Below are 57671 nucleotides of genomic sequence, written 5' to 3'. Positions count from 1 at the left end.
GCCCCGTGACGCAGGCCCCGGCGAGCGGATGATGCCGATCGATCACGTTTCCCGTCTCCGGGTCGACGCCGCCCCAGAAGCTGAGCCCTTCCGACGCCGTGAGGAGCGGGCCGGCGGCGCCGGCACCGGCGAGCGTGCGCGCGGGGATCGACAGGGACATGGGGCGACGACCTCGCGGGACGGTGGGACGGGAGCGGCCTCGCCGAGCGGCGGCCGTCCCCATCGAACGACGAACCGGGACCGCTTGTCGACCCCCGCGTCGCAGACGCGCCGGACGCACCGCCGGACGCACCTCGGAGTCTGCTCGCTCGTCGGCGCACCGACCGTCCCCCGAAACGACCGCGGGGCCGTCGACGACGGCCCCGCGAACGAGAAGTCCCTGTGGCTGCCGATCAGGCGGCGAACTGGGCGTCGAAGCTGCCGATCGCCATCCGCTGCTGCCGATCGGGGGCGAAGGCCGGGCGGTCGCCGGAGAACAGGATGCCGGTGGTGAAGCCGTCGTCGTCGGCGAGCCGGTGCATCGCCTCGTCCATCCGCGACGGCGGCGCGGCGTCGAGGCTCGGGTGGACGGCGTGCTTCCACTCGCGCTGCTCCTTGCGATAGGTCACGCAGGGGCTCAGCACGTGGACGAAGGAGAAGCCGGGGTGGCGGACCGCCGCGACGATCAGCTTGGCGACCTCCTTGGGCTGGCCGGAGAAGCCGCGGGCGATGAAATTGGCCCCGGCGACCAGCGCCAGACGCGCCGGCTCGACCGGCGAGATGCCGGTGCCGTGCGGCGTCAGCTTGGAGCCCGACCAGTCGGCCGAGGTGGTCGGCGAGGCCTGGCCCTTGGTCATGCCGTAGACCTGATTGTCCATGACGATGTAGGTCATGTCGACGTTGCGCCGGCAGGCATGAGTGAAGTGGTTGCCGCCGATCGACAATCCGTCGCCGTCGCCGCCCGCGGCGATCACCGTCAGGTCGGGACGGGCGAGCTTGACGCCGGTGGCGGTCGGCAGCGCCCGGCCGTGGACGCCGTGGAAGCCGTAGACGTTGGTGTAGGCCGGAATCCGCGACGAGCAGCCGATGCCGGAGACGAAGGCGACGTTCTCGTGGGCGACGCCGAGCTCGGCGAGCGCGGTGGTCACGGCGAGAAGCAACGCATGATGACCGCAGCCCGGACACCAGATCGGATCGACGTCCGACCGGAAGTCGGCGGCGCGCAGCGGCGCGGGGGCGTCCTGACGGAGGGCCAGATTGCCGCGAATGCTCATTGCATGCTCCAATCACTGAGACGCGCTTCGATCTCGACCGGGCGCACCGGCAGAGGTCCGGGCCGGGCGAAAGACTTCGTCGCGGTCGGGAGGTCGTAGTTTGCGCGCAGATACTTGAGGAATTGCTTCGAATGGCTCTGTTCGACGACGAGCAGCCGCTCGACGCCGGAAAGAGCCGCCGCCATCTCGACCGGACGCGCCGGGGCCAGCAGCCGCAGCGAGATCAGGCGAACCTCTTCGCCGCGCGCTCGCAGGCGAGCGGCGGCTTCGCGGGCCGGACCGGTGACCGAGCCCCAGGTGACGATCGCCACCGCGCCGTCGCCCTCGACGTCGGCCCAGTCGGCGCCGTAGTCGCAGCGGTCGAGCTTGCCCTGCCGCTTGTCGAGCTGGCGCTGATGATCGGCGGCCGCCGCCGAGGGCGTACCGCGCTCGCTGTGCTCGAGGCCGTCGGCGACATGGGCGAGACCGGGGGTGCCGGGGATCGCCATCGGCGACACGCCGCTCTCGGTCACCGCATAGCGGCGATAATTCGCGGTGTCCGCCGCTGCGACCAGCCGTTCGGCCCGGTACGGCCGATCGGGCGGACGGTCGGTGACCACCCGCGACTGGCCGAGAGACTGGTCGGACAGCACGATCGCCGGGGTCTGCAGCTTCTCGGCGAGATGCACCGCCCACTGGGTGGTGGCCAGACAATCGTCGATCGAGTTCGGCGCCAGCACCAGATGCGGCGCATCGCCGTGCAGCCCGTCGAGGGCGATCGCCAGATCCGACTGTTCCGACTTGGTCGGGATGCCGGTCGAGGGACCGCCGCGCATCACGTCGACCACCACCACCGGGGTCTCCGAGGCGACCGCCAGGCCGAGGGATTCGCTCATCAGGGACAGGCCGGGACCCGAGGTCGCGGTCATCGACGGCACGCCGGAGAAGGACGCGCCGATGATCATGTTGATCGAGGCCAGTTCGTCCTCGGCCTGGACCAGCACGCCGCCGGTCCTCTCCAGCGCCGGGGCCATCCATTCGAGGATTTCGGTCGAGGGCGTGATCGGATAGGCGGCGACGAAGCCGATGCCGCCGCGGATCGCCCCGAGCCCGGTCGCCTCGTTGCCGGAGATGTTCCAACGGCCGTCGGCGCTGCCCTCGCCGCGACCGAGCCGGGCAACCGGCGGATGCTCGGCGACCAGCCGTTCGCCGGCCTCGATCGCCGCCTTGGCGGCAGCGATGGTGGCCGCGCCCTTGCGCCCGAGCTTGGTCTCGATCGCCGCGACGAGGCCGTCCGGGTCGAGCCCGATCAGGCGCGCGGCGGCGCCGACGCCGACCATGTTGACGCGTCCGTCGGGGATCGCCTCGGCGGTCCGCTCGAAGGCGAGGCACAGGACTTCGGCGCCGCTGGCGACCACGAAGGCCGGGGTCTCGCCCTGCTCGTCGTCGACCAGGACCAGACTCTTCGGTCCGAGCGGCAGTTCGGCGGCGAAACGCGCGACGCTGCCCCAGTCGAAGGCGACCAGGAGATCGAAGCCGTCGCCGAGCGCGGCGACCGGCCGGTTCGACAGGCGCAGCATCGCGGCGGCCTCGCCGCCGCGGATCTGCGGCCCCATCGAGCGGCTCATCAGCCCGTAGAAGCCGGCCTTGGCGGCAGCGTCGAGGAGGATCTGACCGGCGGTCATGGCGCCGGCGCCACCCGAACCGGTGAACACCAGAGAGACCGAGCGGGAGGCCGGTGCGGCCGCGGGCCGTTCGAGGGTCGCGGTGTCGACGAGAGAATGCATGAGCGTACTCCACCCGGCGCGGCGATCCTGACGATCGTCACCGGGGACATTCGTTCCAGAGCTTGGGGGCGGTCCGACGGACCTGACGGTCGAGACGGCCGGCGGCGGCGCCGACGGGGCGCAGGCCGAACGGAGGTCCGTCGACTAGCGATCGGGTGTGGTCATCGTCTCGTCGGGAGCGTCCTTCGGGAAGCGCCCAGGGTGCGTGAGGGGAGCCGGAAATTCCGCCGTCCGGGACGCTCGTCTTCGAGCGGTCGGAGGGTCGGGAAGAGTACCGTCAGGGGGATCACGCCTCGGGCCATTTTCTGCGGCGGGGGAAGGAATCCGTATGAATCCCAAGTACCTCGCCGTGTTTTCTCGCTCAAGACGTCTAACCCCGTCGCGGTCGCCGTTCCAATGAATTCAACTGGCGTCGCCGATTACCATCGGTTATCAGTCGAGGCTTCCCGGTCGCCCCACGGGGCTTCCGGTCGGAGACCGCGATGCATTCGCCGCCCACTCTGCAGACGCTGTGCAGCCGCCTGCGCTACCGCCACCTGCACCTGCTCGACGCGCTCGGCCGCAGCCACAACATGCACGTCGCGGCGCAGCAGCTGAACATCACCCAGCCGGCGGCGACCAAGATCCTCCAGGACATCGAGGACCTGTTCGACCTCGAACTGTTCGAGCGGCTGCCGCGCGACATGAAACCGACCGAGATCGGCGAGTTCGTGCTGCGCTTCGCCCACGAGAGCCTCAACGTCGCCGGCAAGTTCATCGAGGAACTCGACCAGATGAAGCGCGGCGGCTACGGCGTCGTGCAGGTCGGCGTGACCTACGGCGCCGCCTTTCTGCTGTCGCCCTGCATCATGCGGATGAAGGAGCGCCACCCGCGCGTGTCGATCCGCGTGCTGGAGCGCACCAGCGATCTGCTGCTCGAAGAGCTGAAGGAAAAGACCCTCGATCTGGTGATCGGCCGCTACACCGGCGAGGACCAGCACAACTGGTTCGACTTCCGCGACCTCGGCGCGACGCGGATGTGCGTCGTCGCCAATCCGCACCATCCGCTGCTGAAGGAGACGGCCCTGACGCTGCATCGGTTGATGGACTGGCCGTGGATCGTCCAGCCGCTGACCACGCCGACGCGCCGCCTGTTCGAAGGCACGCTCGCCGATCACGGCCTGACCTGCCCGGTCAACATCGTCGAGACCACGTCGATCTTCACGACGCTGCAACTGCTGCAGGCCAGCGACATGCTGACGGTGTTGCCGAGCTCGGCGGTCGATGCCTTCGTCGCCCAGAAGCTCCTGGCCAAGCTGCCGCTCGACTTCGCGCGCCAGATCGAAGACTACGGCGTGCTGACCCGCCGCGGCGACCGGCCGTCGCCGATGACCCGCGAATTCATGGAGATCGTGCTCGAACTCGCCGGCGAGGAGATGCAGCGCTCCAACGCCGCCGACACCTGACGGCCGGCCGCGACTCGGCCGACCGACGATTCGCCCGTCGCCGTCGACCGGCGAATCGTCAGGCGACGGTGATGTCGTTGACGACCGCGATCACCCCCGGCGCCGACCAGGCGGTCGTCGCGGCGACGTTGCGCTCGTGCCAGGAGCGGACGGTGCCGGAGAGATGGACCTTGCCGTCCGCGGCGGTGACCGACACGGTGCGCTCGTCGAAGAACCACGAGCGATCGAGGGCATGCATGATCTGGTCGCTGACGTCGGCGACGTCGACCTTCGGCTTGATCTTGGTGTGATTGGTCAGCCCGATCACCCCCGACAGGCCGCGCACGTCGCGCTCGGCCGCTTCCTTCTGGAAGTTCCAGGGGACCTCGCCGGACAGGGTGATCCAGCCCTTCTCCACCGCGACCTTGATCGCATCGGGCGGCACCGCCTGATCCCAGGCGAGGTGTTCGACCGCCGCCTTGGCGATCTCGTCGTCGTTGCGCTTCAAGCCATAGGGCAGGCGCACTTCGAGTTCCTCGGCCACCGCCCGCACGCCCTTGACCCCGCGCGCCGCGGATTCCGCGGCGAACTTCTCCGGATAGCTGGCGACGTGCCCGGTCAGGGTCACCACCCCGTCCTCGGCGGCGACGCCGATGTGGGCCGCCGTGACGCTCGGCTCCCAGTCGAGTTCGGCGAGCACGGATTTCTGCAGTCGACTGTCGTCGGACATGGTGGTCTCCGCTGTCGAGGCCCACGGCCGGCGGCGCCCCGGGGCGCGGCCCGCACGCGGACGTGGCCGAGACGGCGCGATCGGCGCGATTCGCCGAAGCCGCTTGCCGGCCCCCGACCCTAGGTCGGATCGCCCGCCCGCCGACAGGCTCGGAATACACCCAAGCGCCGCCCGCGCCCGCCGCGCGAGCCCTCGTCTCGAGTAGATTCCGGGCCTCGTCCTCGCCGCGATCCTTCGCCAAGGTCGAAGCCGCACTCGCCCGCTCGCACCGCCCCGCGCCTCCCGCGACCGGCGGTGCGATCGGGCGTCGACACGCGCCCCGCCGGCCTCCGCGGGGCCGCCACCGGAGGGCCTCGCCATGGACGTGACCATCTTCAGCACCAAGCCGTTCGATCGCCGCTTCCTGTCGGCCGCCGCCGGGACGCGTCACCGCCTGACCTTCCTCGAAGCCCATCTCACCGCCGACACCGTGCCCCTGGCGCGCGGCGCCGGCGCGATCTGCCCCTTCGTCAACGATCAGGTCGACGAGAAGGTCCTGACCGAACTCGCCGCCCTCGGTGTCCGCCTCGTCGCGCTGCGCTCGGCCGGCTTCAACAACGTCGATCTCGCCGCCGCCAAGCGGCTCGGCATCACCATCGCCCGCGTCCCGGCCTATTCGCCCGAGGCTGTATCGGAATACACGGTGGCCCTGATCCTCGCCCTCGATCGCAACCTCCACCGCGCCTATGCCCGGGTCCGCGAAGGCAATTTCTCCCTCGACGGGCTGATGGGCTTCAATCTCGCCGGCCGCACCGTCGGCATCGTCGGCACCGGCCGCATCGGCGCCGGCGTCGCCCGGATCATGAAGAGCTTCGGCTGCCGGATCGTCGCCCACGACTTGACGCCCAACCCCGCCTGCGTCGCCGACGGGGTGACCTACATGTCGCTCGCCGAGCTGCTGCCGATCAGCGACATCGTCAGCTTGCACTGCCCGCTGCTGCCCTCGACCCGGCACATGATCGACAAGGCGACGATCGCCACGCTGAAACACGGCATGATGCTGATCAACACCAGCCGCGGCGGCCTGATCGAGACCACCGACGTGATCGAGGCGCTGAAGGCCGGGACCATCGCCCAGCTCGGCCTCGACGTCTACGAAGAGGAGGGCGACCTATTCTTCGAGGATCTGTCCGATCAGGTGATCCGCGACGACGTGTTCTCGCGGCTCCTGACCTTCCCCAACGTGCTGATCACCGGCCATCAGGCCTTCTTCACCGTCGAAGCGCTGACCGCCATCGCCGAGACGACCATGGCCAACCTCACCGCCTTCGAGACCACCGGCCACGCCCTGCACGAAGTGACCTGACCGAACCGCACCCCGGCTCGCCCGACCGGGGCTGCGGGTCTCGCGCCCGCCGCCCGCTCACTCCCGCGCCAGCGCCACCACGGGATCGAGCTGGGCGGCGCTGCGGGCCGGCAGGTAGCCGAAGGCGACGCCGATCAGGGTCGACACGCCGAAGGCCGAGACGATCGACGTGACCGAATAGACGAAGGCGAAGCCGGTCCCGAACAGCGAGAAGATGCCGCCGGCGGCGAGCGCCGTGGCGATGCCGAGGACGCCGCCGACCAGACACACCAGCACCGCCTCGGTAAGGAACTGCTGCAGAATGTCCGAGCGCCGGGCGCCAACCGCCATCCGCACGCCGATCTCCTTGATCCGCTCCGACACCGACACCAGCATGATGTTCATCACCCCGATGCCGCCGACCACCAGCGAGATCACCGCGATCGCCGAAACCAGGAGCGTCAGGGTCTGGGTCGTCGCGGTGATGGTCTGGCGGATGTCGTCGGTGTTGAGGACGAAGAAGTCCTTGAGCCCGTGGCGGGCGAGCAGGAAGGTGGTCGCCGCCTCCTCCGCCAGGGTCGTGTCGGTGTCGTCGCCGACCAGCAGCAGGATCGAGCGCAGGGAGTCGTCGCCGGTGAACCGTGCCTGGACCGTCGTGTAGGGCAGGAACACCGCGAGATTGCCGCTCGGCCCGAAGCCGCTCTGCTGCTTCTGCATCACCCCGACGATCGTCGACGGCACCTTGCCGATCAGGATCACCCGGCCGACCGGATCGGCGTCGGCTTCGGCGTCGACGAACAGGGTCTTCCGGGTGGCCTCGTCGATCACCACCTCCGGCGCCAGGCGCCGCACCGAATCCGCGTCGAAGAACCGCCCCGAGGCGATCTTGGCGCCCTTGACGGTGAAATAGTCGGCGCCGACGCCGCTGACCTGGGCGCTGGCCTCGATCGCGCCGAGCCGCAGGGTGCTGGTCGTCGACACCGTCGGCGTCACCCCCGCGGCATAGGGCTGGCGCGCCAGCGCCTCGGCGTCGCCGAGCACCAAAGTGCGCACCTTGCCCGAGCGCAGGTCGCCGAAGTCCTTGCCGGGGAAGATCTCCAGCGTGTTGGTACCGAGGCTGGCGATGTTGGCCAGCACCTTGAGCCGCGACCCTTCGCCGAGCGCCACCACCGCCACCACCGAGGCGATGCCGATGATGATCCCGAGCATGGTCAGAAAGGTGCGTAGGCGGTGGGCGTTCATCGACCGCACCGCCATCAGGAAGGCCTCGCCGAAGCGATCGAGCGCGGCGCGCAGCGGCGTCGCCGGGGCCGCGACCGCAGCCTTGGTCGCGAAGGCCGCGTCCGACGACGGCGGCGGCGCCGGCGCGCGGGTCTCGGCCGGACCGTCGGCGACGATCGCCCCGTCGGAGATCTCGACGATCCGGTGCGCCCGGCGCGCCACGCTCATGTCGTGGGTGACCAGGATCACCGTATGACCCTCGGCGTTGAGCTCCTCGAGGATGCGCAGCACCTCTTCGCCGCTCTTCTTGTCGAGCGCCCCGGTCGGCTCGTCGGCGAGGATCACGTCGGCGCCGTTCATCAGGGCGCGCGCGATCGACACGCGCTGCTGCTGGCCGCCCGACAGCTGTCCCGGGCGGAACGTCAATCGGTCGGCCATCCCGAGCCGGGAGAGCAGCGCCGCGCCGCGGGTCCGCCGCGCCTCCGGCGCCAGCCCCGAATAGATCGCCGGAATCTCGACGTTGCCCAGCGAGGTCAGTTCGGCGAGCAGGTGGTAGCGCTGGAAGATGAAGCCGAAATGCTCGCGGCGCAGCTCGGCCAACTCGTCCGGATCGAGGTCGCCGGTCGCCCGCCCGCCGATCCGGTAGTCGCCCGAGGACGGCCGATCGAGGCAGCCGAGGATGTTCATCAGCGTCGACTTGCCCGATCCGGAAGCGCCGATGATCGCCACCATCTCGCCGCGGCGGATGGTCAGGTCGATCGATTTCAGCACCAGCACCGAGGAGTCGCCGGCCGGAAAAGCCCGGCAGACCTTGGACAGAACGATCAGGTCGTCGGCCATGGCGGTCACAGACCCCCCGGCGGCCGGCGGTTGCTGGTGGTCTTGGTGAAGCCCGCCGACTTGCGATTGGAGACGACCTTCTCCCCGACCTTCAGCCCCGAACGGATCTCGACCCGGATCTTGTCGTCGATCCCGATCTCGACGGCGCGCGCGACGATCGTCGAATCCGATCCGACCACGTCGACGCTGTGGCCACCCTCGGCGTCGACCGACACCGCCGACGACGGCACGGTGATCACCCCCTTGGCCGCCCCGAGGATCACGTGGACCTGGGCCGTCATGTAGGTCTTGAGCCGGCCCTCCGGATTGGGGACGTCGAAACGGCCGTAGTAGTAGACCGCGGCCGAGCTCGCCGAGGACGACGAGCTGGTCGCCGACGACGTGCTGGCGGTGACCAGGCTCGAATCCGAGCGGATCGAATCCGGCGCCGGATCGAGGGTCTCGAGCTTCGCGTCCCACCGGGTCACGAGATCGCCGAGGATGGTGAAATAGACCGCCTGGCCCGGCTTCACCCGCACCACGTCGGCTTCGGAGATCTCGGCGCGCACCGTCATGCGGTCGACCTGACCGAGGATGACGATGGTCGGCGCCGACTGCGCCGCATTGACCGTCTGGCCCTCCTGGGTGACCACCAACAGAACCGTACCGTCCTGCGGCGCGATGATCCGGGTATAGCCGAGATCGACGTCGGCGGTCGCCACCGCCACCTCCGCCTGGACGATCTGCGCGGTCAGCGCGGCGATCTGGAAGCGCGTGGTCTTGGCGGTGGTGGCGGCCACTTCGTAGGCGTCGCGCGACGTCGCCTTTTCGGCCAGCGTGATCTCCTCGCGCGCCAACGCCGACATCGCATAGGCCAGCGTCGCCTGCTTCTCCTGCAACTGCGCCTGGACCGCGGCGAGACCGGCCCGCGCCGTCTTGGCGGCGTTCTGCTGATTGACGTCGTCGATGGTCGCGACCAGATCCCCGGCCTTGATCATCTGGCCGACGGCCACCTTCATCGCCGTCACCCGGCCCGACACCTGAGCCCCGACCGCCACCAGCTTGACCGGTCTGAGCGTGCCGGTCGCCAGCACCGCCAGTTCGACGTCGCCGACCACCGCCGGCGCGGTGAGCACGCCGGCGAGCGGATCGGTCGCATAGTGGTCGGCGATGGCCCAGCCGACGCCGGCCACCACCACCGCCCCGCCGGCCGCCAACCACAGCGTCCGGGCCGAGATCTTCGCGCGCCGCGACGGCGTCTTCGCCGGAGACGAGAGGTCGGTCATGGCGTCACCACGCGATGGGGGAGGATCGTCGCCTGCCGCCCCGTCCAGGCGATGGTCAGGCGATGGGGAGCGCCGTCGAGCGGCACGCGGGCGCCGCTCTCGGTCCAGGCGATCAGCGCCCCGTCGAGTTCGGCCTTCGACCCGCCGCCACCGGCGCCGGACGCGCGCGTCACCGAGATCTCGATCCGTCCGCCGTCGATCTGCACCGTCGCCGAGAATCCCGGCCAAGCCGCAGGAATCGCCGGATCGACCACCAACTGCGCCCCTTCGCGGCGCAGTCCGAGGATGCCCTCGACGCCGGCACGATACATCCAGGCGGCCGAGCCGGTGTACCAGGTCCAGCCGCCGCGCCCGACGTGGGGCGCGACCGAATAGACGTCGGCGGCGACCACATAGGGCTCGACCCGATAGCGCGCCGTGGCCTCCGGGGTCAGGGCGTGGTTGATCGGGTTGAGAAGCGAGAACAGATAGTTGGCGGCATCGGCCTCGCCGAGCTCGGCGAAGGCCAGGATCGCCCACATCGCGGCGTGACTGTACTGGCCGCCGTTCTCGCGCAGGCCCGGCGGATAGCCGCGGATGTAGCCGGGATCGTGTTCGGTCACGTCGAAGGGCGGCGTGAACAGGAGCGCCATGCCGTCGTCCGGGCGCACCAACTGCGAGGCCATCGACGCCATCGCCATCTTGGCCCGTTCCGGATCGGCGGCGCCCGACAACACCGCCCAGGACTGGGCGATCGAGTCGATCTTGCACGCTTCGCTGTCGGCGGCGCCGAGCCAAGTGCCGTCGTCGTAGGTGGCGCGGCGATACCAGGCGCCGTCCCAGGCCTGCGTCTCGAGCGCATGGCTCATCGCCGCCGCCCGGACCCGCCAGCGCTCGGCACGCGCCGGATCGCGGCCTTCGGCCATCGGCGCGAACAGGGCGACGGTGCGCAACAACAGCCAGCCGAGCCAGACGCTCTCGCCGGTGCCGCCTTCGCCGACCCGGTTCATGCCGTCGTTCCAGTCGCCGGTGCCCATCAAGGGCAGACCGAGCGCGCCGGTCAGTTCGAAGGCCTGATCGAGGCCGCGGGCGCAGTGCTCGTAGAGGCTGGCCCGGTCGTCGGCGATCATCGGTTGGAAATAGGCGTCGTGCTCACCGGCCGCGAGGCGCGGACCCTGGAGGAAGGGCACGCTCTCGTCGAGCACGCCGGTGTCGCCCGAGGTCGCGACATAGGTCGCCGCGGCGAAGGCCAGCCACACCCGATCGTCGGAGATCCGGGTGCGCACACCCTTGCCGGTGCCCGGCATCCACCAGTGTTGGACGTCGCCTTCGACGAACTGGCGGCCCGCGGCGCGCAGCAGATGCGCCCGCGTCTCCTGCGGCAGGGCGAAGGCCAGCGCCATGCCGTCCTGCAGCTGATCGCGGAAGCCGTAGGCCCCGCTCGCCTGATAGAAGGCCGAGCGCGCCCAGATCCGGCAGGCGATGGTCTGATAGAGCAGCCAGCCGTTGAGCAGGATGTCCATCGCCCGGTCGGGGGTCTCGACCTGCACGGTGCCGAGCAGGGTCGCCCAGCGGGCCTCGACCTCGGCGAAGACCGCGTCGAGATCGATGGTGCGATAGCGATTCACCAGGGTGCGGACCGCTTCGATGGTCGCGCATTGGCCGAGGAAGAAGACGACCTCCAGACTGTCGCCGGGGGCGATCTCGACGACGCACTGGAGCGCGGCGCAAGGATCGTAGCCGGCGCCGGTCCGGCCGGACAGCGGCGCCGACGTGACCAGCGCGTCGGGCGCCGCGGTGTGGCCGTTGCGACCGAGGAATTCGGTCCGGTCCGCCGTCCAGGCGGTCTGGCGACCGCCGAGATCGGCGAAGGCGACGCGGCCGGATGCCGCGATGTTCCACGGATTGCGGGCCGTCATCGCCCCGGTCTCGCGGTCCATTTCGGTGGTGACGAAGGGCGCCGAGGCGCCCCGCGCCGTTCCCAACACCCATTCGATATAGGCGGTGATCGACAGCCGCCGCGGGCGCGCCGAGCGATTGCGCAAGGTCAGGCGGGAGATCTTGATCGGATCTTCGAGCGGCACGTATTGCAGCAGATCGAAATGGATCCCGTCGGAATCGAATTCGAACCGGCTGTAGCCGCGGCCGTGACGGGCGACGTGATTGCCGCCGTCGCGGATCGGTTTGGCCGTCGGCGTCCACAGCACGCCCGACATCTCGTCGCGGATGTAGATCGCCTCGCAGCAGGGATCGGACACCGGATCGTTCGACCATTGGGTGATCTGGTTCTCCCGACTGTTCTCGGCCCAGGTGTAGCCGCTGCCGTCGGCCGAGACCTGGAAGCCGAAGTTGGGGTTGGCGATCACGTTGAGCCACGGCGCCGGCGTGGTGCGGCCGCCTTCGAGGACGGTGACGTATTCGCGCCCGTCGAGCGCGAAGCCGCCGAGGCCGTTGAAGAACTCGAGGCCCGCGGTCGGGCGGGCGGCGACCGGAGGCGTCCGGGGGGAACGCCCGAGCGCCCGGATCGGCCGGCGTGGGGCCGGCGGGATCGCCGCGATCCGGGCGATCTGTTCGGCGAGCGTGCCGCGCCGGGCGATCAGCACGACGCGCGCCACCGATTCGAGCAGGGCCCGGGCCTCGACGCTGAGCAGGTCGGCACGCAGGGCGTAGACCGACCCTTGGGCCAGCGCGTCACCGAGCGTCGGCCGCGACTGGCTGCTGCGCACCGCCGTTTCGATCGCCCCTTGGAGGTCCTGCATGTAGGACGAGGCGTGCTCGTTGATGATCACCAGATCGACGGCGAGGCGCTTCATCCGCCAATATTCGTGCGCCCGCAGCAGCTGGTGGACGCTGGCGATGTCCTCGACCGCGTCGATGCGCAACAGGACGATCGGCAGATCGCCGGAGATCGCCAGCGACCACAGATTCGACTGCGGCGCGAGACCGCGGATGATCGCCGACGACGACGGCCGGAACCGCCGATCGGAATAGAGGATGGGCCCGGCCAGTCGCTGGAAGTCGGCGGCTTCGGCGGTGTCCACGCCGATGTGGTGCAGCTGCACCTGCGCCTGGGTCCAGGCCAGCGTCTTGGCCCGATCGAAGGCGTTGCGGTCGAGATGCTTGTCGACCAGCGCCAGGAGCGCGGCCCGGGTGGGCGCGACCACCGTCCAGAAGGCGACCCGGGTCACCTTGCCCGGCGCCACCCGCACCCGCCGGCGCAGCGAGAAGATCGGATCGAGCACGGTGCCGACGGTGTCGCCGAGCGGCAGCCCGCGGGTGACGACGTCGGCGTCGGAGATGTTGTGGCCGCGTCCGAGGAAGCGGGCGCGATCGGTCTCGTACTGGGGATCGCCCACCGTCTCGCCTTCGACGACGACGAAATGCGCGGCCCAGATCGTCGGTTCGTCGGGGGTACGCAGCCGCCGCGTGGCGATCAGCGCCCCGAACTCGTCGAGATAGGAGGTCTCGACGAACATCTTGGAGAAGGCCGGATGGGCGGCGTCGGCCGCCACCGGGGCCAGCACCAGTTCGGCATAGGAGGTCAGTTCGATCTCGCGCGGCCGGCGGCCGCCGTTGGTCAGCGACAGGCGGCGGACCTCGCCGTCGTCCTCGCCCGACACCAGGACGTCGAGCGTCGTGGTCAGGGCGCCGTCGCGATGGATGAATTCGGCATGGTCTTCGCCGAACACCACCACGTCGTCCTCGACGTTGCGGCCGAGCGGCTGGGCACAGGCCGACCAGACGTTGCCGCTCTGGGTGTCGCGCAGGAACACGAAGCTGCCCCAGTCGTCACGGGTGACGTCCTCGCGCCAGCGGGTCACCGCGACGTCGCGCCAGCGGCTGTAGCCGGCGCCGGTCGCAGTCAACATCACCGCGTAGCGGCCGTTCGACAGGAGATGGGTGATCGGCTGTTCGAAGCCCGGGGTGAGCACCCGGCGCACGGTCACGCCGCGGCTCTCCACGCCGGAGGCCGAGGCCTTGATCTCCTGGGCCTGCGGCCGGGCGAGCGCGACGTCGCGCGGCATGCGTTCCTGCATCAGCAGTTCGCAGGCCTGGATCATCGGTTCGCGATGGAAGCGTTCGCGCATCCGCCCCGCCTGCAGGGCATTGGCGATGGCGACGATGGTCATGCCCTGATGATGGGCCATGTGCGAGCGGACGATCACCACCGTCTCGTCGTCGGGCAGGCGCGACCGGGTGAAGTCGAGCGCTTCGTAGAAACCGTAGCGCCCCCGCGCGCCCATTGCGGCGAGCCGCTCGAAGTTGCGCTGGGCGCCGGTCGGATCGACCATGGTGGCGAGGCCGGTGGCATAGGGGGCGATCACCAGATTGTCGGCGAGCCCGCGCTTCAGGCCGAGCCCGGGCACTCCGAAGTTGGAATACTGGTAGGTGAACTCGATGTCGCGGGCGTTGTAGGCGGATTCCGAGATGCCCCACGGCACCCCGCGCGACCGCCCGTAGGCCTCCTGACGCTCGACCACCAGACGGTTGGTCTGCTCCAGCAGGCTGCCGGTCGGCGCCCGCATCACCAGCGACGGCATCAGATATTCGAACATCGATCCCGACCACGAGATCAGCGCCGAACCGTTGCCGAGCGGCGTCGCGGCGCGGCCCAGGCGGAACCAGTGGCGGGTCGGCAGGTCGCCCTTGGCGACCGCGAACAGGCTGGCCAGCCGCGCTTCGGAGGCGAGCAGATCGTAGCAGTTGGTGTCGAGCCGGTTGTCGGCGACCGAGAAGCCGATCGACAGCAGCTTGCGTTCGGGATCGAGCAGGAAGGCGAAGTCCATCTCCAGGGCGAGTGCGCGCGCCGTCGCGGCGACGCCGGTCATGCGTTCGGCCCAGGCGGCCTCCTGCACGTCGTCGGTCGCCCGGTCGCGGACGTGTTCGCCGAGGGTGCGCCGCAGCGCCTCGGTCCAGGAGATCAGATCGTCGGAGCCGTCGTCGGGCAACGGCCCGGCAAAGCCGCGGGCGAGGCCCACCGCCTTGTCGGCGAGGCGTTTCAGCACCGGCGCCAGCGCGGTGATCGGGCGATCGCTCGCCAGTTCGACCGCGAATTCGTCGAGCACGCCGAGGAATTGGCGGCCGCGCTCTTCCGCCGCCGGATGCAGGTCGACGAAGCTCGCCCGCGCCAGATCGAGCGCATCGCCCAGGCCCGCCCGGGCATCGGCGGCCAGCACGCCGTCGCGCCATTCCTCGCAGGCATTGGCGACGGCGATCAGATGGCCCGCCAGATTGCCGCTGTCGACCGAGGAGACATAGGCCGGTTCGAGGACCTGCAGGGTCGCGGTGTCGTACCAGTTGAAGAAATGGCCGCGGAATCGCGGCAGGGCGTGCATCGCCCCGAGCGCCGCCTCGAGCCGTTCGACGGTGGCGCGCGTCCCCGACCAGCCGAAGTCGCGGGCGGCGACGGCGGAGAGCAGCGCCAGACCGAGATTGGTCGGCGAAGTCCGCTGCGCCACCACCGGGGTGGGATCCTCCTGGAAATTGTCCGGCGGCAGGCCGTTGGTCGCGGCGCCAACGAAGGTCTCGAAGAAGCGCCAGGTCCGCCGCGCCGTCAGACGCAGTTCGCGCCGGTCGTCCGCCGACACGATCATCCGCGCCGCCGAGCGCGGCGCCCGGCTCGCCCAGGCGGCGATCGCCGGGGCCAGCGCCCACAGGGCGGCGAAGGGCACGATGATCGGCCACGAGGCCGGCGAGACGGCCAGCACCGCCGCCGCCGATCCGAGACCGAGGAGCAGCCCGCCCCACGACAGACGGTAGAAGCCGAGGGTGTCGAGGCGCGGCGTGCCGTGCGACTGCGCCGCGGTGGTCCATTCGAGGAGCAGGCGACGGGTCCCGTAGAGCCGCACCAGCGTCCGCATCATCGCGTCGCCCATGCGCCACGCCCGATCGGGCAGGAAGGCGACGGTGAGGATGGTCTGGACGGCGGCGAGCTTCAGTTCGGCGCCGAGCAGCTCGAGGTGGTTGAGCAGCCGGAATCCGGCCCGCCGCGGCAGCACCGCCGAGATCGTCGGCAGGAATGCGGCGATCACGATCCCGCCGAAGATCGCCAGGACCAGATGCAGGGCGATCGGCGTCGGCAGCAGCCAGCTCGCGCCGAAAGCGAGCATCGTCATCGGCGCCAGCAGCGAGCGCCGCAGGTTGTCGATCATCTTCCACCGGCCGATCGCCGGCACGTGGTGCAGCCCGGAACGCAGATCGAAGATCCACGGCAGCAACTGCCAGTCGCCGCGCGTCCAGCGATGCTGGCGCTTGGCGGCGACGTCGTAGCGCGACGGCGCCTCCTCGACGACCTCGACGTCCGACGCCAGACCGGCCCGGGCGAAGATGCCTTCGAACAGATCGTGGCTGAGCAGAGTGTCGTCGGGGACGCGCCCGGCCAGAGCCGCCTCGAAGGCGTCGACGTCGTAGATGCCCTTGCCGGTGTAGGAGCCTTCGCCGAACAGGTCCTGATAGACGTCGGACACCGCCGACGCATAGGGGTCCATGCCCTGAGGGCCCGAGAACACCTTCTGATAGAACGAGCCCTCGCGGCCGACCGGCAGCGACGGCGTCACCCGCGGCTGCAGGATGGCATAGCCGTCGACCACCCGCTGCGCGGCCGCATCGAAACGCGGCCGGTTCAGCGCATGGGCCATCTTGCCGATCAGGCGGATCGCCGCATCGCGCGGAAGCCGGGTGTCGGCGTCCAGCGTGATGACGAAGCGCACGTTCGCCGGCACCGGCGCGACGCCGTCGGGATCGACGACGAAGGTGGTGTCGGTGGCGCCCCGCAGCAGGCGGTTGAGCTCGTGCAGCTTGCCGCGCTTGCGCTCCCAGCCCATCCACACGCCTTCACAGGCGTCCCAGACGCGCCGGCGATGCAGGAACAGGAAGCGCTTGCCGCCCGGGCCGGGCCCGTGGCGCTGGTTCAGTCGGGCGATCGCCTCTTCGGCGAGGGTCGTCAGGGCCGCGTCGCCGTCGAGTTCCTCGCGGTCGGAATCGAGCCCGTCGGCGAGCAGGGCGAAGGTCAGATCGCCGCCGCTCCCCGACAGGTGATGGACTTCCAGGCGTTCGATCTGTTCGAGCAGATCCGCCTCGCTGGTCAGCAGCGTCGGCACCACCACGATCGTGCGCAGCGATTCCGGGACGCCGCCGGTCAGTTCGAGGCCCGGCAGCGTCACCGCGCCGAAACTCCAGGTGACCAGTCGGTTGACCAGGGCGGTCGCCAACTCGCTGGCCGGCAGGAAGCCGACCACCGCGAGCAGTGCGAGCCATCCGAGGTCGACGCCGCGGGTCGCGATCCCCCACAGCACCAGAGCGAGCAGGATCACCGTCGTCGCCACGATCGCGCCGACGTAGCCGCCGATGCCGAGGCGAGTGTTGATGCGCCCGATCCACAGCCGCGGCGGCGGGCGGAAGCCGATCGCCCGCTCGAGCGCCAGGCGCCCGGCGGCGATGAGATGATGCCCCGGATCGCGCAGGCGATCGGCCTGGACCGGATCGGCGACGCCGACCGCCGACAGCCGCGCCGCCTCGAGCGCCAGATCGACGATCTCGAGCTCGCTCGACTGTGAGCCGCGCGCCAGCTGTTCGACCGCGCTGCGGTAGAGATTGCGGGTCGAGAAGTCCATGTCGGCGAAGCCGCTGGCGGCGCGCAGGCGCGCATCGACCAGACTGACGCTCTCGAACAGGTCGGCCCAGTCGATGTCGGAGATCAGCCGCATGCTGGTGATGACGTTGCGCACGGTGAGGTTGGAGGCGCCCAGCCGCTGCTGCGCGGCCTGCACCACGTCGCCGATCGATCGTCCCTGGCGTTCCAGGCGCTCCTGCAGCCAGCCCAGCGCCGGCGTGGTGTTCGGATCCTGATCGCGCAGGCGCTTGGCGAGCTGGCTGGCGAAATCGCCCGACAGCGGCGCGGTCGAGCGGGTGGCGATGTCGGACTCGAGCGCGGCGCGGGCGTCACCCGCCCCGAGCAGGCGATCGGCCAGGGCATCGGCATCGCGCCGGGCCACGCCGCCGGCGGTGATCTGATCGGTCAGCCGGCGCAGGTTCTCGACCAGCACGATCCTGAGGGTGATCGCCACCGCCCACAGCTCGCCGATGGTCAGCGGCTGGATGCGCTGATAGGCGAGCAGGAAGCGGCGCAGGATCTCCGGGTCGAAATGGCTGTCGGTCTGCGCGACGAAGGCCCAGGCGAGACCGAACACCCGCGGATAACCGGCGAAAGGCCCGTCGGCGAGCTTCGGCAACTGGCGATAATAGCCCGGCGGCAGGTCGTCGCGGATCTCGCGGATCTGTTCCTCGACCACGTGGTAGTTGTCGAGCAGCCATTCCGCCGCCGGCACCACTTCGGCCCCGGCCTCGACTTCCGCCGCACCGGCCCGATAGGCGGCGAGCAGGACGGCGGCGTTGGCGTTCAGGCGCGAGCGCAGCGGCACCACCCACGGCGGGCGCGTGGTCACCGGCTGGGCGGCCGCGAGGCTCTCGGCATGTTGCTCGAGCCGCTCGACGCCGAAGGTCTCTTCGCGGACCGGTTCGGTATCCGCCCACGGGCTCGAAGCGGCGCGGCGGGCGAAGAGCTGACCGAAGATCGTATTCATGGGCGCCTTTCCGGCAAACGTCCGCCCACCGCGCGCGACGCTGCGGTGGTGCGACCCGGTCCCGACCGCGACGGCCCGTCGCGCATCCGGTGGTGCGGTGCGGTTGCGGGAGGCCGGCGGGGACGAGGACGAGGTCGGCAAGGTCTGCCGACGGTCGAGACTAGGCCGGTGTGGGGCAACCGCGACAGGTTCGGAAACTACTCGAGCCCCGCGCGTCGCGCCCCCCGGCGCCCGCCCGCGCGCGATGGGGGAGCCGTTTCGCCCCGTTCCGCGGCCGCCCTCCCCCGACTGCACACCGAGCGGCGACGGCCGAAACATGGCGTTCCGGGCGACTGCGGGCGACATTGCGATCGGCTTTCGCTCGCCCCCCGCGCCGCTCGGACGCGACGCGAGACCGCTCGCCGCCCGCGGCGCATCGGCGTGGGACGCCGGCGACGACGGCTCGAGTAGTTTCCGATTCTCCCGCGATCGGCGATCTCGTCGTTAGGCTTCGGTTCGAAATCGGGCCCCGACCGCCTCCCGTTGCCCGATTCACGGCCCGCTCGATCGAGGCAGCCACCCCGCCCATTCGAGGACCCGTCATGACCTCCCCCCACTCGGTCGGCATTTTCGTCGGCAGCCTCCGCAAGGAGGCCTACAGCCGCCGGATCGCCACCTGGCTGAAGTCCAACGCCCCCGCGTCGCTGGTCATGAACATCGTCGAGATCGGCGCCCTGCCGCTCTACGACCCCGACCTCGACGACGGCGTCGTGCCCGTCGCTTGGACCCGCTTCCGTGAGGCGGTCGCCGCCGTCGACGCCGTGCTGTTCGTCACGCCGGAATACAACCGCTCGGTCCCGGCGGCGTTGAAGAACGCCCTCGACGTCGGCTCGCGGCCCTATGGCGCCAGCGTCTGGGCCGGCAAGCCCGGCGCGGTGGTCAGCGTCTCGCCCGGCGGGATCGGCGGCTTCGGCGCCAACCACCATCTGCGCCAGTCGCTGGTGTTCCTCGACGTGCCGACCCTGCAGCAGCCGGAGGTCTACCTCGGCCACGTCGATCGGCTGTTCGATCTCTCCGGCGATCTGACCGACGAGAACACCCACGCCTTTCTGACGGCCTTCCTCGCCGCCTTCGCCGCCTGGACGGCGACCAACCTGCGGCGCTGACCGCGCCGCCGCCACGACAGCGACCGTCCCGAACTCCCGCGGGACGGCCACTCCACTCTCACAAAGAGGACGTCGAACCGTGGATCAAGTTTCGTCCGTTTCCGGCGGAGCCCCCGCCGCCTCCGCCGCCCTCGCCCCTGCGAAGCCCGCGCGCCTGTGCGCGCCCCTCGACGGGTGGCTCATTCCCCTGTCGGCCGTGGACGACCCGGTGTTCTCCGGGCGGGTCCTCGGCGACGGCTTCGCCATCGATCCGACCGCGACGACCCTGCGCGCGCCCTTCGACGGCGTCATCACCTCGATCCACCGCGCCCGTCATGCGCTCACCCTCAGGGCCGACGACGGCGCCGAGATCCTGATGCACATCGGCCTCGACACCGTCGGCCTGAAGGGCGAGGGCTTCACCGCCCACGTCGCCGAGGGCGACCGCGTCTCCACCGGCGAGCCGCTGATCGATTTCGACATGGACGTCGTGTCCCAGTTGGTGCGGTCGTTGATGGTGCCGATCATCCTCACCAACGGCGGCGCCTTCAGCCTCAGCGCGGTCGCCACCGATCGCGTGGTCGCCGCCGGCGACGCCCTGGTCGACATCCATCCCGTCGACGGCGCGACCGCGACGCCCGCCGCGCCCGCCGCACCCGCGGCGTCGGACGGCGCCGTCGAGCGCCGGACCGTGACCCTCACCGATCCCTTCGGCATCCACGCCCGCCCGGCCGGCCTGCTCGCCGCCTTCGCCAAGTCGACGCAATCCGCGGTGACCATCAGTTTCGACGGCCGCCGCGCCGATCCGAAGAGCCCGACCGCCCTGATGCTGCTCGGCGCCGAATGCGGCGCGGTGCTGACCATCGAGGCGACCGGTCCCGACGCCGCCGCCACCGCCACCCGGATCGCCGCGATGCTCGGCACCGAAGCAGCCGAAACTGCCCCCGCCCCGTCCGCCGCATCGACGCCGTCGGCGACTCCGGCGCCCGCCGCTGCGGTCGCCGCGTCACCGCCGATCGCCGCCGGCACCGCCCTCGATCTGACCGGCGTCACCGCCGCACCGGGCCTCGCCGTCGGCGTGTCCCATCGCCTGATCCTGGCGATCGCCACCGTCGTCGAAGCCGGCGCCGATCCGGCGACCGAGGCCGCGGCGCTCGCCGTCGCCTTCGACGCCACCCGCAGCGCCATCGCCGCGGAGATCGCCGCGCTCGGCCCCTCCGCCGGACCGCAGGGCGAGATCCTCGGCGCCCATCTCGCCTTCCTCGACGATCCCGATCTGCGCGCCGCTTCGGATGCCCTGATCGCCGCCGGCAAGAGCGCCGGCTTCGCCTGGAAGACCGCGATCGAGACCCGAGTCGCGGCGCTGCGGGCCCTCGGCAAGCCGATCCTGATCGAACGCGCCGCCGATCTCCTCGACGTCCAGCGCCGCGTGCTGCTCGCCCTGTCCGGCGACCACGACGTCGCCCCCGACTTCGCGCCGGACACCGTGCTGTTCGCCGACGATCTCCTGCCGTCGCAGTTCACCGCGCTCGATCTGAGCCGGGTGGTCGGCATCGTGCTGGCCGGCGGCGGCCCGACCTCGCATCTGGCGATCCTCGCCGCCTCGCGCGGTATTCCGGCGATCGTCGCGGTCGGCCCCGACGCGCTGCGCATCCCCGACGGCGAACCCTGCCTGCTCGATGCCGACGCCGGAACCCTGCGCATCGGCGCGCCGGCGGAAGCGATCGAAGTGACCCGCCGCGCCGCCACGGTCCGCCGCGACCGCGCCGCCGCCGATCTCGCCGCCGCCGCGGGCGACTGCCACATGGCCGACGGCACCCGCATCGAGGTCTTCGCCAATCTCGGCGGCGCCGACGACGTCGCCGGGGCCCTCGGCAACGGCGCCGAAGGCTGCGGCCTGCTGCGCTCGGAATTCCTGTTCCTCGATCGCGCCACCGCGCCGAGCGAGGACGAGCAACTGATGCGCTATCAGGCGGTCGCCACCGGACTTCAGGGCCGCCCGCTGATCGTGCGCACCCTCGACGCCGGTGCCGACAAGCAGGTGCCCTATGCCGATCCGCCGAAGGAAGAGAACCCGGCGCTGGGCATGCGCGGCATCCGCCTGAGCCTCGCCCGCCCCGAACTCCTGCGCACCCAGATTCGCGCCATCCTGCGGATCGAACCGCACGGCCAGGCGCGCATCATGCTGCCGATGATCGCCACCCTCGAGGATCTGCGCAAGGTCCGCCGCGTCGTCGAGACCGAGAGCCGCGCCCTCGGCCGCACCACGCCGATCGAGGTCGGGATCATGGTCGAAGTCCCCTCGGTGGCACTGCTCGCCGAAGTATTCGCCGCCGAAGCCGACTTCTTCTCGATCGGCACCAACGACCTGACCCAGTACACTCTGGCGATGGACCGCGGCAACGCCGGCCTCGCCGATCGCATCGATCCGCTCCACCCGGCCGTCCTGCGCCTCGTCGCCATGGCCGCCGAGGGCGCGCGGATCCATGGCCGGGTCACCGGCGTGTGCGGTGCCCTCGCCTCGCTACCGCTCGCCGCCCCCGTCCTGATCGGCCTCGGAGTCACCGAACTCTCGGCGACGCCGGCGGCGATCCCGGCGCTGAAGGCGCGCATCCGCACCCTGACCCTGAAACGCTGCACCGAACTCGCCGAAGCCGCCCGTCGCGCCGACAGCGGCGACGCCGTGCGCCGCCTTCTGGCGGACGCCGGGCTCGACGCCTGATCTCGAGGATACGACCATGTTCAAATCGGCTTTCGGAATTCTGCAACAGATCGGCAAGGCCCTGATGCTGCCGGTGGCGGTGCTGCCGATCGCAGGTCTCCTGCTCGGCATCGGCGCCTCGCACTTCTCGTGGCTGCCGGTGATCGTCTCCAAGGTGATGGAGAAGGGCGGCGACGCGATCTTCGGCAATCTGCCGCTGATCTTCGCGGTCGGCGTCGCCCTCGGGCTGGCCAAGAACGACGGCGTCGCGGCGATCGCCGCGGTGGTCGGCTTCGTCGTCATGGTCGGCACCATGGGCGTGATGGCGGTGTTCTACGGCGTCACCCCGGTGCCGATCCTCGGCATGCCGTCGATGGACACCGGCGTGTTCGGCGGCATCATCATCGGTGCGGTCGCCGCGGCGCTGTTCAACCGCTACTACCGGATCGAGTTGCCGAGTTACCTCGGCTTCTTCGCCGGCAAACGCTTCGTGCCGATCGTCACCGGCCTCGCCGCGATCTTCGTCGGCGTCCTGCTGTCGTTGATCTGGCCGACCGTCCAGAACGGCATCAATACGTTCTCCCATTGGGCCGCCGACAGCGATCCGCGCACCGCCGCGACCATCTACGGTTTCGTCGAACGCCTGCTGATCCCCTTCGGCCTGCATCACATCTGGAACGTCCCGTTCTTCTTCCAGATCGGCAGCTTCACCAATGCCGCCGGTGAGGTCGTCCATGGCGACATCACCCGCTTTTTCGCCGGCGACCACACCGCCGGCATCCTGTCGGGCGCCTTCCTGTTCAAGATGTGGGGCCTGCCCGCCGCGGCCATCGCCATCTGGCAGACCGCCCGGCCGGAGAACCGGGTCAAGGTCGGCGGCATGATGATCTCCGCCGCGCTGACCTCGTTCCTGACCGGCATCACCGAACCGATCGAGTTCTCGTTCCTGTTCGTCGCCCCGCCGCTCTATGCGATCCATGCGGTGCTGGCCGCGACCAGTCAGTTCGTCGCCAATACGCTGCAGATCCACATGGGCTTCACCTTCTCCCAGGGCGGCATCGACTTCCTGCTGTTCAACGTCTTCGGCGTCAATGCGCAGAACTGGTGGATGACCCTGATCCTCGGACCGATCTATGCGGTGGTCTATTACGGGGTCTTCCGCTTCCTCATCGTCAAATTCGACTTCAAGACCCCCGGTCGCGAAGACGAAGGCGACGATGTCGATCCGATCCTCGCCGCCGCCCCGTCCGGCACGACCGCCGAGGTGGTTCCCGCCCGCTTCGCGACCTCGCAGAAACTGGTCGCCGCCTTCGGTGGCCGCGACAACATCGCCGATCTCGACGCCTGCATCACGCGCCTCAGGGTCGGCGTGCGGGATCTCGCCAAGGTCGACCAGCCTGCCTTCAAGACCCTCGGCGCCGCCGGCGTCATGGTGGTCGGCAACAATGTCCAGGCGGTGTTCGGCACCCGATCGGAGAACATGAAGACAGATCTCGAGGAATATCTGCAGACCCGCCCGACCGCGGCCACCACCGCGCCCGCCGCGACCGTTTCCCCGCCGCCGGCGGCCGCGACCCCCGCGGCGGTCGTCGCACCCACCGCGACGGCGATTTCCGCGGCGGCGACCGAAGCCTCGGCCCTGCTCGTCACCCTCGGCGGTCGCGCGAACGTGGTCTCGACCGAAGTCGTCGCCGGCACCCGCATCCGCATCGAACTGCGCGACGGCGCAAAGTTCGATCAGGCCGCCGCCAAGACCCACGGCGTCCACGCCGTCGCCACCCTCGGCAACGGCAACTACCAACTGGTGGTCGGCAACGATGCAGCTACCGTCGGCGCGGCGCTGGCCGCCGCTTGAGCGACGATCGCACGCGCCTCGACAGCCGCCGTCCTGCCCTCGGGCACGGGCGGCGGCTCTCGGCGTCTCAGAGGCGCGGTTCGATCATCGCGGCGTCGCGGGCGCCGGCCGCGGTCAGCCCGCCGCCGGACGTGGCGGGCCGCGGCGGAAGGCCGCCGGCGTCATGCCGGTCTCCCGTTGGAACAGCCGATAGAAATTGGTCAGGTTGGGATAGCCGACCTCTTCGGCGATCTCGGGGATCGACAGATCGCTGGTCACCAACAGCGAGCGCGCCGCGCCGATCCGCAGGCCGGTGACGTAGTGCTGGTAGCCGGTGCCGACCTCCTTGCGGAAGCGATGGGCGAGATGCGACGGGCTGAGGTGCGACGCCTCGGCGACTTCGCCCAGCGAGATCGACGCGGATTTGTAGTTGCGCTGGATGTAGGCGACGGCGCGCGCCACCGGATCGTTGCGCGTCGGCGCCGCCGGTTCGACCCGCGGCGGACGGGCGGCGTGCGGATCGGCGGTCGCGATCTCCGCGGCGAGCCGCGCCAACAGGTCGCCGAGCGCCGCCGGCCGCAGCGGCTTCAGGAGATAGTCGACCGCCCCGAGCTTGAGCGCCCGCTGGACATAGGCGAATTCGCCGTAGGCGGTGAAGAACACGATCCGCGTCTCGGGATGCTCGGCGCGGATGATCGCCGCCGCCTCCAGGCCGTCCATGCCCGGCATGCGGATGTCCATCAGCACCACGTCGGGCGCGGAGCGACGGGCGCAGGCCACCGCCTCGTCGCCGTTGCAGGCCTCGAGCAGGGGATCGAAGGTGATCCCGGCCCGCTCGATGACGTTGCGCACCGTCGACCGGACGATCGGCGTATCGTCCACCACCAACAGGCCGGGCATGCCGTTTCCTTTCACCGCCGTTCAGGTCGTCCAGGACAGCCGGATCAGCGTCCCCTTGCCCTCGCCGCTCTCCACCGCGAGAGCGAAGCGCGAACCGAACTCGTTCTCGAGCCGGGTGATCACGCTCTGCAGCCCCAGCGCCGGGCGTTTGCGTCCCGGAATCGGCGGCAGAATCCGGTTGTCGTTGAGGGCCCGCACCTGCTCCGGGCTCATCCCGACGCCGTCGTCGAACACTTCGAGCACCACCCGTCCGCCCTTGCGATGGGCCGACACCCGCACCGTCGCCGGCCGCGCCAGGCTCTCGACACCGTGGACGATGGCGTTCTCGACGATCGGCTGGAGGATCATGCAGGGCACCGGCGTGTCCTTCAGATCCTCTTCGAGATCGAGGTATTTGGTCAGCTGATCGCCGAAGCGCAGCTTGTGCAGGGCCAGACAGCGCTCGATCATGTCGAATTCTTCGCCGAGCGGCACCGTCGTGGCGGTGTTGCGCAGGCTGTAGCGCAGGAGATCGCTGAGCGTATAGGCGATCTCCTCGGTCTTGGCGGCATGTTCTTCGAAAGCCGTGTAGCAGATCAGCGTCAGCGAATTGAAGATGAAGTGCGGGTTCATCCGTGCCTGCAGCGCCTGCAGCTGCGCGTCGCGCAGCGACGTCTCGACCGCCGACTTCTCGGCGCTCTCCTGGAGCAGGCGGCGCTGGGCGAGGTTGGTCATCCCGACCTCGACGATGTGGCTGGCGGTCAGCATCAGCATTTCGACCGCGCTGTCGAAACGCTCGCGGGCGATCACCGGCGTCGCCCGCGCCGCCTTGACCACCGCCTCGTGATCCAGCCCGAGGATCTCGACGCGCCGGACGATGTCTTCGAGCCGCGCCTCGCGGTCGTCGATCAGCGTCACCTGACCGCACAGGATACAGCCGAGATATTCGCCCTCGATGATGATCGGCGCGGCCGCGTCGACCAGCCCGCTCGAACAGACATAGGTGGCGGTCCGCCCGGATTCGAACGCCGCCATGCCACCGGCGGCATCGCACGAGCGGCAGCGGCGCAGACCTTCGGGCTGCGAGCGGATCATCCGGCAGATCGATTGGAAGTTGCTCTCCTTGGTGACCGGTACCCCCGCCTGATCGACGGTGACCGCGGCGACGCCCATCGCCTTGGCGAAAGTGTCTTGAATACGCTGGAGTTTCGGAAGGTCGACGATGTCCTCGATGCGCAGCGTCGACACCACCGCGGCTCGCTCGCGCCCTTCCCCGAGATCCCGTAGAGACCGTGACAGAGGCATCATGTCCGGCATCCTCCCCTTTTGGTTTCTTTTTATGAATACCTTGGATGCGTATCGTACCGTCCGTCCAAAACTTGACGAAGATGACGTAAGGACCGCCGAAATAAAAGTCCGTAAGAGGAGCTACATGCTCTTACTTTCTGCTCCGCCGCCCGTTCGCGCCGGCGCCGCCTCCGTCGCCGGCTCGATGCGGATCATCACCGCGATCGCCGGGATGTCGGCCCGCAGCCGCGTTTCGACCGCCGCAGCGATCGCATCGGCCGCCGCCACGCTCAGATGCCCCGGCACCACGAGATGGAACTCGACGAAGGTCGCCCGTCCCGCGGTCCGGGTGCGCAGGCGCCGGACGACCGCGTCGTCATCGGTCGCCGCGGCGATCGACCGGCGAATCTCGGCGACCCGCTCGGCCGGCGCCGCCACGTCCATCAGCCCGCCGAGCGACCGCTCGAGGACGATCCACCCCGACCACAGGATGCAGCCGGCGACGATCACCGCGAGCAGCGGATCGACGATCCACCAGCCGGTGGCGACCGCCAGGGCGATTCCCGTGAGCACCCCGACCGACGACGCCAGATCGGCGAGCAGGTGCATGCCGTCGGCGATCAGCGCCGGCGAGCGATGGCGTCGGCCGTGGCCGACCAGCACCACGCACCACAGGCCGTTGATCCCGGCGGCGGCGGCGTTGATCGCCATGCCGAGGAACGGCGCGGTCATCGTCCGCGGCAGGACCAGCGCGTCGCGGGCTTCGCGCAGGATCAGCATCGCCGCGACCCCGATCATCACCGCTTCGAGCACGGCGCTGAAATATTCCGCCTTGTGATGTCCGAACGGATAGGTCGCGTCGGCCGGCAGCGCCGCCACCCGGACTGCGACCAGCGTGGCCACCGCCGTGGCGAGATTGACGAGGCTCTCCAGCACGTCGGAATAGAGCGCGATCGATCCGGTGACCGAATAGGCGAGGATCTTCAGCCCCAGCACCACGATCCCGACGCCGATGCTGCCGACCGCGACGTCGATCGGCACCCGAGCACCGGAGGCGTCGGCGGGCGGCGATGCGGGCGTCGTCTGCGGCATGCCGGAACAACCTCGGGCAGGGACCGGGGAGGTTCGGCGCGACGGTCGAGCGGCCCCGCTCTCCGCCCCGCCCCACCTCCGACGGAAACGGAGGAAGAAGGTGGGGCGCCGTCCGCAGGCGGCGCCCCGAGTTCGTCGTCGAACGATGCGGTCGCACACCGTCCGGGCCGGTCACACCGGCAGATGGACGGCGGCGAAGAAGCCGACCGAGGTCAGGAAGTTGATCACCAGCGTCATGATGGCGATGGTCGCCGCCGGCGGATCGATGTGGGTGTCGCCGTGGCACAGGAACAGCCGGGCCATCAGCTCGCCGATGAAGGCGCAGACGATCCCGACCACCGCCGCCCAGATCATGCTCCCCGAAGCCGCCGCGGCGATCGCCGCCGGCAATGCCATGTGGTGCGACACCGGCACCGCCACGCCGAACTGCAGGAAGATCAGGCTCGCCGCGGCGATGCCGAAGGACAGCAGCACGCCGGCGCCGCCGAAGGTCAGCGCCAGATAGCCCGCGAACAGGCCGACGCCGAGTCCGATGGTCACCAACTGACCGGGATCGGACTGGAAAGACAGCCACTTGGCGCCGTCCGAGGGCGACAGGAAGGCACGCCCCTCCTCGGCCTTGCCGAACAGACCGCTGGAGCCGAAGGCGAGGCGTGCGACGAAGGCCGAGAGAACCACGGTGAGCGCCACCGTGTCGGTCCAGGCGAGCCCGGGTCCGAAGGCCGGAACCTTGGCCAGGCCCCACTGCACGGCATAGCCGAAGATGCCGAACAACCCGCCGACCAGCAGCACGTCCGGGCTCTTGAGGCCCATCAGGCCGGCGACGATGTTGCGGCCGGTTTCGATCTTGCCGCGCTTGGCGGCATAGGCGACCGCCGCCACGCCGGAGGCGAAGCCGCCGACATGCGGACCGAAGGCGCCGAACGGCAGCCCGAAGAAGTCGGTGGCCGCCGGGGCCACGCCGAGTTGCACGGCGACGCCGGCAATCACCAGGAATCCGACGAATTCGAACGCCGGTAGAGCGCCGATGGCAGCCCCGAAGATGCCGCCGCCGAAGGCGGCGAGCACGCCCATCACAGTCATAGTTTCCCCCCTTGGGTTTCAGGTTCGCCGTCGATCGGGATTCGGCCGGTCCGAGATCGACGCGAGCACCCCCGCCCCGATCAGCCGTCGTTGCGGCTGCGGTCTCGAATCGAGCGAATACCGGTGACGCGGGGGACGCCGATGGCGCCCCTCGCCTTTCTCATCGGGCCTTTGAGGACCGATACGCCTTCCGGAACTGCCGTCCGGGCCGCACCCTCAGGTGAGCGAGAAGGCGCCCACCAGCGCGCAGCGACGCACGCGGGTGAAGGTATGGGCCGACGCCAGCCCCTCGCCGGTCCGCCCGGCGATGGTGAAACTGGTCGGCCCTTCGCCGCCGAAGCCGATACCGGCGAAGGACGGCGCATTCTTGACGAAGATCGTCGTGCCGATGGCATGAGCGAATTCGCTCATGTGGTAGATGTTGGACGAGTGGATGATCGCCGAATGGCGCAAGCCCCCCTCGACCTCGACCGCGACGTCGACCGCCTCTTCGAAGCCGCCGACCCGCACGACGCCGAGCACCGGCATCATCAGTTCATGGCGGACGATCGGATTGAACCGATCGGCCTCGACGACGATCGCCCGGACCTCTTCGCCGGCGGTGATCCCCAACTCGCGCAGGATCACGCAGGCGTTCTTGCCGATCATCTTCGGATTGGGCCCGGAGCGGTCGGCGTTGAGCACCACCTTCTCGAGCAGGTCGAGACCGCTGGCGGCGAGCGTCACCACGTCGGGGGCGCTGCGGAAACAGGTCATCAGGTCGTCGGCGATCGCCGCGGTGACGATCACTTCCTTCTCCGCCACACAGGGCAGATTGTTGTCGAACGAGTGGCCGGCGATGATGTCGCGGGCCGCCTTGCCCGGATCGGCACTGTCGTCGACCAGCGCCGGCGGATTGCCCGCCGCCGCGCCGATCACCCGTTTGCCGCTGGTCAGCGCCTGATCGACCACGCCGGTGCCGCCGGTCACGCACAGGAGCGCGATCTTCGGATGGCGCATCATCGCCTGCACCGTGGCGAGATCGACGGTGTCGGTGGTGACCACCAGATTGGCCGGGCCGCCGGCCCGTTCGATCGCCTCGTTGATCAGGTCGATGCAGGTCAGCGCGGTCTTCAGGGCGCGCGGGTGGGGCGCGAAATAGATCACGTTGCCGGCCGCCAACATGCTGATGGCATTGTTGAACAGGGTCGCGCTGGGATTGGTCGTCGGCGTCACCGCGAAGATGATGCCGAACGGCGCCGGCTCCTCGGTGGTCAGGCCGTGATCGCCGACGAAGGCGCGGCTCGGCAGGTCTTCGACGCCCGGGGTCTTCTCGGCCACCAGGTGATGCTTCATCACCTTGTCGGAGACCCGGCCCATGCCGGATTCGTCGACCGCCATGCGCGCCAGACGCTGCGCCGAGGCGACGCAGGTCTTGCGCAGTTCCTCGACGATCGCCTTGCGTTTGGCCAGACTCGCCCGGCGATATTGGGCGAAGGCCCGTTCCGCCGCGGCGAGCGCCGCCTCGGCGGTGGTGAACACCCCCCGCAATCCGGTCGCCGACTCTTTAGCGACGGCGGGCGCGGAACCCGGGGACTGGAGGTCCATGCCGCCGACCACGCGGCGGACGATCTCACGGATCTGTGCGTCTTCGATACCCATCACTTCGCGTCCTTCGCCAGAGCCTGGAAGGCGGCCGCCATGGCGCTCGCCACTTCGATGTCCTGTTCGACCGAACCACCGCTGACCCCGACCGCACCGACCAGACCGCGGTCGTGGAGCAGCGGCAGACCGCCGCCGACCAGGGTGATCCCGGGGCTGTTCGCATCGATGCCGTAGAGCGGACCGCCGGGCTGCGACAGCCGGGCGAGTTCCTGGGTCGGCAACCGTACCGCGGCGGCGGTATGAGCCTTGGCCGGCGCCAGGGTCAGACTGACCACCAGCGCATCGTCCATCCGGCGCAACTCGACGAGCTGCCCCGCGGCATCGGCCACTGCCAACACCACCGCGATCCCGAGTTGTCCGGCCCGCGCGACGCCGGCGTCGACCATCCGGTCGCAAGCCGCCAGGGTGAGTGCCGTCATGGTCGATCCTCCCGTGGACGAGGGCGTCCGCGCCACCAGTTGGCGTTCGACCGCCCGCGCCACGCAGCGCTGTTCGTCGATCCGCGCCATCATATAGAAAAGGTCGGACAAGCGATTGAAATAGATCACCAATTGCGGGTTGACCGGCTCCTCCCTCGACAACGTCACCAGGCGCCGTTCGGCGCGCCGCACGAAGGTTCGGGCGACGTCGAGGGCGGCGGCGGCGGGCGAGCCCCCGGGCCGGACGAAATGGTGGGCCGGCAGACGCTCGGCCTGCAGAGCGTCGATCCATTGCTCGAGCCGGGCGACATGGGTCCCGTCGACGCGGAAGCTGCGCCCCTTGGGAAGCTGGACCGGGGCATCGGTGAACGGGCCGGAGGCGAGCTCGCCCATCACGTCGATGAACTCGCCCTGGAGATCGAGGATCATCCGGCACAGGTCGTCGCATTCGGAGGTGGCCCGCGCCAGCCCGAGCATCGACGTGGCTTCGTCGAGGGTCCCGTAGACCTCGATCCTCAGACTGTCCTTGGGGACGCGGACGCCCCCGAGCAGGGACGTGTCACCCTTGTCGCCGCCGCGGGTATAGACGCTCATGACCGCACGTCCACGCTGTCGACGATGCCGATGATCGCCGCATCGATCGGGGTTCCCGGCTTCAGATTGCAGCGGGCGCCGCCGCCGGTGACGAACAGCACCTCGTCGCCGACCCCGGCCCCGAGCGTGTCGACCGCCACGACGCTGGACCCGACCGCGTTGCCGCGCCCGGCGTCGAGGATCTCCAGGACCAGGAACTTGAAGCCGATCAGGGTCTCTTCCTTGCGGGTCGCGACGACCGTTCCGACGACTCTTGCCAACTGCATGATGGTGTCCTCCGCGAGGTCAGACGAATTCGAGTCGCAATCCGAGACTCCGGGCCGTCTCTTCCGCTTGTGCCGTCAGACGACAGCCGGCGGCGAGGCGGAAGCGCGAGCCCGGCGCCGCGCCGATCAACTCGCCGGCGGTGACGATCGGCGAGGCCCGCCGCTCCCGCTCGACCACCGCGACCGGCCCGGACGCGATCGCCGCGGGGACGGCGTCGCGGCGACGCCGCGCCACCAGACGGCGCTCCATGGCGACCAGGAACGCGTCCTTGGCGACCAGTTCGACCCCGAAGCGTTCGAGCGTCGCCAGACGGTCTTCGAGCAGCGCCCACAGCGCCGGCGAGCCTTCCGGGATCGCCCCGAGCGCCTCGCCGCGTTTGCCGGCCGGATCGGCGCCGTCGCGGATCGCCAGCACCGCCTTGCCGGCGAGCAGCGCCCCGAGGATCAACGTCGCCGCCGGCGTATCCATCGAACCGAGCGCCAGACGGCCGGCGAGATTCATCGTCAGCGTCGGCACCAGCACCAGATCGGCGCGGCGGACGTGTTCGGAGACGTCGACCCAGGGCTCGAAATCGACGATCGCCGCCGCTCCGAGTTCGCGCAGCGGCCCCTCGCCGAAGATCTTGCGCGCCGACGGGGTCAGCATGATCGTCAGCTGGTGGTGCGAGCGCACCAGCCGCGACACCGCCTCGCGGCCGGCGGCGAAGCCCGACACCGCGCCGCTGAACAGCACGAAGACGTTGCGACGACCCGGATCGATCGTCTCGCCGGCGAGCAACGCCAGCACCCGGGCGACCACCTTGTCGACGATCGGGTCATCCATGATCCGCGCCCTCCCCGCTCGGGACGATCAGCGTCGCGGTCTGACCGGTGCGCACACCGCAGGCGTTGGCTTCGTCGGTGTCGAGGTGCACTTCCGGGCGCCAGCCGGCCTGCACGCGCACCAGCACGCCGTGCAGCGTGGTCGGCCGCGGCCCGCCGATCTCCAGATCGAGCAGATCGCCGGCGGCGACCCCGAGGGCCGCGGCATCGTCCACCCCGAGATGGACGTGGCGGCGGGCGATGAAAGCCCCGCCCTCGGATCCGCCGGGCAGCCGCACCGTGCCTTCCGGCCCGACCAGGGTCACCGCCCGGCTCTCCGGATCGCGCCCTTCGGTGGCGAGCGGCAGATCGAGGCCGACCGCGACCGCATCGGTGCGCGCCAATTCGACCTGGGAATAGGCCCGCGGGGGCCCGAGCACCCGCACCCGCTCGATGGCATGGCGCGGCCCGACCACCATCAACTGCTCCTGCGCGGCATAGTGACCGGTCTGGTAGAGCTCGTTGAACACCCGCAATTCATGGCCTTCGCCGAACAGCGTGGTGACGTGGGCGCGGCACAGATGGATGTGACGGACCGAGACGCCGATCGGCACGGTGAGCCGCCGCGGCGTCGCCGGGACCGGCAGGCGCGCCATGACGGCCCGGGTCACGCGGTCGATCATCTCGTCGGGCTGAATCCACATCTGACGCTCTCCGATCCGTTCGACGATCCGTCGTCTCGAGGTGTTTCACCGGCGGCCCGGGGCCGCCGGCAGGTCAGCGACGTCCGCGCCCGGGCCCACGGCGCGGGCCGGTGGGACGGGTCGGAGCAGGTTTGGGAGCCGGCGGCGGCGGCGGAGGCGCGCTCGCGGCGGCGTCGGGTTCGGGCGCTTCGGCCACCGGCGCCGAGGCTTCCGGCTCGGGCGCGGGCGCCGCGATCTCGGGGGCCGTTTCGACCGGCACTTCCGCGGCGGCCGTTTCGACCGGCGCCGGTTCGGCTGCGACGATCGCGCTCGGCGCTTCCGCGGCGGGCGCCGCCGCTTCCGGCTCGGCTGCGACGATCGGTTCGGCCACGACGACCGGTTCGGCCGCGACGATCTCGGGCTCCTCGGCCGGCGGCAGTATCTCGATCGGCGCCGCGACCGACTCGGCCGCGGGGACCACGACCTCGGGTTCCAGCGCGATCACCACCGGCGCGGGCTCGATCGCTGCGACCGCGGGTGCCGGCTCGGGCACGACGGCGCCGAAGTCGACCAGCAGCGCCCGAGCGATGATCTCCTCGCTCGGACGCGGGATCACCAGGCTTCCGGCGATCTTGCCGATCCGTTCGGCGGCGGCGACACCGGCGGCCACCGCCGCCTTGACCGCGCCGACGTCGCCGACGAATTTGATGGTGATCCGCCCGCCGCCCTTGGCGTTCTCGGCCCCCAGCACCCGCACGTTGGCCGCCTTGGCCACGGCATCGGCGGTGACCACCGCGGTCGCGTAACCGATGGCTTCGATCAGTCCCAGGGCCTGGGTCATCACAGCACTCCTCGTTCTTTCAGGAGACCCGCGACGATCGCGGCGATCCGCGTCACCCGGTCCTCGGTCCAATCCTCGGCCTTCACCTCGATGTCCGGGGTCGGCGCCACCGCGGCGACCGGCGGCCGGCGCACCACCGGGGCGGCCACCGTTTCGGGCTCCTCGGTGAGCCGCAGCGGCAACCGCACCACCATCCGGGCGGCGTTGCTGCCGAACCGCCGGCAGACGACCGTGCGATCACCGGCGAGCGGCGCGTCCAGCACCGCCCGCTCGGGCGGCATGTGGCCCTCGTGCAGCGCGATGCGATCGGCCGACAGCGCCACGCCGATGCCGAAGGACGAGCCCCGCGCCGCCTCGTAGGCCGCGGCGACCACCTCGGTCGCCTCGACCGTCACCCGCCGCGTCGGCACGCCCTCTTCCTCGGCGCCGAACTCGATCCAGCGGTAGAGCTCGGCAGCGGTCGGATCGAGCGTCGCGACGTTGATGGTCGGACGGGTGAGGCCCGGCTCAGCCATTGCCGCCTCCCGTCGTCGCCCGCTCGACCCAGCTCAGCACCAGGCCGGTGGCCACCGCGTTGATCGGTCCGAGCTCGCCGCGGATGTTGGCGGTGCCGATGACGATGCCGTGCGGCGCCAGAATGTCGGTCAGCATCCGCGCCACTTCGAAGTCGAGGCCGGACCCGCCGACCACCGCGACGAACTGCAGCGCCCGGATGTTGCCGCCCGGCGCCACCGCCGACAGCGCCCGGAGCGCATTGCGCACGAACACCCGACGCTTGGCCTCACGACGTACGGTGCGGATCCGGTCGATCGGATGATGGGTCGGGATCGGCGTCAGCCCGTCGCGGGTGATCAGCGCCACCCGGCCGAACAGCGAGGGATCGAGCGGCTCCTTGAAGAAGCGCACCGAATTGTCTTCGTGGCGGATGTGGAACAGGCTCTCGACCTTGGCCAGCGGGTGGCGCTTGATCTGCTCGGCGACGTCGCTCTCGGGCGCGCCCGGCAGATCGAGCTCGCGCTGGATCAACATCGTGACCATGTCGCCGGCCCCGGCGAGATGCATGCTGCGCACCGGCTGGCCGCGCTGCAGGATCGCCGCATCGGTCGATCCGGCGCCGAGGTCGAGGATCGCCAACGGCACGTCGATGCCGGGCGTGGTCAGCGTGCCGAGGATCGCCATGTTGGCTTCGACGCCGCCGAGCTCGACCGGCACGCCGATCTCGCGGTGCAGCGCGCTCGCCAGCTGTTCCATCAACAGCTTGTCGGTGTTGACCATGGCGGCCAGCCCGACCGCGTTCTCCATCGAGAATTCCTGGGCGAGACCGCCGGCGACGCGTTGCGGCACCAGACAGTCGACCGCCAGCACGTCGCGGATGGCGATGGTGTTGGCCGGCTTGCCGGTCACGCCGCTCATCGTGTGGCGCACCCGTTCGACCATGCCGCCGACGTTGGTGCCGGGCTCGCCGGCGACGTCCTGGAGCGGTGCGGCCTGGGCGAGCGCGTCCATGATCGCATCGGCGCCGCCGTCCATCGGCGCGACCACCGTGCGGTGCTGGCCGATCAGCCGCAGCGATCCGGCCGGAATCCGCCGGGTCTGCACGTCGCCGGCCGGGGTGCGCACCACCACCGCCGAACGCAGACCGATCAGCGCCTTGGCGATCGGGATGATCATCGCCGTCTCTTGCGAGGTCAGCTGGAACAGCGTGGCGATGCCGTAGGGGTTGGACAGTTGTTGAATGGACTGGCCGTGATCGGCCACTTCCACCGCCGCCAGCATGCCGAGCGGCACCTGATCGATCAGATGGACCTCGTCGACGATCGGCAACACCTTGGACAGCCGATTGGCGATCAGCACGCCGTCGTCGCCCTGGACGATCGCCCCTTGGACGTCGACGCCGCGCCCGAGCGCCGCGCCGATCGCGCTCGCCGCGCGCTCGAAGTCGTGGCTGCGCGGGATGACCACGATCACCGCGCGCCCGGGGGCGACGATGTCGAGGTCGCCGACCCGGACCGTCTCGCCGACGCCGATGCCGAGCCCGCCCGGCGAATTGGGATTGTGACCGATCATCGAGGATTCGGTGATGATCGTCTCGGTGATCGTCTCCATGGCGATGTCGCCGATCACCGGGGTGGCTTCGTTGAGCAGCACCAGATCGATGTCGGAGATTTTCAGGCCGGCGCGTTCGACCGCTGCCTCGAGGGCGCGGCGCACACCGGGAATATTGGCGACCGTGCCCTTGATGCCGGTCGTCGACACCCGGCTGGAGGCCAGGAACCGCGGCGGGGCCCCCGCGACGGCGACGTCCGCGAGAGCGACTTCGGTGGTGGAATTGCCGATGTCGACGCCTGCGATCTTCATGGCCACACCCTGGTTGGGGAAAGGGGGCGAGGCGACGTGGAAAGCCACGCCGTCTCGCCGAGTGCCGTCCCGGGGGAACGGAACGCTTGGGTCAGTCCTTGCGCAGCACGTCGCGGCGTTCGTAGACCTCGGCGGCCTCGCGAACGAAGCCGGCGCAGATCTTGGCGCCGAAGGTGCTCTCGAGCTCCTGGGCGATCGCCAGAAGTTCCGCCTTGCTCGAACGGTTCGGGCGCAGCGCGTTGTAGATCTCGAGGATGCGGGCGTCGGGGACCGCCGTCATTTCGCCGGCCCGGCGCAGGTTGCGGGCGATGTGCGGCCGCCCGATGCTCTCGCCGATCTGGGCCTGGTATTCGAGGGTCTGCGGCGTGATGCGGATTTCCTCCGCCTTCACCGCCCCCGACATCACCGCTTCGAGCGTGATGTCGGAGAGCGACTTGCCGCTCGCCGTCTTCACCAGTTCCGGACGCTTCTGGGCCATCGGATAGTCGGTCCGATAGTCGAGCTTGGCGCCCTTTTCGCCGCACAGGCGTTCGGCGGGCGCCGCGGCGGGGCTGCGCGGAGAGCCGTTGAGCTCCGCCAACACCTCGCGCACGATGGCATTGATCAGGTCTTGCTGTGACACGGGAAGAGTCTCCTCAGGGCTCGTCAGGCGAAGCGAACTTCGACATCGACCGGCTTCTTCGCCCGATCGACGAAACTCGTCTCACGGATGTGGAAGACAGCGGCGATGGCCTGATACTTGGGCCGAGCCATCTGGTCGTTCTTCTGCTTGACCGGCGAAGGGGTCTCACCCTTGGCATATCGAGCGGCGTTGCGGCCGATGGACCGATAGGTCTCGAGATCGATCACCGGCGCCTGCGGGAACAGCTCCAGGTTCTGCAGCGGGAACAGGTCCCGCTGGTGGATGACCGTGGTGCCGCGCGACTGGATACCGATGGCGATGCCGGACCCGGCGAGCTTGGCGCCGGCATTGCCGGCGAAGGCGACGTCGGACGTGTGCCAGAAGCGGACGACCCGACCGGTGCAACCCTCTTCCTCGATACCCGCGAGGATTTCGCGCAGCACCGCGGCATGGGGAATGCCCGTGATGGTCTTCATCTTCAGCTTGTCGCCGAAGGCGGGGGCGAGAGCCACGACCACTTCCGTGGGCGACGTCCCGGCCTTGGCCGGTCCGAGGTCACGAATGGTCATGCGCACGCCGGCGCCGTCGGAGGGGGTGGCGGCCGAGGCCGCCGCCGGGCTCGCCGCGGGTGCGGTGAGCTGCATCTGGGCGAGGATTTCGCGAACCGCCTCGCGGACGGCTGCTTCGCTGATCTGGGGCATCTGTGTTCCCTCCCCGCCGTCCTCAGAGGTCTTCAGGCCGAACGGCCTGACGAATGTCGGCCAACAGCTTCCACCGATCGCCGGTCAACCGATAGCCGGTGCCCGGACCCTGGTAGTCGTTGAGATCGTTGACCGCGGCGATGATGTTGAAGTCCTTGTCCAGGATGGCGGAGGTGTGCAGGTAGTCGCCCGACACGCGCTGCTTCTGGATCCCGAGGACCGAATTGGCGACGTCGGTGAAGCCCCGCTTGGCGAGCGCCTTGACGATGTCGACACCGGTGATTCCGCGCTTCAGCAGCTCCTGAGCCGCCTTGGTGTCCTGCACCTTGTCGCGCGGGGGCATGTCTTCGCTCGAATAGGCGTAGGTCGCCGCTTCGATTTCTTCGTCGGTGATCCGCGGCAGGCCGAGTTCTTCGTAGACCGCCTGGAGAGCCCGCGCCGCCTTGTTGCGTACGGCGATGATCTCTTCTTCCGACGCCGGCTGCAGACCGCCGTCGACCTTCAGATCGCGCTGGATGACCAGCCAATCGTCGAGATCGTCGGCGTCGACGTTCGAACCGGCGAACATGTTGTCGCTGTTCGGCGTCGCGCTGTAGCCCGAGCAGATCAGATCGGTACCCGGCAGGAACTGCATCAGGAGACGCGCGGTCCGACGCATGTCGGAATGCGAGAAGGTCTGATCGTTGCCGGAGGCCGCTTCGAGATCGAGGCAGGTGGTGATGAGGTTCTCGCCGAGCACCGCCCGGATGCCGCCCGGCACGCCGGCCGGAACGCCGATGCACGAGATCGAGCCGTTCTGGAGACCCTGCACGCCGGCCGCCTTGGTCAGCATGATGCACTTGGTCTCGAGGTACAGCATCGACTTGCCTTCGGCATAGGCCATCTGCACTTCGGATCCGGTCCCGGAGGTGAAGCGCATCTTGATGCCACGCGAGGCATAGGCGGAGGCCAGGAAGCTCTTCGACCACGGCGTGTCGTCGCCGTCGATGAACACCCGCTCGGTGCCGTAGACCGAGACCGTCTCTGCATAGGCGGTGAGACCGCGCATGCCGAGCTGCAACTCGATCGCTTCTTCGAGAGCGTCCTGGGACAGAACGCCGGGGCGTCCGACCTGGCCGCCGATCAGCAGCGAGACCGCGTTGAACGGCCCGTAGTTGAACACCGCGACGGTCGTCTCGATCTCGGAGAAGCCGTAACGGGTCGCCTCGGCCGCGTCGGCGGCCAGCAGGATCGGGTTGTCCTGCGGGTTGGTGACGTGCGCCTGGTTCGACGGGGTGCGACGTGCGCGCATCTTCTGCACGCCCATCATCATCTCGACGACGTTGAGCTGATCGACGACCGCGACGATCTTCGCGGGGGTCAGGCCGGCGAAGACCTTGACGACCTTGTCGCGCGGCACGTTGATGTCGACGATCATGCGGGCGATGTCGACCGACGGGATCGCCATCATCGCTTCGGCGATCGACGCGTCGATCCCGTAGTTGGCGATGTAGATCTCGTTGAAGTCGAAGTCTTCCCGCTTCTTGCCGTCCATCTCGACGATGACGCCGTTCTGGACGCGGATGCTCGGCTCGGGATCGTTGGGGCTACCCATCGCGATCATGCCGACCTCTGCCCACTCGGTGACGAACCCGTCCTTGTTGACGGGCCGCTGCTCGAGCGACAGGAACCTCTTGTGTCTCTTTGCCATATCGACGCCTCCTCATCGGGGCGAATTCGGTTTTCAGATGTAGGGGGTGCCGAGGCTCGCCGGTTCCGCTCCGAGCGATCCGAGCAGGCGGCAACCCACTTCGCGAGCGGTGATGATCGCCTGACGCACCGCGCCGGCATCGCCGCTGAAGAAGCCGATCACCTCGTTCGAGAACGACGTTCCCTTGGCCGGGGACGCCAGGCCGATCAGATCGACGTCGGCCGACTTGACGGCGGCATCGACCATCTGCACGCCGATGCCGGCGGGCGCGCCGACGCACAGACCGAAGGCCCGACCGACCGGCGCGTTGAACGCCTTCTGGCAGGCGAGGCTGGCGCGGGCGGTGTACTGCAGTTCGATGTGGCCGGCGTCGTTGGCGTAGACGTCGCCGAACGTGCGGGCCAGATCCTTCAGCGCCACTTCGATGGCGCGGCGAGCGTCGGAGACCTCTTCCGCCCCGAGCAGGATCAGCGAGCCGTGGCCGGCGCCGCCCTTGGTGTCGCGGGGCAGTTCGATCGAGATCACTTCGGTGTTGGTGGCCTTGACCGCCTCGTCGACGGCCATGATGTGCGGGCCGGCACCGACGCGGCCGGAGAGAATGCCGATCGAGCGATACTTGGCATCCAGACCCATGGCGGCGTGCAGCTTCGGATCCACGTTGGCGATCACCAGTCCGATGGTGTCACCGATCGCGGTTCCGACGAATTCCGTGAGACCCGGCCGACGCGGCGCGGGGGCGGCCGGGGCGGCAGGAGCGGCGGCGCCGATCTTGGCCATGACCTGTTGGACCATCTGGTCGAGCAACTTGTCGTCCATCGTCTTCATCCTTCATCGACGGTTCGAATCGGTCACGCCTGCTTCGGCTTCGGAAGCAGCAGCTCGATGTCGGTGTGCGGGCGGGCGATGACGTGAACCGAGACCAGTTCGCCGACCCGCTGGGCGGCGGCGGCGCCGGCATCGGTGGCGGCCTTCACGGCCCCGACGTCGCCACGCACCATCACCGTGACCAGGCCGGAGCCGATCTTCTCGGTGCCGACCAGCGTCACGTTGGCCGCCTTGACCATCGCATCGGCGGCTTCGATCATCGCGACGAGGCCCTTCGTCTCCAACAGGCCCAGCGCTTCACCCGGAACATTTGCCATTGTCGATCACTCCTTGTTGACCCGAGAGGCACGAGTTAAGGCGCTGCCTCAGCGCCGCGATACCCGTTCCGGTGGTTGCCGAAACGGGATGGATTTCTCCACGGACGCCGCTCTCGCGAAGCAGAGCCTCGGCCCGCCCGACATCGGCGTCGGGAAGGTCGATCTTGGAGACCAGACCGATCGACGGCCTGGGGAAACTCAACAGGAACCCGGGCGGGAAACACGACCGCGACCGCGTCCCGTCCTGGACCACCAGAAGCAGGGTGGCGTCGCTCGCCATGGCCATCAGCCGATGACGGAACCGCCCCATTTCCGCGTATTCGCCCGGCGTATCGATGCCCTCACCGCCGTAGTCCACCATCTGCGTCTTGCGGATCGGACCGAGATCGTCGGTCAGGACATGCAACAGGGTCGTCTTGCCGGCACCGGTGGCGCCGACGATCATGAAACGGCGGATCGGACCCACGGCGCTCGACATGGCGCGTTCCCCGATCACGAGCGGGTCACCGGCGCCGGCCGGAACCCGAGAATGGTCGCCAGACCCCGGTTGGCCGCGGTGATCGCCAGTTCGACACCGACCAGATCTCCGCAGACCACCAGCGTGCCGCTGAACCGATCGACGAAGCCGATCCGCACTTCGGCCGCCTTCAACGCCAGATCCCCGGCGATGATCGCGGTCTCACCGGGCGTGATCGTCATGATGCCGACTGCCGTCGCACTCTCGAGACCGACCCGCTCACACAGCGCGGGGTCCGGATTGGCGATGACATGGGCGATCGTGACCTGACGACCCGGGACGTATTCCTGTATTATCCTGGCAGTCGCTTGATCATCATCTTTGACTGCACCGGTCATGTCCGACTTCTTTTCGTTTTTGGCACGGTGGATTTGTAGGGTTCGGCCGAAAACGAAACAATGTGATTTCTGATGTTGTTGTTGTGCTTTTTGGCTGTCTCGCCGCCGCCGCCCCGACGGCAGCGCAGGAAAGTGTAAAGAAACCGAGGATTCGTTGATTGTGGCGGTTTCCTCCGGCCTCTAGCTTGATTTCCGCGACTTTCGGCGGACTTCGGCGGCCCATGACGCGCGAATCCGGAGAATCCAGCCGATTTCGCGGTTCGCGGCGACCGACGCAGACGTCAGTTTCCGCCAAGTATCCGTCGTCGGTTCGGCGGTCGAAATCGGCAGCCGGGAGGAGCGTTCGATCGCTCCCGCGAGGCCACGGATACGCGAACGCAGCGCCGCGGACGGCGGCGAGCAGATGACCAGGGAGTGGGATGGTGAAGGCTCTCGTTTATCACGGACCGGGACGGATCGCCTGGGAGGACCGGCCGATGCCGGTGTTGCGCGAACCGACCGACGTCCTCGTGAAGATCAGCAAGACCACCCTGTGTGGCACCGATCTGGCCATCCTCAAGGGCGGCATCCGCACCGTCCAGCCGGGCCGGATCATCGGCCACGAAGCCACCGCGCGCATCGTCGAGGTCGGCTCCGGGGTCACCGACTTCCGAGTCGGCGATCACGTGATCGTCCCCTGCACCACCTCCTGCGGCCGCTGCCCGGCCTGCCGCAAAGGGCTGTTCTCCAGCTGCGATCGCGGCGGCTGGCTGATCGGCAACACCATCGACGGCGTCCAGGCGGAATTCGCCTGCATTCCCTGCGCCGACACCAGTCTGCACCGCATCCCCGCCGGCATGGACGAAGAAGCCGCGCTGATGCTCGCCGACATCATCCCGACCGGGCTCGAAGTCGGCGTCCAGAAGGCCGAAGTGTCGCTCGGCGACACCGTCGCGGTGCTCGGCGCCGGACCGGTGGGTCTCGCGACGATCATCGCCGCGCAGTTCTACGGGCCTTCCGAGATCATCGCCATCGACCTCGACGCCAATCGCCTGGAGGCCGCCAAACGCCTCGGCGCCACCACCGTCATCGACAATTCCGACGGCGGCGCGCTCGCCAAGGTCATGGCGATGACCGGCGGCCGCGGCGTCGACGTGGTGATCGAGGTGGTCGGCAGCCCCGCCACCTTCGATCTCGCCCAGCGGATCATCGGCGCCGGCGGCCGCATGGCCAACATCGGCATCTTCAGCAAGAGCGTGGAGATGCACAACGACATCTTGTGGCTGCGCAACATCACGCTGCGCATGGGCGTGGTCAACGCCAACACCGTGCCGGTGCTGCTCAAGATGATCCAGGCCGGCAAGCTCGATCCGCGCGGCCTGATCTCCCATCGCTTCCCGCTCGGCGAGATCGAACACGCCTACGAACTGTTCAAGAATGCCGCCCGCGAACAGGCGATGAAGATCGTGCTCTCCGCCGACGACAGCGCGCCTCCGACCGAGGCGATCGACGAGCAGGTGGTGCAATATGTCGTCGGGCGGATCATGTCGGTCCTGAGGGAGGGATGACCATGCGGATCGTCCCGAACCCGGCCTTTCGCCTGCCCTTCCCCGGGAGTGCCGGCGGTGCGCCCGCCACCGTCGCCGTGGCGGCGGCGCGACGCCCCTCACCGAGCGCCGTACCGACCGATCCCGAGGTCGATCGGATCCTCGATCTGGCCGCCGCGACCCTCAATCGTCCGGGCCCCTGCCCGGTCGACGGCCCGCTCCGGGTCGGTGTCGATCTCGGCACCGCCTATACCGTGTTGGTGGTGGTCGATGCCGCCGGCAATCCGGTGGCCGGTCGCTACCAGTTCGCCCAGATCGTCCGCGACGGCCTAGTCGTCGACTTCGCCGGCGCCATCGCCCTGGTCTCGCGAATGAAGGCCGAAGTCGAGCAGGATCTCGGCCGCGCGCTGACCTCCGCCGCCACCTCCTATCCGCCGGGCGTCTCGCCGGCCGAAGTCAAGGCGACCCGCAACGTGCTGATCGCCGCCGGCCTCGAATGCAGCGCCTTCGTCGACGAGCCGACCGCCGCCAATGCCCTGCTGCGCATCGCCAACGGCGCGGTGGTCGACGTCGGCGGCGGCACCACCGGCGTGGCGATCGTCGCCGACGGCAAGGTCATCCACACCGCCGACGAGCCGACCGGCGGCACCCAGTTCTCTCTGGTGGTCGCCGGCGCGCTCGGCGTCTCCTTCGAAGACGCCGAATCGATCAAGAAGGACCCCGCCCGCCGGGAACTCGTCCACACCCTGGTCTATCCGGTGATGCAGAAGGTCGGGACCATCGTCGCCCGCCACATCGCCCCCTTCGACGTCGAAGCCATCCATCTGGTCGGCGGCACCAGCGGTATGCTCGGCATGTGCGACGTGGTTTCCGAGATCACCGGCCGTCCGACGCAGGTCCCGCGCCACCCGATGTTCGTCACACCGATCGGTATCGCTCTGCACGACACGCCACACTGACCGACCGGACCAATACATGCAGCGAAGAGGCCGCAGGTATTGCGGTCTCGACCTATTTCTTGCTTGTACCTTAGAACTATTTTGATGTAGGGAATTTTCCGAATTGCCTTGGCGCCGATTACTTCATAGATTGTCCCTACGAAGCGGTTCCGCTGCGAGGCGGACCAGAGGGAACACCGGTGAGGAGCAGATCGCTCCGAGACCGGGGCTGCCCCCGCAACTGTAAACGGCGAGTCGGCTTCCGAGATGCCACTGACGACGGCGACGTCGTCGGGAAGGTGGAAGCCCGACAAGGACCCGTGAGCCAGGAGACCTGCCGCTTCCGTCACTCCAGGCTTCGATACGTGGGGTATCGGGCCGCGGCCTCCGTGTGGGTGACAAGAGCAGTGTCGTCTCGGCGCGGAGCAGGACCTCTCGGTCCGGCGGGTGAGCCCCCGTGCGCTTCTCCTCCCTGACGATGCAGAGATCGGTCGGCGGGTACTACGGTACCCGGCCTCGGCGCGTGGCTTCGGGTCGCCGCCGCCCTCGGAGTTGGTCATGGGCACGTTCCCGCAGTTCGATCGTCAAGTCCGCCGTGGCGCGCTCGCCTCGGGGGTCGGCCTCCTCGCCGCCCTCGCCGGCCTAACCGCGACCCGCGCCGACGAGGTGCCGCCCGCCGGATCGCTCGATCTCGGCACGGTGGTGATCTCGGCCAACCGCACTCCAACCGAGGACGCCGCGGTCGGCTCGTCGGTGACGGTGATCACCCGCCGCGAGATCGAGAAGAGCGGCGAATCGACGGTCAAGGATCTGCTCGATCGCGTCCCCGGGCTCGGCTTCTCCCAGGCCGGCCCGGCCGGCAGCCAGACCACGATGCAGATCCGCGGCCTGTCGGCGCGCTACGTCCTGGTCCGCATCGACGGCGTCGACGTCGCCGATCCGACCCAGCCGCAGATGACCGCCGGGCTCGAGCATCTGCTGCTCGGCGACGTCGAGCGCATCGAGATCCTGCGCGGCTCGCAGTCGGCACTCTACGGCGGCACCGCGGTCGGCGGGGTGATCGACATCACCACCCGCACCTCGGAAGAGAAGGGCGTGCACCATTCCGCCGCGGCGATGGCCGGATCCTATGGCACCGCATCCGGCCGCTACGGCTTCTCCGCCGCCAACGACACCGTCGAGGTCAACACCGCGATCGAGCGCTTCCGCTCCGCCGGCTTCTCCTCGGCCGATTCCCACAAGGGCAACCGCGAGGCCGACGGCTACGACAACACCACCTTCTCGGCCAACGGCTCGGGCCGGATCGCCGAAGGCTTCAAGGTGTTCGGGGCGCTGCGCTATTCGCGCCACGAGAGCAACTACGACGACTTCGCCTACGATTGGATGACCGGCCTCGGCCACCCCGCCGACGAGACCACGGCGCGCCGCTTCCACACCATCGGCGAGGAGATCGGCGGCCGGGTCGGCGCCGATTTCGACGCCTTCGACGGCCGGCTGAAGAACACCGTCGCGGTCCAGGCCTATCGCATCACCCGCGACGTCTACGATTCCTACCCCGGCCATTTCGAGGGCAACCGCGCGAAGGCCGAATATCTCGGCGTGCTGCGCCTGACCGACGCCGTCGGCCTGTCCTTCGGCCTCGACCGCACCCACGAGACGGCGCGCACCTCCGACGATCTGTCCGGCGGCATCGACAACACCGGGGTGTTCTCGCAACTGTCCTGGCAGCCGATCGCCGGTCTGACCCTGACCGGCGCGCTGCGCGACGACCATCACTCGATGTTCGGCGATCACCCGACCCATCGCCTGACCGCGGCTTATGACCTCGCCGAAGGCACCAAGCTGCGCACCAGTTGGGGCACCGGCTTCCGCCCGCCGTCGATCTACGAACTCTACGCGCCGTTCTACGGCAATCGTGCGCTGAAGCCCGAATCGAGCGGCAGCTTCGACGTCGGCATCGATCATCGCTTCTGGGGCGGCCGCGCCTCGGTGTCGGCGACCTGGTTCCACGTCACCACCGACAATCTGATCGACTACGACACCCGCACCTGGGCCTATGCGCAGGTGCCCGGCACCTCGACCCGCGAGGGCGTCGAACTCACCGGCCGGGTGCGGCCGCTCGACCAGCTGACCCTCGACGCCGGCTATACCTACACCGACGCCCGCGCCGGAACCGGCGCCCGCCTGATGCGCGTGCCGCTGCACAAGGCGACCTTCGGCGCCGCGTTGACCCCCTTCGAGCGGACCACCGCGACGCTGCGCGGCACTTGGGTCGCCGATTCGGTCGACACCGACTATTCGGTCGGCGCGGTTCGCCGCCTGCCGAGCTATTTCCTGCTCGACGCCGGCCTCGCCTATCAGATCGACGACCACGTGACCGTGTCGCTGACCGGCAAGAACCTGCTCGATCGGCGCTACGAGACCATCTGGGGCTACGGCACCGCCGGTGCCGCGGTCTATGCCGCCCTGAACGTCCGATATTGAGGGGGATGGCGACGATGATCGCTTCCCCGCAGTTCAATGCCGGGTCCCGTCCTCGGTGGACAGCCGTGCCCACCCTGGCCGGGGCCGCGGCATTGTTCCTCGCCGCGCTGGCGGGTGCCGTCGCGCCCACCGCCGCCGAGCCGCCGCGCCGTGTCGTCTCGACCAATCTCTGCACCGATCAGCTGGCGATGATGATCGCCCGGCCCGAGCAGATCGCCTCGCTGTCGCGGCTGGCGCGCAACGCCGAGCTGTCGGACATGGCCGAGGCCGCCCAGGCCTTCCCGATCAACGACGGTCACGCCGAGGAACTGGTGCCGCTCGCCCCCGATCTGGTGCTGGCCGGCATCTACACCGCCCGCTCGACCGTCTCGATTCTCCGCCGCCTCGGCTACCGGGTCGAGGAATTCGCGCCGCCGCGCTCCTTCGCCGACATCCGCACCGACATCCTGCGGATGGGCGACCTGCTCGGCCGGCCCGGCCGCGCGGCGGCGCTGGTCGCCGATTTCGACGCCCGCCTCGCCGCCGCCCGCGGGCCGCTCGCCGTCGGCGCACTGCCGGTCGCGGTGATCTACCACGTCGGCAACCGCGCCGAAGGCCGCGGCACGCTCGCCGACGACGTGCTGGCGATGGCCGGCTGGCGCAATCTCGCCACCGAACTCGGCATCGAGAATTCCGGCACCTTGCCGCTCGAACTCCTGGTGATGAAACACCCCGACGCGGTGCTGGTCGGCACCGCCGAGGCCGAATGGACGACGCCGGCCCAGCCCAATCACGCCCATCCGGTGTTCGAGGCGCTGGCCGGCAAGGCCCGGCTCGCGGTCATGCCCGACCGCTGGTCGCTGTGCGGCTCGCTCGGGGTGATCGACGCCGTCCGCCGCATGGTCGACGAGCGCCGGCGCGTCGCGACCTCCGAAGGGATGGTGCGATGATCCGTCCCCCGCCCTTTCCGGTGCTGATCCTCGGCCTCTCCGCCCTGACCCTGGCGCTGTTCGCCGCTTCGCTGCTCACCGGCCCCTCGGACATCCGTCCCTGGCGCGGGCTCACCGCCCTGTTCGTCGACGACGGCGCGATCAGCCTGGTGATGCGCGAAATCCGCCTGCCGCGCGCCATTCTCGGCGTGGCGATCGGCGCCTCCCTCGGCCTGTCGGGCGCGGTGCTGCAGGGCTGGCTGCGCAATCCGCTCGCCGACGCCGGCGTGCTCGGCATCGGCTCGAGCGCCGCGCTCGGTGCGGTGGTGGCGATCGCTTCGGGGCTCGCCTCCGCCTTCCCGCCGGCCCTGCCGCTCGCCGCCCTCCTCGGCGCCATGGCGGCGGTGGTGATCGTGCTGATTCTCGGCGGCCGCGACGGCAATCGCGACACCCTGATCCTCGCCGGCGTCGCGGTGTCGAGCATCACCGCCGCGCTGACCTCGCTCGCCCTCAATCTCTCCGCCAACCCCTTCGCGACGCTGGAGATCGTGTTCTGGATGCTCGGCTCGCTGGTCGATCGCTCGCTCGCCCATGTCGCACTGGCCCTGCCGTTCATGGTGCTCGGCTGGGTGCTGATCGGCCTCACCGGCCGCTCGCTCGACGCCCTGACGCTGGGCGCCGAGACCGCCGCCAGTCTCGGCGTCCGGCTCGACCGGGTGCGGCTGTGCATCGTGCTCGGCACCGCCGCAGCGGTCGGGGCGGCGACCGCGGTCGCCGGGGTCATCGGCTTCGTCGGTCTGGTGTCGCCGCATCTGTTGCGGCCGCTGGTCGGCGGGCGGCCGAGCCGGCTCCTGCCGGCGAGCGCGCTGGGTGGCGCGGCGATGCTCGCCGCCGCCGACCTCGCCGCCCGGCTGATCGCCCCGGATCGCGATCTCAAACTCGGTGTGGTCACCGCGATGATCGGCGCGCCGTTCTTCCTGTGGCTGGTCTTCCACGAACGCGGGAGAGCCCCATGAGCCGCATCGAGATTCGCGGGCTCGGGGCCCGCCTCGGCGACCGTCGGGTCCTCGACGGTATCGATCTCGACCTCGCCGCCGGCGAATTCGTCGGGCTGATCGGCCCCAACGGCGCCGGCAAGTCGACCTTGCTGCGGGTGCTCGCCGGATTGCTGTCCCACGACGGCAGTGTCCGCATCGACGGCCGGCCGATCGGCGACCTCACCCCGCGCGAGCGGGCCCTGCGCATCGCCTATCTCTCCCAGACCCACGACATCGCCTGGCCGATGCCGGTCGCCGAAGTCGTCGCCCTCGGCCGCCTGCCCCACCGCGGCCCCTTCGCGCCGCCGACCGACGCCGACCGCCGGGCGATCGCCGAAGCGCTGGCGGCGACCGGACTGGAAGCGCTGCGCGACCGGCCGGCCCAACGCCTGTCCGGTGGCGAGACCGCCCGCGTCCTGCTCGCCCGGGCGCTCGCCCAGGCGACGCCGATCCTGCTCGCCGACGAACCGACCGGCGGCCTCGACCCGGCCCACCAACTGGCGTCGATGCGCACCTTCGCCGACCTCGCCGGCCGCGGCCACACGGTGGTCGCCTCGCTGCACGACCTCGGTCTGGCGGCGCGCTGGTGCCGGCGCCTGCTGCTCGTCGATCGCGGCCGCCTCGTCGCCGACGGCCCGCCGGAGACCGTGCTGACCGTCGAGAATCTCGCCGCGGTCTACGGCATCGTCGCCCATCTCGGCCACGACGGCGTCGGCCCGGTGATCGTGCCCACGCATCTGATCGCACCCAGACCGGAGGTCGTCGCATGATCGCCGAGGCCCCTCTCCCCTTCTCCATCGAATGCCGGCCGCCACTCCTGGTGACGCGCTTCGCCACCCCCCAGCGCATGCTGAGCTGGTCGATCACCCGACCCGGCTTCGTCACCGCCGAAGCCGTCGCCTGGCTCGAGGTGCGCGACGCCGATCTGCCGATCGGCACCGATCCGGTCGCCCTGCTCGACCAGACCCTCGCCCATGCCGGCCTCGGGGCGGCGGTCGGCCTGATGACCGCCTGCGACCTGCGCTCCCATCGCCTCGCCCAGGACGAGGTCGACGGCGTCGTCGCCACCGTGGTCACCACCGTCGGGCTGACCAACGGCGAATTCGTCGGCCGGCGCCGCGATCACCCGCGTGGCCGCGACACCCATGCCTTCGGCACCATCAACACCCTGGTCCACGTCTCGGTGCCGCTGTCCCAGGTCGCGCTGCTCGAGGCCTCGAGCGTCGCCACCCAGGCCCGCACCGTTGCCGTACTCGAAGCCACGATGCGCCGCGGCAGCGACGTGATCACCGGCACCGGCACCGACTGCATCGTCGTCGCCGCGCCGGTCGGGGCGGATCCCGCCCCCTATGCCGGCCTCCACACCGCCATCGGCGAAGCGATCGGCTCGGCGGTTCTGACCGCCACCCGCGGCGCGGTGGCGCGCTGGTTCGCCGCCCAGACGAGACCGCCCCGCGCCCTCGACGGCGCCGCCCCGAAACGCCGGGCCGCCGTCACAGCCGAACCCGCCTGCGTCGGCGGCCCCGTCGCCGCGCTCGGGTCGCGTCGCGAACGCGTACCGTGAGAGGTGGGACCGCCATGCCGATCGCCGCCGATCGCCTCGCCCGTCCGCCGACCCGCACACTCGCCCGGCGCGGCGCGATCCTCGTCCTGTCGTCGTCGCTGCACGTCCTGGCGCTGGCCGGCCTGCTGTGGGCCGCCGATCGCGCCGCCCCGGCCGGCGAACCGGCCGAGGAGATCGTCTATGCCGTCGAATTCGTGAAGGGCGCGCCCGAACCGATCGAGTCCGCCGCGGCCGCCCCGGCGACCGACCCGACGCCGGCCGCGCACCCCGCCGAGCCGAGCGCCCCTCCGGTCGCGGTCGCGGCGATCGAACCGCCGGCCGAACCGCAGCCGGAGCCCGCGAGTTCGCCCCCGGAGCCGCCCGCCCCGGCCGAAATCGTGCCGCCTGTAGCCGAAACTGCGCCGCCCGCCGTGGCCGACGTCCCGCCGCCACCGGTCGAGCCCGAGCCCGTCCCGGTCGTCGTCGCCGCGCCGGCGCCGGATCCGATCGTCATCACCGCCCGCAGCGATCCACCACCGCCCGAGCCGATCGCCCCGCCGCCGATCCCCGAATCGCGCCCGCGGCCGCCCGAGGCCCGTCCGATCGCCCCGGCCAGACCGATCGTCCCCGCTCGCCCGGTCGCGCAGCGTCCGGCGCCGACCAGAACCGCGAACGCCGCCGCTCCTGCCAGTGCAGCGGCCGAGGCCGGGGCGACAGCGGCGAAGGCCCGATCGACCGGCGGCGGCGGGCGCGATCTGCTCACCGGCTACAAGGCCGGGGTCGCCGCGCGGATCCAGGCGCAGCGCCGCACCGGCCGCTTCGGCGAAACCGGCAGAATCGTCGTCGCCTTCACGGTCGATCGCAGCGGCCGCCTCGGCGGTGTCGCCATCGTCACCCCGGCGGCCTCCCCCGAACTCGACGACGAAGCGTTGCGCATCGTCCGCCGCGCTTCGCCGGTCGATCCGATCCCGGCCGCGCTCGCCGACGCGTCGCTGGCGATGACCGTCACACTGAAGCTGGATTGAACGCGGCGACCCGCGCTGCACGATCGACGGCGCACGGCCACGCCGCAATCCAAAGGCGCGCGGCCGCGGCGCGGTCGACGGGCGCGCGATCGCGCCGCCCGTACGATGTCGCGCGCATATGGGCATATATAAAGAGTGGAGAAGCCGGCACGACCGCCTCGCCGCAGCGGCGGCGGGCGACCGCGCCACGGTGTCGAACGATCGAACCTGGCCGCCGGCGTATCGCCGGTCGAACGATCGGCCACGTCCGCCGGCGCATCGCCGCGACGTATGGCGGCCCGGTGTCGCGGTACTCGCGCGCGCGAAGCGTCGCCGGTCGCGCCGACGGCCGGCCGGTCTCCCGCTCATGGCGAGAAACCGGCCGGCGTCCGTTCGTTGGTCACGCGCAGGCGGTGATCAGCCCCACACGAGCCCGGCGGTCTTCACCGGCGCGTCCCACAGCGCCAACAGGGCGTCGTCGACCGCGGTGATGGTGATCGAGCAGCCGGCCATGTCGAGCGAGGTGATGTAGTTGCCGACGATCATCCGGGCGAGGGTGAAGCCGCGCGCGGCGAGATCGGTGCGGGCCATCTCGGCCATCAGGTAGAGTTCGCCGGCCGGGGTACCGCCGAAGCCGTTGACCAGCAGGATGATCGGCCCGCCGGTGACGCCGGACTTGGCGATGTCGGCGACGATCGCTTCGACCATTTCGCCGGCGATCGTCTTGGCGCTGGTCAGCTTGACGCGACGGCGGCCGGGCTCGCCATGGATGCCGACGCCCATTTCCATCTCGTCTTCGCCGAGCGTGAAGGTCGGCTTGCCGGCCGCCGGCACGGTGCAGCTGGTCAGCGCCACGCCCATCGAGCGGGTGGCGGCGACGACGCGGTCGCCCAGCGCCTTCAGTTCGTCGAGCGACTTGCCGGCTTCGGCGGCCGCGCCGACGATCTTTTCGACGATCATCGTCCCGGCGACGCCGCGCCGGCCGGTGGTCCAGGTCGAATCTTCGACGGCGACGTCGTCGTTGACCAGGACGGTGGCGATCTTACCCTCATAGAGCTCGGCGGCCATTTCGAAGTTCATGCAGTCGCCGCTGTAGTTCTTGACGATGAACAGCACGCCCGGCGCGCCGCCGACGGCATTGGCCGCGGCGAGCATCTGGTCGGGGGTCGGCGAGGTGAAGACCTGCCCGGGGCAGGCCGCATCGAGCATGCCGGTGCCGACGAAGCCGGCGTGGAGCGGCTCGTGGCCGCTGCCGCCGCCGGAAATCAAGGCCACCTTGGCCTTGTTCGGCGCGGCGCGGGAGACGTAGAGTCCGCCCTCGCCCAGCGCCACGACGTCGGCATGGACGGCGACGAAGCCGGCCAGGCTCTCGGAGAGAAACTGCTCGGCATCATTCATGAACTTCTTCATCGATTCCTCCGTTGGTTCTCGATCGAGCCGAACTCCGCCGGCTTCGTGACGAGGGCGCAGCCACGCCCTTGCGCTGCCGAGCGCCCTCCGTCGCTGCCGGAGAGGACGCCCCGGACGCCCGCGCGAGGCTCGGGGACGTGCCCCTCACCCCTCGCGAGCGCCTTTGGTCGCGATACGGCCGCGCCGGCCGCATCGTCTCTGCCACCGGCGTCGCCCCTGAGGGAGCGACGCCGAGGAATGGGGCGGGCCACCGGACCTCCGGCGCCCGCGGGCGAACTCAGACGTCGCCGCGCCTGTAGCCGGCGATCGCCCGTCTCGTCCGTCCGAGCGCGGCGAGCGACACCGACACCCGGTCGAGCCCGGCGTCGAGCAGGATCCGCACCCCGTGCGGGTCGGAGGCCAGTTCGCCGCACAGCGACACCTTGCGGCCGGTCGCTCGGCCATGGGCGACGACCTGGCTGATCAGCCGCACCACCGCCGGATTGGTCGCATCGAACAGGTCGTTGACCGCCCCGTTGGCGCGATCGCAGGCCAGCACGAACTGGGTGAGATCGTTGGAGCCGATCGAGAAGAACTCGGCCGCGAACAGATCGATGGCGATCGCCGCCGAGGGCACTTCGACCATCATGCCGAGCCGCGGTCGGCGGGCGGGAATCCCCTCCCGCGCCAGCGCGGCGAGCGCTTCGTCCATCAGCGCCGCAGCGGCGTCGTATTCGGCCGGCACCGCGATCATCGGGAACATCACCTCGAGATCGCCGTCGACCGCCGCCCGCGCCAGCGCCCGGAGTTGGGTCAGGAACAGATCGCGATGTTTCAGCGACAGGCGGATGCCGCGCAGCCCGAGGAACGGATTGGCCTCGCCCTCGATCGTCACGCCCTCGAGCGGCTTGTCGCCGCCGACGTCGAGGGTGCGCACCGTCACCGGTCGTCCGGCCGCCCAGGCGAGGATGTCGCGATAGATCCGGACCTGCGCCTCTTCGTCCGGCCGCCCCTCGGCGAACAGGAACTCCGACCGCAACAGGCCGATGCCGTCGGCATGCGCCGCCTCCGGCCGCTCGAGATCGCTCGGCCCCATGATGTTGATCAGCGTGACGACGCGTTCGCCGTCGGCGGTGGTCGCCGGCCCGGGTGCGATCGGCTCGTCGGGCGTGCCGGCCGAGGCCTGCCGGCCCGGCACCGCATCCGCCGCTGCTTCCGACAGCCGCCCGGTCTCGCCGTCGAGGGTGACCAACGCACCGTCGGGGAACGCCACCGGACCGAGCCCGATCGCCATCGGCACCCCGCGGCTGCGCGCCAACATCGCCACATGACTGGTGGCGCTGCCTTCGGCGAGCGCGATGCCGCCGCAGCGGTTCCAGTCGATCGCCAGGAAGCGCGACGGCGCCAGGTCCACCGCATGGACCACCGCATGGTCGGGCAGGACCTCGCCCTCGCCGCTGCGGCCCGAAAGATGGCCGGCGACGCGGTCGCGCAGGTCGGCGAGATCGGCGGTGCGGGCGCGGAACACCTCGTCGTCGCTCGCCGCGAAGTCGGCGATCTGCTCGTCCATCACCCGACCCCAGGCGTCGCCCGCCGCGGAGCCGTCGGCGATCGCCGCGCGCACCGAATCGATCAGATCGTCGTCGTCGAGCAACTCGCGCTGGAAGCCCAGCACCTCCGCTGCGACGTCGTCGCCGACCCCGGCGATCGCCGCATCGAGCCCTTCACCGGCCGCCCCGATCGCCGCATCGAGGCGGGCGGTCTCGGCCGCGGCATCACCGCGCGCGACGCGAGGCGACGCGCGCCGGGCTTCCGCCCGATCGGCGAGCCGTACCAGGGGACCGGTGACGAGGCCGGGCGACGCGGCGCGGCCGCAGGCACTGACGATCTCAGCCATCGCTGCCGTCCTCCGGGAAATCCGCCTCGACCAGCTCGACGAGCGCCGCGACCGCCGCCGCCTCGTCGGCCCCGGTCGCCCGGACGTGCAGCGCGGTGCCGTGGCGAGCCTTCACCTTCATCACCTTGATCAGGCTCTTGGCGGCGGTCCAGGGCCCCTCGGGATCGGCCGCGATCTCCACGGTGGCATCGAACGTCTTGGCCAACTTGACCAATTTGACGCTCGGCCGGGCGTGGAGCCCGAGCGGATCCTTGAGGACGGCGGAGGCGGTGGTGGTCATGGAGACGTTCCTGAAACTCAAGTACGAGGGGCCCGGCGGCGCGGCCGGAAGCCGAGAGGGCCGGACCGGCCGATCGGCGCCCTCGGACGGGCGGTCGGCCGGCGGCGCGTCCCGACCTCAGGCCGGCGACAATTCTTCCGCCGCGGCCTTGACTTCGGCGAGCCGGGCCCCGCCCGACGCTTCGGTCGCCGCCATGATCGCCCCTTCGACCACCGGGGCATTGCAGATCACCACGAGATCGCGGCGATCGTCGTCGAGCATTTCGATGGCCATTTCCGAATTGGTCTCGGCGCCGCCGAGGTCGACCAGGATGGCGACGCCGGACGGCGACCAGGCCGCCTCGATCGCCGCCATGATCGCCGGCACGCTGGTGCCGAGACCGCCGTCGGGATCGCCGCCGCAATGGGCGAGCGGAATGCTGGTGCCGACCATCTGGCGCACCATGTCGGCGGCACCGCGGGCGACGTCGGGCGAATGCGACACGATCACGATGCCGACGTTGGCCGTGGGCTTGGCGGGAGTCTTCTTGGTCATCGGGGCCTCGTCAGGGAGCGGGGGCGAAGAAGGCGTCGCAGACGGCACCGACCATCAGCTCGCTCGAGCGGGCGCCGGGGTCCATGTGGCCGATGCTGCGTTCGCCGAGGAACGAGGCGCGGCCCTTGGAGGCGCGCAGCGGTACGGTCGACGCCGCACCGGCGGCGGCCGCCGCCTTCAGGGCAGCGGTCAGGGCCGCCGGATCGGCGGCGGGGCCGGCCGCCGTCAGCGCCGCGCCGACCGGAATCAGCGTCTCGAGCATGGTCTTCTCGCCGGCGTGCGACTTGCCGCGCGACTGCACCGCCTGGATCCCGGCCTCGAGCATCTCGGCGGCGACCACCAGATCGATCGGCCGATCGGCGACCGCCTTGCTCATCGCCAGGAACAGACTGCCGTAGAGCGGGCCGGAGGCGCCGCCGACGGTCATGATCAGCGTCGTGCCGATGGTCTTCAGCGCGTCCGCCGGGGTCTGGGCGGCGATCTTGGCCGCCGCGCCGCGCACCGCTTCGAAACCACGCTTCATGTTGAGGCCGTGGTCGCCGTCGCCGATCGCCATGTCGAGGTCGGTCAGTTCGGAAGCGTGGTCGACGATGGTCGCCACCACCGCGTCGATCGCCTTGGTCAGGGCTTCGATGGTGAGGCCGGTCTGGGCTGCGTCGGTGCTCGACATTTTCGCGTTTCCTCGTGAATTCGGCTTTTCGCCGCCGATTGCCGTCCCGGTCCGCCGACCCTGCCGGCGGCCGAAATTCGTGTCTCGCCGTCGCGTTTCGGATCCGGCGCCACCGGTTCGCGGGCCCGGGCCGGGTACCGCCGAACCGAACCGACCGAACACCCCTCGCCTGCCGCCCCGCCGCCGACCCGAAATCCTCTGCGTGCGGCCACCGCAACTTAAGTGATTTAGCCGAGCCACAGGTTATTACTAAATTTCCTGGCGTCAACGGGGCACGTGCACTCTTCCGTATTGATGCGCATGGCGCGGCCCGCCGAACCCGCAAAAAGCCGCGGAACACCAAGGATTTCTCAGAATTCGTCGTGGCGTCGCCACCCGCCTGCCGCAGCTTCGGCGCTGCCGGACGAGGTCCGGGGCGCGGCCTGAAACTTTAGTAATGTTCGACGCACCGGTGAGCCGGCGACAGGCCGCGGATCCGCGGTCCATCGACGCGATCGGCCGCCGCGGATCAATCCGAGTCCGGGGCGCGCAGCAGTGGCGCCAGGCGACGAACGAACTCGTCGATCGCGGCATCGAACTGCCGGTTGGCGTGATCGGAGCCGAGATCGGGCACCGTCAGGATCAGCCGACGACCGGGCCGCTTTTCGACCGCCCCGCCCTGCACCCGCCGCGGGTGGGCTCGGGTATAGGCGGCCATGAAGGCACTGCGCTCTTCGCCCGACAGGTGGCAGACTTCGAAGATCTTCTCGATGTGCGGCGCCGGGATCGGCACCGGATAGGCCGGATTGATGATCTGCGAGACGAAACTCGGATTGCGATCGATCGCCACGGCGAGCTTGCGCCGAAACCCCGACGGGCGCACGTCGAGCACCGCCTTCAGGATGCGCTTGTATTCGGCGACCGCTTCGGGCACCGCGACCTCGGCGCGTCGCCGCAGCGCCTGCGGCTCGTCCTCGGCATCTTCCGGCCCGGTTCGGCTGTCGTCTTCGTCCACCATGGAGGGCATCATAGCGTGCCGTAGAAACGAAGGCGACACGGGATCGACCGGGCGCCGGGCTGTGCGGCGGGAGAGCGAGGCCCCCTCGCCTCGGCGGGTCGACGGCCCTTCGGCCGGAGCAGTGCGCGGCGCCCCTCGGGGCGCCGCGCGTTTCTCGTCGAGGCCTCTTCGAGGCCTTCCTCGACATCAGGCGATGCCGGTCGCCTTGCAGATCAGGGCGCCGACGATGCCGCCGGCGGCGGGAGCGAGAACCGGGACCAGAGCATAACCCCAATCGGAGTCACCCTTGCCGGCGATCGGCAGAACCGCATGGGCGATGCGCGGTCCGAGGTCACGAGCCGGGTTGATGGCGTAACCGGTCGGGCCGCCGAGCGACAGACCGATACCCCACACCAGCATGCCCCAGAAGTAGGGGCCGAGGCCGCCCGGCAGGCCGGCGCCGGCGAAGCCCTTCGAACCGATCGCGAAGCCGATCACCACCAGAGCGATGGTCACCAGGAACTCGGTCAGAGCGTTCGAGGGGATGTTGCGGATCGCCGGCCCGGTGCAGAACACGGCGAGCTTGAGGCCCTGGCTTTCGGTGCCCGCCCAATGCGGCAGGTAGATGAGCCAAACGAGCGCGCCACCGCAGAAGGCGCCGACCATCTGGGCGGCGATGAAGGGGACGACGTTCGAGAAGTCGCCGCCGGTGACGGCCGCCGCGAGCGTGACCGCCGGGTTGAGGTGGGCGACGCCACCGACGCCGACGCTGGTGATGATACCGGCGAGGACGGCGAGCCCCCATCCCGTGGTGATCACGATCCACCCGGAATTCTCACCCTTGGAGCCCTTCAGAAGGACGTTGGCCACGACGCCGTCGCCCAGCATGATCAGAACCAGCGTTCCGAGAAACTCACCGAAAATCGGTCCGTGCATTGTCGTATCTCCAATTCGTTCTCATCAGAGAGCATGTCACTTGTTTCGATGAGTTCATTCGACCCAGTCGAAGGTGCGGGTGACCGCCTTCTTCCAGAAGTGGAACAGCGAGGCGCGCTTTTCTTCGGGCATCGACGGGTTCCAACGGCGATCTTCGGCCCAGTTGGCGACCAGTTCGTCGGTGCCCTGGAAGAAGCCGACGGCCAGACCCGCCGCATAGGCCGCGCCGAGCGCCGTGGTTTCCTGCACCACCGGGCGGACGACCGGCTTGTTCAGGATGTCGGACTGGAACTGCATCAGCAGCTGATTGCGGATCATCCCGCCGTCGGTCCGCAGGTTCGCCAGTTCGATGCCGGAGTCCTGCTCCATCGCGTCGAGCACTTCGCGGACCTGATAGGCGGTCGCTTCGAGCACGGCACGGGCGATGTGGCCCTTGTTGACGTAGCGGGTCAGACCGGCGATCACGCCGCGGGCGCTGTCCTTCCAATACGGCGCATAGAGGCCGGAGAAGGCCGGCACGAAGTACACGCCGCCGTTGTCGTCGACGGT

Annotated in this window: 47 protein-coding genes and 1 riboswitch (1 of these 48 running past the window's edge); of the genes, 13 read left to right on the top strand and 34 right to left on the bottom strand. The window is 69.9% G+C overall.

Annotated features, from left to right (window positions below; all coding sequences use genetic code 11):
• The 3 genes from lhpI to EYW49_RS13195 all read right to left on the bottom strand — a co-directional run.
• On the bottom strand, positions 1-160 hold the 5' portion of the coding sequence (lhpI, locus tag EYW49_RS13205) for a cis-3-hydroxy-L-proline dehydratase (protein ID WP_131310056.1). 1586 nt of this gene lie to the left of the window's left edge; only the first 160 of its 1746 coding nucleotides appear in the window; the start codon lies at positions 158-160; its stop codon lies off the left edge, out of view.
• Positions 161-392: 232 nt separating this feature from the next.
• On the bottom strand, positions 393-1253 hold the full coding sequence (locus tag EYW49_RS13200) for a 2-oxoacid:ferredoxin oxidoreductase subunit beta (protein ID WP_131310055.1): 861 nt from the start codon (positions 1251-1253) through the stop codon (positions 393-395).
• The gene (locus EYW49_RS13195; protein ID WP_131310054.1) at positions 1250-3019 is read right to left on the bottom strand and encodes a 2-oxoacid:acceptor oxidoreductase subunit alpha; all 1770 of its coding nucleotides are present in this window, start codon (positions 3017-3019) and stop codon (positions 1250-1252) included. Before EYW49_RS13195 ends, EYW49_RS13200 begins: the two co-directional genes overlap by 4 nt.
• Before the next feature lie 482 nt (positions 3020-3501).
• Here EYW49_RS13195 and EYW49_RS13190 point away from each other — a divergent pair, with 482 nt between their 5' ends.
• Positions 3502-4464 carry a LysR family transcriptional regulator gene (locus EYW49_RS13190; RefSeq protein ID WP_131310053.1) on the top strand — a complete coding sequence of 321 codons (963 nt, stop codon included), beginning with the start codon at positions 3502-3504 and terminating at the stop codon, positions 4462-4464.
• Positions 4465-4522: 58 nt separating this feature from the next.
• Here EYW49_RS13190 and EYW49_RS13185 read toward each other — a convergent pair whose 3' ends face one another.
• Positions 4523-5173 carry a BON domain-containing protein gene (locus tag EYW49_RS13185; RefSeq protein WP_131310052.1) on the bottom strand — a complete coding sequence of 217 codons (651 nt, stop codon included), beginning with the start codon at positions 5171-5173 and terminating at the stop codon, positions 4523-4525.
• A 358-nt stretch (positions 5174-5531) separates the two neighbouring features.
• Between EYW49_RS13185 and EYW49_RS13180 the strand changes: the two genes are divergently transcribed.
• Positions 5532-6518: a 2-hydroxyacid dehydrogenase gene (locus EYW49_RS13180; RefSeq protein ID WP_131310051.1), complete on the top strand. Its 987-nt coding sequence runs from the start codon at positions 5532-5534 to the stop codon at positions 6516-6518.
• 57 nt (positions 6519-6575) lie between these two features.
• Here EYW49_RS13180 and EYW49_RS13175 read toward each other — a convergent pair whose 3' ends face one another.
• Genes EYW49_RS13175 through EYW49_RS13165 form a run of 3 tightly spaced genes read right to left on the bottom strand, consistent with a single transcriptional unit; the run spans position 6576 to position 18384 of the window.
• Positions 6576-8558 carry a MacB family efflux pump subunit gene (locus EYW49_RS13175; protein ID WP_131310050.1) on the bottom strand — a complete coding sequence of 661 codons (1983 nt, stop codon included), beginning with the start codon at positions 8556-8558 and terminating at the stop codon, positions 6576-6578.
• A gap of 5 nt (positions 8559-8563) precedes the next feature.
• A complete protein-coding gene (locus EYW49_RS13170) occupies positions 8564-9823 on the bottom strand; it encodes an efflux RND transporter periplasmic adaptor subunit (protein WP_131310049.1) in 1260 nt (419 codons plus the stop codon).
• Positions 9820-18384, bottom strand: coding sequence for a GH36-type glycosyl hydrolase domain-containing protein (locus EYW49_RS13165; RefSeq protein WP_131310048.1), 8565 nt, complete (start codon positions 18382-18384; stop codon positions 9820-9822). Before EYW49_RS13165 ends, EYW49_RS13170 begins: the two co-directional genes overlap by 4 nt.
• A 581-nt stretch (positions 18385-18965) precedes the next feature.
• On the opposite strand from EYW49_RS13165, the gene EYW49_RS13160 reads away from it, so the two are divergent.
• The 3 genes from EYW49_RS13160 (at position 18966) to ptsG (ending at position 24064) form a co-directional block, all read left to right on the top strand.
• Entirely contained in the window at positions 18966-19529 is a 564-nt protein-coding gene (locus tag EYW49_RS13160; protein ID WP_131310047.1) for an NADPH-dependent FMN reductase, read from the top strand.
• 79 nt (positions 19530-19608) lie between these two features.
• Complete coding sequence (gene ptsP / locus EYW49_RS13155) at positions 19609-22230, top strand: phosphoenolpyruvate--protein phosphotransferase (protein WP_206365465.1); 2622 nt, start codon at positions 19609-19611, stop codon at positions 22228-22230.
• A 16-nt stretch (positions 22231-22246) separates the two neighbouring features.
• Positions 22247-24064: a PTS glucose transporter subunit IIBC gene (ptsG, locus tag EYW49_RS13150; RefSeq protein WP_131310046.1), complete on the top strand. Its 1818-nt coding sequence runs from the start codon at positions 22247-22249 to the stop codon at positions 24062-24064.
• A 114-nt stretch (positions 24065-24178) separates the two neighbouring features.
• Here the strand turns inward: ptsG and EYW49_RS13145 are convergent, their stop codons facing one another.
• The 19 genes from EYW49_RS13145 to eutS all read right to left on the bottom strand — a co-directional run bounded on the left by EYW49_RS13145 (position 24179) and on the right by eutS (position 41000).
• On the bottom strand, positions 24179-24943 hold the full coding sequence (locus tag EYW49_RS13145; protein ID WP_131310045.1) for a response regulator transcription factor: 765 nt from the start codon (positions 24941-24943) through the stop codon (positions 24179-24181).
• Positions 24944-24964: 21 nt separating this feature from the next.
• Positions 24965-26230, bottom strand: a complete 1266-nt coding sequence (locus EYW49_RS13140) for a sensor histidine kinase (RefSeq protein WP_165498240.1) — start codon at positions 26228-26230, stop codon at positions 24965-24967.
• Positions 26231-26350: 120 nt separating this feature from the next.
• On the bottom strand, positions 26351-27301 hold the full coding sequence (locus tag EYW49_RS13135) for a cation diffusion facilitator family transporter (protein ID WP_131310043.1): 951 nt from the start codon (positions 27299-27301) through the stop codon (positions 26351-26353).
• A 171-nt stretch (positions 27302-27472) separates the two neighbouring features.
• Complete coding sequence (locus EYW49_RS13130) at positions 27473-28384, bottom strand: permease (protein ID WP_131310042.1); 912 nt, start codon at positions 28382-28384, stop codon at positions 27473-27475.
• A gap of 216 nt (positions 28385-28600) precedes the next feature.
• Entirely contained in the window at positions 28601-30025 is a 1425-nt protein-coding gene (locus EYW49_RS13125) for an aldehyde dehydrogenase (RefSeq protein WP_131310041.1), read from the bottom strand.
• A complete protein-coding gene (locus EYW49_RS13120; protein WP_131310040.1) occupies positions 30025-31041 on the bottom strand; it encodes a cob(I)yrinic acid a,c-diamide adenosyltransferase in 1017 nt (338 codons plus the stop codon). Before EYW49_RS13120 ends, EYW49_RS13125 begins: the two co-directional genes overlap by 1 nt.
• On the bottom strand, positions 31038-31307 hold the full coding sequence (locus tag EYW49_RS13115; protein ID WP_131310039.1) for a EutN/CcmL family microcompartment protein: 270 nt from the start codon (positions 31305-31307) through the stop codon (positions 31038-31040). The genes EYW49_RS13120 and EYW49_RS13115 overlap by 4 nt, the downstream gene beginning before the upstream one ends.
• Before the next feature lie 19 nt (positions 31308-31326).
• Entirely contained in the window at positions 31327-32130 is an 804-nt protein-coding gene (locus EYW49_RS13110) for a flavoprotein (RefSeq protein WP_131310038.1), read from the bottom strand.
• The gene (locus EYW49_RS13105) at positions 32123-32812 is read right to left on the bottom strand and encodes a PduL/EutD family phosphate acyltransferase (RefSeq protein WP_131310037.1); all 690 of its coding nucleotides are present in this window, start codon (positions 32810-32812) and stop codon (positions 32123-32125) included. The genes EYW49_RS13110 and EYW49_RS13105 overlap by 8 nt, the downstream gene beginning before the upstream one ends.
• A 73-nt stretch (positions 32813-32885) precedes the next feature.
• Entirely contained in the window at positions 32886-33632 is a 747-nt protein-coding gene (locus EYW49_RS23775) for a BMC domain-containing protein (protein ID WP_206365464.1), read from the bottom strand.
• Positions 33632-34147 (bottom strand): glycerol dehydratase reactivase beta/small subunit family protein, encoded by a 516-nt coding sequence (locus EYW49_RS13095; RefSeq protein WP_131310036.1) that lies wholly within the window; start codon positions 34145-34147, stop codon positions 33632-33634. The genes EYW49_RS23775 and EYW49_RS13095 overlap by 1 nt, the downstream gene beginning before the upstream one ends.
• Positions 34140-35990 carry a diol dehydratase reactivase subunit alpha gene (locus EYW49_RS13090; protein WP_131310035.1) on the bottom strand — a complete coding sequence of 617 codons (1851 nt, stop codon included), beginning with the start codon at positions 35988-35990 and terminating at the stop codon, positions 34140-34142. The genes EYW49_RS13095 and EYW49_RS13090 overlap by 8 nt, the downstream gene beginning before the upstream one ends.
• Positions 35991-36081: 91 nt before the next feature.
• Entirely contained in the window at positions 36082-36612 is a 531-nt protein-coding gene (locus EYW49_RS13085) for a diol dehydratase small subunit (protein WP_131310034.1), read from the bottom strand.
• Positions 36613-36635: 23 nt separating this feature from the next.
• Positions 36636-37313 carry a propanediol/glycerol family dehydratase medium subunit gene (locus tag EYW49_RS13080; RefSeq protein WP_131310033.1) on the bottom strand — a complete coding sequence of 226 codons (678 nt, stop codon included), beginning with the start codon at positions 37311-37313 and terminating at the stop codon, positions 36636-36638.
• 22 nt (positions 37314-37335) lie between these two features.
• Complete coding sequence (locus EYW49_RS13075) at positions 37336-39003, bottom strand: propanediol/glycerol family dehydratase large subunit (protein WP_131310032.1); 1668 nt, start codon at positions 39001-39003, stop codon at positions 37336-37338.
• 33 nt (positions 39004-39036) lie between these two features.
• Positions 39037-39819, bottom strand: a complete 783-nt coding sequence (gene pduB / locus EYW49_RS13070; RefSeq protein WP_131310031.1) for a propanediol utilization microcompartment protein PduB — start codon at positions 39817-39819, stop codon at positions 39037-39039.
• A gap of 32 nt (positions 39820-39851) precedes the next feature.
• Positions 39852-40145, bottom strand: a complete 294-nt coding sequence (gene eutM / locus EYW49_RS13065) for an ethanolamine utilization microcompartment protein EutM (protein ID WP_131310030.1) — start codon at positions 40143-40145, stop codon at positions 39852-39854.
• The gene (locus EYW49_RS13060) at positions 40126-40623 is read right to left on the bottom strand and encodes a EutP/PduV family microcompartment system protein (RefSeq protein WP_206365463.1); all 498 of its coding nucleotides are present in this window, start codon (positions 40621-40623) and stop codon (positions 40126-40128) included. Before EYW49_RS13060 ends, eutM begins: the two co-directional genes overlap by 20 nt.
• A 14-nt stretch (positions 40624-40637) precedes the next feature.
• Entirely contained in the window at positions 40638-41000 is a 363-nt protein-coding gene (gene eutS / locus EYW49_RS13055) for an ethanolamine utilization microcompartment protein EutS (protein WP_131310029.1), read from the bottom strand.
• Positions 41001-41422: 422 nt separating this feature from the next.
• Between eutS and EYW49_RS13050 the strand changes: the two genes are divergently transcribed.
• From EYW49_RS13050 to EYW49_RS13015, 8 genes are all read left to right on the top strand, one after another.
• Positions 41423-42547, top strand: coding sequence for a zinc-binding dehydrogenase (locus EYW49_RS13050; RefSeq protein WP_131310028.1), 1125 nt, complete (start codon positions 41423-41425; stop codon positions 42545-42547).
• Positions 42548-42549: 2 nt separating this feature from the next.
• A complete protein-coding gene (gene eutJ, locus EYW49_RS13045) occupies positions 42550-43485 on the top strand; it encodes an ethanolamine utilization protein EutJ (RefSeq protein ID WP_131310027.1) in 936 nt (311 codons plus the stop codon).
• Between the two features lie 127 nt (positions 43486-43612).
• Positions 43613-43820: riboswitch (cobalamin riboswitch) on the top strand.
• 202 nt (positions 43821-44022) lie between these two features.
• Positions 44023-45948, top strand: a complete 1926-nt coding sequence (locus EYW49_RS13040) for a TonB-dependent receptor plug domain-containing protein (RefSeq protein WP_131310026.1) — start codon at positions 44023-44025, stop codon at positions 45946-45948.
• A 65-nt stretch (positions 45949-46013) separates the two neighbouring features.
• Complete coding sequence (locus EYW49_RS13035; protein WP_165498239.1) at positions 46014-46877, top strand: ABC transporter substrate-binding protein; 864 nt, start codon at positions 46014-46016, stop codon at positions 46875-46877.
• Entirely contained in the window at positions 46874-47872 is a 999-nt protein-coding gene (locus tag EYW49_RS13030) for a FecCD family ABC transporter permease (protein ID WP_131310024.1), read from the top strand. Before EYW49_RS13035 ends, EYW49_RS13030 begins: the two co-directional genes overlap by 4 nt.
• Positions 47869-48663: an ABC transporter ATP-binding protein gene (locus tag EYW49_RS13025; RefSeq protein WP_131310023.1), complete on the top strand. Its 795-nt coding sequence runs from the start codon at positions 47869-47871 to the stop codon at positions 48661-48663. Before EYW49_RS13030 ends, EYW49_RS13025 begins: the two co-directional genes overlap by 4 nt.
• The gene (locus EYW49_RS13020) at positions 48660-49457 is read left to right on the top strand and encodes an adenosylcobinamide amidohydrolase (RefSeq protein WP_131310022.1); all 798 of its coding nucleotides are present in this window, start codon (positions 48660-48662) and stop codon (positions 49455-49457) included. The genes EYW49_RS13025 and EYW49_RS13020 overlap by 4 nt, the downstream gene beginning before the upstream one ends.
• Before the next feature lie 14 nt (positions 49458-49471).
• A complete protein-coding gene (locus EYW49_RS13015) occupies positions 49472-50461 on the top strand; it encodes an energy transducer TonB family protein (RefSeq protein WP_131310021.1) in 990 nt (329 codons plus the stop codon).
• Positions 50462-50857: 396 nt separating this feature from the next.
• Here EYW49_RS13015 and dhaK read toward each other — a convergent pair whose 3' ends face one another.
• The 8 genes from dhaK to EYW49_RS12975 all read right to left on the bottom strand — a co-directional run.
• The gene (gene dhaK, locus EYW49_RS13010; RefSeq protein WP_131310020.1) at positions 50858-51850 is read right to left on the bottom strand and encodes a dihydroxyacetone kinase subunit DhaK; all 993 of its coding nucleotides are present in this window, start codon (positions 51848-51850) and stop codon (positions 50858-50860) included.
• A gap of 277 nt (positions 51851-52127) precedes the next feature.
• A complete protein-coding gene (locus EYW49_RS13005; protein WP_131310019.1) occupies positions 52128-53726 on the bottom strand; it encodes a phosphoenolpyruvate--protein phosphotransferase in 1599 nt (532 codons plus the stop codon).
• The gene (locus EYW49_RS13000; protein ID WP_131310018.1) at positions 53719-54006 is read right to left on the bottom strand and encodes an HPr family phosphocarrier protein; all 288 of its coding nucleotides are present in this window, start codon (positions 54004-54006) and stop codon (positions 53719-53721) included. The genes EYW49_RS13005 and EYW49_RS13000 overlap by 8 nt, the downstream gene beginning before the upstream one ends.
• A gap of 117 nt (positions 54007-54123) precedes the next feature.
• Positions 54124-54540: a dihydroxyacetone kinase phosphoryl donor subunit DhaM gene (gene dhaM / locus EYW49_RS12995; protein ID WP_131310017.1), complete on the bottom strand. Its 417-nt coding sequence runs from the start codon at positions 54538-54540 to the stop codon at positions 54124-54126.
• Between the two features lie 10 nt (positions 54541-54550).
• On the bottom strand, positions 54551-55210 hold the full coding sequence (dhaL, locus tag EYW49_RS12990; RefSeq protein ID WP_131310016.1) for a dihydroxyacetone kinase subunit DhaL: 660 nt from the start codon (positions 55208-55210) through the stop codon (positions 54551-54553).
• A 508-nt stretch (positions 55211-55718) separates the two neighbouring features.
• The gene (locus tag EYW49_RS12985) at positions 55719-56207 is read right to left on the bottom strand and encodes a hypothetical protein (RefSeq protein ID WP_131310015.1); all 489 of its coding nucleotides are present in this window, start codon (positions 56205-56207) and stop codon (positions 55719-55721) included.
• Positions 56208-56393: 186 nt separating this feature from the next.
• The gene (locus EYW49_RS12980; protein ID WP_131310014.1) at positions 56394-57122 is read right to left on the bottom strand and encodes an MIP/aquaporin family protein; all 729 of its coding nucleotides are present in this window, start codon (positions 57120-57122) and stop codon (positions 56394-56396) included.
• A gap of 54 nt (positions 57123-57176) precedes the next feature.
• On the bottom strand, positions 57177-57671 hold a 495-nt coding region (locus EYW49_RS12975; RefSeq protein WP_265937397.1), incomplete at its 5' end, for an FGGY-family carbohydrate kinase.

Source organism: Siculibacillus lacustris, from assembly GCF_004328075.1.
Classification (GTDB): Bacteria; Pseudomonadota; Alphaproteobacteria; order Rhizobiales; family Ancalomicrobiaceae; genus Siculibacillus; species Siculibacillus lacustris.
This window is presented reverse-complemented; position numbering and strand designations above follow the sequence as displayed.

Excerpts from the sequence above, each read along its gene's own strand:
- EYW49_RS13165 (WP_131310048.1), bottom strand. The coding sequence starts at position 18,384 with ATGAATACGATCTTCGGTCAGCTCTTCGCCCGCCGCGCCGCTTCGAGC.
- EYW49_RS12985 (WP_131310015.1), bottom strand. The coding sequence starts at position 56,207 with ATGGTGGACGAAGACGACAGCCGAACCGGGCCGGAAGATGCCGAGGAC.
- EYW49_RS13135 (WP_131310043.1), bottom strand. The coding sequence starts at position 27,301 with ATGCCGCAGACGACGCCCGCATCGCCGCCCGCCGACGCCTCCGGTGCT.
- EYW49_RS13080 (WP_131310033.1), bottom strand. The coding sequence starts at position 37,313 with ATGCCCCAGATCAGCGAAGCAGCCGTCCGCGAGGCGGTTCGCGAAATC.
- eutS (WP_131310029.1), bottom strand. The coding sequence starts at position 41,000 with ATGACCGGTGCAGTCAAAGATGATGATCAAGCGACTGCCAGGATAATA.
- EYW49_RS13000 (WP_131310018.1), bottom strand. The coding sequence starts at position 54,006 with ATGACCACCACCGCCTCCGCCGTCCTCAAGGATCCGCTCGGGCTCCAC.
- EYW49_RS13200 (WP_131310055.1), bottom strand. The coding sequence starts at position 1,253 with ATGAGCATTCGCGGCAATCTGGCCCTCCGTCAGGACGCCCCCGCGCCG.
- EYW49_RS13145 (WP_131310045.1), bottom strand. The coding sequence starts at position 24,943 with ATGCCCGGCCTGTTGGTGGTGGACGATACGCCGATCGTCCGGTCGACG.
- EYW49_RS13090 (WP_131310035.1), bottom strand. The coding sequence starts at position 35,990 with ATGAAGATCGCAGGCGTCGACATCGGCAATTCCACCACCGAAGTCGCT.
- EYW49_RS13140 (WP_165498240.1), bottom strand. The coding sequence starts at position 26,230 with ATGATGCCTCTGTCACGGTCTCTACGGGATCTCGGGGAAGGGCGCGAG.
- dhaM (WP_131310017.1), bottom strand. The coding sequence starts at position 54,540 with ATGACCAAGAAGACTCCCGCCAAGCCCACGGCCAACGTCGGCATCGTG.
- EYW49_RS13030 (WP_131310024.1), top strand. The coding sequence starts at position 46,874 with ATGATCCGTCCCCCGCCCTTTCCGGTGCTGATCCTCGGCCTCTCCGCC.
- dhaL (WP_131310016.1), bottom strand. The coding sequence starts at position 55,210 with ATGTCGAGCACCGACGCAGCCCAGACCGGCCTCACCATCGAAGCCCTG.
- EYW49_RS13015 (WP_131310021.1), top strand. The coding sequence starts at position 49,472 with ATGCCGATCGCCGCCGATCGCCTCGCCCGTCCGCCGACCCGCACACTC.
- EYW49_RS13075 (WP_131310032.1), bottom strand. The coding sequence starts at position 39,003 with ATGGCAAAGAGACACAAGAGGTTCCTGTCGCTCGAGCAGCGGCCCGTC.
- EYW49_RS13110 (WP_131310038.1), bottom strand. The coding sequence starts at position 32,130 with ATGGATGACCCGATCGTCGACAAGGTGGTCGCCCGGGTGCTGGCGTTG.
- EYW49_RS13175 (WP_131310050.1), bottom strand. The coding sequence starts at position 8,558 with ATGGCCGACGACCTGATCGTTCTGTCCAAGGTCTGCCGGGCTTTTCCG.
- pduB (WP_131310031.1), bottom strand. The coding sequence starts at position 39,819 with ATGGACGACAAGTTGCTCGACCAGATGGTCCAACAGGTCATGGCCAAG.
- EYW49_RS13060 (WP_206365463.1), bottom strand. The coding sequence starts at position 40,623 with ATGTCGAGCGCCGTGGGTCCGATCCGCCGTTTCATGATCGTCGGCGCC.
- EYW49_RS13170 (WP_131310049.1), bottom strand. The coding sequence starts at position 9,823 with ATGACCGACCTCTCGTCTCCGGCGAAGACGCCGTCGCGGCGCGCGAAG.
- EYW49_RS12980 (WP_131310014.1), bottom strand. The coding sequence starts at position 57,122 with ATGCACGGACCGATTTTCGGTGAGTTTCTCGGAACGCTGGTTCTGATC.
- EYW49_RS13125 (WP_131310041.1), bottom strand. The coding sequence starts at position 30,025 with ATGGGTATCGAAGACGCACAGATCCGTGAGATCGTCCGCCGCGTGGTC.
- EYW49_RS13020 (WP_131310022.1), top strand. The coding sequence starts at position 48,660 with ATGATCGCCGAGGCCCCTCTCCCCTTCTCCATCGAATGCCGGCCGCCA.
- EYW49_RS13190 (WP_131310053.1), top strand. The coding sequence starts at position 3,502 with ATGCATTCGCCGCCCACTCTGCAGACGCTGTGCAGCCGCCTGCGCTAC.
- eutM (WP_131310030.1), bottom strand. The coding sequence starts at position 40,145 with ATGGCAAATGTTCCGGGTGAAGCGCTGGGCCTGTTGGAGACGAAGGGC.
- EYW49_RS13185 (WP_131310052.1), bottom strand. The coding sequence starts at position 5,173 with ATGTCCGACGACAGTCGACTGCAGAAATCCGTGCTCGCCGAACTCGAC.
- EYW49_RS13130 (WP_131310042.1), bottom strand. The coding sequence starts at position 28,384 with ATGACTGTGATGGGCGTGCTCGCCGCCTTCGGCGGCGGCATCTTCGGG.
- dhaK (WP_131310020.1), bottom strand. The coding sequence starts at position 51,850 with ATGAAGAAGTTCATGAATGATGCCGAGCAGTTTCTCTCCGAGAGCCTG.
- EYW49_RS23775 (WP_206365464.1), bottom strand. The coding sequence starts at position 33,632 with ATGACCCAGGCCCTGGGACTGATCGAAGCCATCGGTTACGCGACCGCG.
- EYW49_RS13120 (WP_131310040.1), bottom strand. The coding sequence starts at position 31,041 with ATGAGCGTCTATACCCGCGGCGGCGACAAGGGTGACACGTCCCTGCTC.
- EYW49_RS13025 (WP_131310023.1), top strand. The coding sequence starts at position 47,869 with ATGAGCCGCATCGAGATTCGCGGGCTCGGGGCCCGCCTCGGCGACCGT.
- EYW49_RS13095 (WP_131310036.1), bottom strand. The coding sequence starts at position 34,147 with ATGGCTGAGCCGGGCCTCACCCGTCCGACCATCAACGTCGCGACGCTC.
- EYW49_RS13160 (WP_131310047.1), top strand. The coding sequence starts at position 18,966 with ATGACCTCCCCCCACTCGGTCGGCATTTTCGTCGGCAGCCTCCGCAAG.
- ptsG (WP_131310046.1), top strand. The coding sequence starts at position 22,247 with ATGTTCAAATCGGCTTTCGGAATTCTGCAACAGATCGGCAAGGCCCTG.
- EYW49_RS13105 (WP_131310037.1), bottom strand. The coding sequence starts at position 32,812 with ATGTGGATTCAGCCCGACGAGATGATCGACCGCGTGACCCGGGCCGTC.
- EYW49_RS13180 (WP_131310051.1), top strand. The coding sequence starts at position 5,532 with ATGGACGTGACCATCTTCAGCACCAAGCCGTTCGATCGCCGCTTCCTG.
- EYW49_RS13040 (WP_131310026.1), top strand. The coding sequence starts at position 44,023 with ATGGGCACGTTCCCGCAGTTCGATCGTCAAGTCCGCCGTGGCGCGCTC.
- eutJ (WP_131310027.1), top strand. The coding sequence starts at position 42,550 with ATGCGGATCGTCCCGAACCCGGCCTTTCGCCTGCCCTTCCCCGGGAGT.
- EYW49_RS13195 (WP_131310054.1), bottom strand. The coding sequence starts at position 3,019 with ATGCATTCTCTCGTCGACACCGCGACCCTCGAACGGCCCGCGGCCGCA.
- EYW49_RS13005 (WP_131310019.1), bottom strand. The coding sequence starts at position 53,726 with ATGGCTGAGATCGTCAGTGCCTGCGGCCGCGCCGCGTCGCCCGGCCTC.
- EYW49_RS13115 (WP_131310039.1), bottom strand. The coding sequence starts at position 31,307 with ATGCAGTTGGCAAGAGTCGTCGGAACGGTCGTCGCGACCCGCAAGGAA.